Origin of the sequence: Dactylosporangium sp. NPDC006015, from assembly GCF_040614215.1 — a bacterium.
GTDB classification, from domain to species: Bacteria; Actinomycetota; Actinomycetes; order Mycobacteriales; family Micromonosporaceae; genus Dactylosporangium; species Dactylosporangium maewongense.
Window position 1 is genome coordinate 1 of record NZ_JBEXUD010000032.1, and the last position, 57671, is coordinate 57671.

49 protein-coding genes are annotated in these 57671 nt (G+C 73.3%); 19 read left to right on the forward strand and 30 right to left on the reverse strand.

Translation table 11 applies throughout. The features are described from left to right. From ABZ321_RS39665 to ABZ321_RS39675, 3 genes are all read right to left on the reverse strand, one after another. Positions 1-1244, reverse strand: a 1244-nt coding sequence (locus ABZ321_RS39665; protein ID WP_354900701.1) for an Hsp70 family protein, incomplete at its 3' end; no start/stop codon positions are given. Positions 1245-1398: 154 nt separating this feature from the next. Continuing rightward, a complete protein-coding gene (locus ABZ321_RS39670) occupies positions 1399-2307 on the reverse strand; it encodes a LysR family transcriptional regulator (RefSeq protein ID WP_344500353.1) in 909 nt (302 codons plus the stop codon). A 59-nt stretch (positions 2308-2366) separates the two neighbouring features. Beyond that, positions 2367-3389, reverse strand: coding sequence for a putative sulfate exporter family transporter (locus ABZ321_RS39675; protein ID WP_354900703.1), 1023 nt, complete (start codon positions 3387-3389; stop codon positions 2367-2369). A gap of 166 nt (positions 3390-3555) precedes the next feature. Between ABZ321_RS39675 and ABZ321_RS39680 the strand changes: the two genes are divergently transcribed. Then, a complete protein-coding gene (locus ABZ321_RS39680) occupies positions 3556-5007 on the forward strand; it encodes an alpha-amylase family protein (protein WP_354900705.1) in 1452 nt (483 codons plus the stop codon). Positions 5008-5017: 10 nt separating this feature from the next. On the opposite strand, the gene ABZ321_RS39685 is transcribed toward ABZ321_RS39680, so the two are convergent. The 3 genes from ABZ321_RS39685 to ABZ321_RS39695 all read right to left on the reverse strand — a co-directional run bounded on the left by ABZ321_RS39685 (position 5018) and on the right by ABZ321_RS39695 (position 7460). After that, positions 5018-5491, reverse strand: a complete 474-nt coding sequence (locus tag ABZ321_RS39685; protein WP_344500347.1) for a hypothetical protein — start codon at positions 5489-5491, stop codon at positions 5018-5020. Between the two features lie 126 nt (positions 5492-5617). Beyond that, positions 5618-6349, reverse strand: coding sequence for a hypothetical protein (locus tag ABZ321_RS39690; RefSeq protein ID WP_344500345.1), 732 nt, complete (start codon positions 6347-6349; stop codon positions 5618-5620). A 148-nt stretch (positions 6350-6497) separates the two neighbouring features. Continuing rightward, entirely contained in the window at positions 6498-7460 is a 963-nt protein-coding gene (locus ABZ321_RS39695) for a hypothetical protein (RefSeq protein ID WP_354900708.1), read from the reverse strand. A gap of 146 nt (positions 7461-7606) precedes the next feature. Between ABZ321_RS39695 and ABZ321_RS39700 the strand changes: the two genes are divergently transcribed. Further along, the gene (locus tag ABZ321_RS39700) at positions 7607-8134 is read left to right on the forward strand and encodes a SigE family RNA polymerase sigma factor (RefSeq protein ID WP_344500341.1); all 528 of its coding nucleotides are present in this window, start codon (positions 7607-7609) and stop codon (positions 8132-8134) included. Further along, positions 8118-9365: a hypothetical protein gene (locus ABZ321_RS39705; RefSeq protein WP_354900710.1), complete on the forward strand. Its 1248-nt coding sequence runs from the start codon at positions 8118-8120 to the stop codon at positions 9363-9365. The genes ABZ321_RS39700 and ABZ321_RS39705 overlap by 17 nt, the downstream gene beginning before the upstream one ends. A 30-nt stretch (positions 9366-9395) precedes the next feature. Here ABZ321_RS39705 and ABZ321_RS39710 read toward each other — a convergent pair whose 3' ends face one another. Beyond that, entirely contained in the window at positions 9396-12350 is a 2955-nt protein-coding gene (locus ABZ321_RS39710; RefSeq protein ID WP_354900712.1) for a fibronectin type III domain-containing protein, read from the reverse strand. A 172-nt stretch (positions 12351-12522) separates the two neighbouring features. Between ABZ321_RS39710 and ABZ321_RS39715 the strand changes: the two genes are divergently transcribed. From ABZ321_RS39715 to ABZ321_RS39730, 4 genes are all read left to right on the forward strand, one after another. Further along, positions 12523-13854: a histidine kinase gene (locus ABZ321_RS39715; protein ID WP_354900714.1), complete on the forward strand. Its 1332-nt coding sequence runs from the start codon at positions 12523-12525 to the stop codon at positions 13852-13854. Then, on the forward strand, positions 13851-14489 hold the full coding sequence (locus ABZ321_RS39720; protein ID WP_344500333.1) for a response regulator transcription factor: 639 nt from the start codon (positions 13851-13853) through the stop codon (positions 14487-14489). Before ABZ321_RS39715 ends, ABZ321_RS39720 begins: the two co-directional genes overlap by 4 nt. 125 nt (positions 14490-14614) lie before the next feature. After that, entirely contained in the window at positions 14615-15049 is a 435-nt protein-coding gene (locus ABZ321_RS39725) for a DUF6326 family protein (RefSeq protein WP_354900716.1), read from the forward strand. 36 nt (positions 15050-15085) lie between these two features. Further along, positions 15086-18139 (forward strand): hypothetical protein, encoded by a 3054-nt coding sequence (locus ABZ321_RS39730; protein WP_354900718.1) that lies wholly within the window; start codon positions 15086-15088, stop codon positions 18137-18139. 73 nt (positions 18140-18212) lie between these two features. Here the strand turns inward: ABZ321_RS39730 and ABZ321_RS39735 are convergent, their stop codons facing one another. Then, entirely contained in the window at positions 18213-18557 is a 345-nt protein-coding gene (locus tag ABZ321_RS39735) for a DUF1214 domain-containing protein (protein WP_354900720.1), read from the reverse strand. Further along, the gene (locus ABZ321_RS39740; protein ID WP_354900869.1) at positions 18446-18691 is read right to left on the reverse strand and encodes a DUF1254 domain-containing protein; all 246 of its coding nucleotides are present in this window, start codon (positions 18689-18691) and stop codon (positions 18446-18448) included. The genes ABZ321_RS39735 and ABZ321_RS39740 overlap by 112 nt, the downstream gene beginning before the upstream one ends. Before the next feature lie 103 nt (positions 18692-18794). On the opposite strand from ABZ321_RS39740, the gene ABZ321_RS39745 reads away from it, so the two are divergent. Together ABZ321_RS39745 and ABZ321_RS39750 are read left to right on the forward strand one after the other, a co-directional pair. Continuing rightward, positions 18795-19709, forward strand: coding sequence for an oxygenase MpaB family protein (locus ABZ321_RS39745; protein ID WP_354900722.1), 915 nt, complete (start codon positions 18795-18797; stop codon positions 19707-19709). A 276-nt stretch (positions 19710-19985) separates the two neighbouring features. After that, positions 19986-20435, forward strand: coding sequence for a DUF4440 domain-containing protein (locus ABZ321_RS39750; protein ID WP_344500318.1), 450 nt, complete (start codon positions 19986-19988; stop codon positions 20433-20435). 254 nt (positions 20436-20689) lie between these two features. On the opposite strand, the gene ABZ321_RS39755 is transcribed toward ABZ321_RS39750, so the two are convergent. Further along, entirely contained in the window at positions 20690-22090 is a 1401-nt protein-coding gene (locus ABZ321_RS39755; protein WP_354900724.1) for a glutamate decarboxylase, read from the reverse strand. 161 nt (positions 22091-22251) lie between these two features. Here ABZ321_RS39755 and ABZ321_RS39760 point away from each other — a divergent pair, with 161 nt between their 5' ends. Continuing rightward, positions 22252-23442 (forward strand): cytochrome P450, encoded by a 1191-nt coding sequence (locus ABZ321_RS39760; protein WP_344500314.1) that lies wholly within the window; start codon positions 22252-22254, stop codon positions 23440-23442. A 12-nt stretch (positions 23443-23454) separates the two neighbouring features. Here the strand turns inward: ABZ321_RS39760 and ABZ321_RS39765 are convergent, their stop codons facing one another. The 13 genes from ABZ321_RS39765 to ABZ321_RS39825 all read right to left on the reverse strand — a co-directional run bounded on the left by ABZ321_RS39765 (position 23455) and on the right by ABZ321_RS39825 (position 39513). Next, complete coding sequence (locus ABZ321_RS39765; protein ID WP_354900726.1) at positions 23455-24393, reverse strand: hypothetical protein; 939 nt, start codon at positions 24391-24393, stop codon at positions 23455-23457. 35 nt (positions 24394-24428) lie between these two features. Further along, the gene (gene gap / locus ABZ321_RS39770; protein WP_354900728.1) at positions 24429-25439 is read right to left on the reverse strand and encodes a type I glyceraldehyde-3-phosphate dehydrogenase; all 1011 of its coding nucleotides are present in this window, start codon (positions 25437-25439) and stop codon (positions 24429-24431) included. 25 nt (positions 25440-25464) lie between these two features. Beyond that, positions 25465-26484 carry a helix-turn-helix domain-containing protein gene (locus ABZ321_RS39775; RefSeq protein ID WP_344500308.1) on the reverse strand — a complete coding sequence of 340 codons (1020 nt, stop codon included), beginning with the start codon at positions 26482-26484 and terminating at the stop codon, positions 25465-25467. A 99-nt stretch (positions 26485-26583) separates the two neighbouring features. Then, complete coding sequence (locus ABZ321_RS39780; RefSeq protein ID WP_354900730.1) at positions 26584-28986, reverse strand: glycoside hydrolase family 3 C-terminal domain-containing protein; 2403 nt, start codon at positions 28984-28986, stop codon at positions 26584-26586. Between the two features lie 168 nt (positions 28987-29154). Beyond that, positions 29155-30114: an alpha/beta hydrolase gene (locus ABZ321_RS39785; RefSeq protein WP_354900732.1), complete on the reverse strand. Its 960-nt coding sequence runs from the start codon at positions 30112-30114 to the stop codon at positions 29155-29157. Beyond that, positions 30111-30800 carry an N-acetylmannosamine-6-phosphate 2-epimerase gene (locus ABZ321_RS39790; protein ID WP_344500302.1) on the reverse strand — a complete coding sequence of 230 codons (690 nt, stop codon included), beginning with the start codon at positions 30798-30800 and terminating at the stop codon, positions 30111-30113. Before ABZ321_RS39790 ends, ABZ321_RS39785 begins: the two co-directional genes overlap by 4 nt. A 27-nt stretch (positions 30801-30827) precedes the next feature. Further along, positions 30828-31778, reverse strand: coding sequence for an ROK family protein (locus tag ABZ321_RS39795; protein WP_354900734.1), 951 nt, complete (start codon positions 31776-31778; stop codon positions 30828-30830). Then, positions 31775-32755, reverse strand: a complete 981-nt coding sequence (locus tag ABZ321_RS39800; protein WP_344500298.1) for a dihydrodipicolinate synthase family protein — start codon at positions 32753-32755, stop codon at positions 31775-31777. The genes ABZ321_RS39795 and ABZ321_RS39800 overlap by 4 nt, the downstream gene beginning before the upstream one ends. Beyond that, on the reverse strand, positions 32752-33810 hold the full coding sequence (locus ABZ321_RS39805; protein ID WP_354900736.1) for an ABC transporter ATP-binding protein: 1059 nt from the start codon (positions 33808-33810) through the stop codon (positions 32752-32754). Before ABZ321_RS39805 ends, ABZ321_RS39800 begins: the two co-directional genes overlap by 4 nt. Continuing rightward, complete coding sequence (locus ABZ321_RS39810; RefSeq protein WP_354900738.1) at positions 33807-35762, reverse strand: dipeptide/oligopeptide/nickel ABC transporter permease/ATP-binding protein; 1956 nt, start codon at positions 35760-35762, stop codon at positions 33807-33809. The genes ABZ321_RS39805 and ABZ321_RS39810 overlap by 4 nt, the downstream gene beginning before the upstream one ends. Further along, on the reverse strand, positions 35759-36721 hold the full coding sequence (locus tag ABZ321_RS39815; protein ID WP_354900740.1) for an ABC transporter permease: 963 nt from the start codon (positions 36719-36721) through the stop codon (positions 35759-35761). Before ABZ321_RS39815 ends, ABZ321_RS39810 begins: the two co-directional genes overlap by 4 nt. A 109-nt stretch (positions 36722-36830) precedes the next feature. Then, the gene (locus tag ABZ321_RS39820; RefSeq protein ID WP_344500290.1) at positions 36831-38432 is read right to left on the reverse strand and encodes an ABC transporter substrate-binding protein; all 1602 of its coding nucleotides are present in this window, start codon (positions 38430-38432) and stop codon (positions 36831-36833) included. 355 nt (positions 38433-38787) lie between these two features. Further along, on the reverse strand, positions 38788-39513 hold the full coding sequence (locus tag ABZ321_RS39825; RefSeq protein WP_354900742.1) for a FadR/GntR family transcriptional regulator: 726 nt from the start codon (positions 39511-39513) through the stop codon (positions 38788-38790). Positions 39514-39677: 164 nt separating this feature from the next. Here ABZ321_RS39825 and ABZ321_RS39830 point away from each other — a divergent pair, with 164 nt between their 5' ends. Together ABZ321_RS39830 and ABZ321_RS39835 are read left to right on the forward strand one after the other, a co-directional pair. Then, positions 39678-40421, forward strand: a complete 744-nt coding sequence (locus ABZ321_RS39830) for an FCD domain-containing protein (RefSeq protein ID WP_344500286.1) — start codon at positions 39678-39680, stop codon at positions 40419-40421. A 189-nt stretch (positions 40422-40610) separates the two neighbouring features. After that, the gene (locus ABZ321_RS39835; RefSeq protein WP_354900744.1) at positions 40611-42362 is read left to right on the forward strand and encodes an exo-alpha-sialidase; all 1752 of its coding nucleotides are present in this window, start codon (positions 40611-40613) and stop codon (positions 42360-42362) included. Between the two features lie 70 nt (positions 42363-42432). Here the strand turns inward: ABZ321_RS39835 and ABZ321_RS39840 are convergent, their stop codons facing one another. From ABZ321_RS39840 to ABZ321_RS39860, 5 genes are all read right to left on the reverse strand, one after another. Beyond that, entirely contained in the window at positions 42433-43053 is a 621-nt protein-coding gene (locus ABZ321_RS39840) for a dihydrofolate reductase family protein (RefSeq protein ID WP_354900746.1), read from the reverse strand. After that, positions 43053-43559, reverse strand: a complete 507-nt coding sequence (locus ABZ321_RS39845; RefSeq protein WP_354900748.1) for an SRPBCC family protein — start codon at positions 43557-43559, stop codon at positions 43053-43055. The genes ABZ321_RS39840 and ABZ321_RS39845 overlap by 1 nt, the downstream gene beginning before the upstream one ends. Positions 43560-43562: 3 nt before the next feature. Next, the gene (locus ABZ321_RS39850; RefSeq protein ID WP_344500278.1) at positions 43563-43904 is read right to left on the reverse strand and encodes a metalloregulator ArsR/SmtB family transcription factor; all 342 of its coding nucleotides are present in this window, start codon (positions 43902-43904) and stop codon (positions 43563-43565) included. 92 nt (positions 43905-43996) lie between these two features. Next, complete coding sequence (locus tag ABZ321_RS39855; protein ID WP_354900750.1) at positions 43997-45082, reverse strand: hypothetical protein; 1086 nt, start codon at positions 45080-45082, stop codon at positions 43997-43999. After that, positions 45079-45588 carry a SigE family RNA polymerase sigma factor gene (locus tag ABZ321_RS39860; RefSeq protein WP_344500274.1) on the reverse strand — a complete coding sequence of 170 codons (510 nt, stop codon included), beginning with the start codon at positions 45586-45588 and terminating at the stop codon, positions 45079-45081. Before ABZ321_RS39860 ends, ABZ321_RS39855 begins: the two co-directional genes overlap by 4 nt. Before the next feature lie 94 nt (positions 45589-45682). Between ABZ321_RS39860 and ABZ321_RS39865 the strand changes: the two genes are divergently transcribed. Continuing rightward, the gene (locus tag ABZ321_RS39865) at positions 45683-47056 is read left to right on the forward strand and encodes a PLP-dependent aminotransferase family protein (RefSeq protein WP_354900871.1); all 1374 of its coding nucleotides are present in this window, start codon (positions 45683-45685) and stop codon (positions 47054-47056) included. A gap of 320 nt (positions 47057-47376) precedes the next feature. Here ABZ321_RS39865 and ABZ321_RS39870 read toward each other — a convergent pair whose 3' ends face one another. Further along, positions 47377-47928, reverse strand: a complete 552-nt coding sequence (locus ABZ321_RS39870; protein ID WP_354900753.1) for a hypothetical protein — start codon at positions 47926-47928, stop codon at positions 47377-47379. Positions 47929-48013: 85 nt separating this feature from the next. Here ABZ321_RS39870 and ABZ321_RS39875 point away from each other — a divergent pair, with 85 nt between their 5' ends. Together ABZ321_RS39875 and ABZ321_RS39880 are read left to right on the forward strand one after the other, a co-directional pair. Beyond that, positions 48014-48463 carry an NUDIX domain-containing protein gene (locus ABZ321_RS39875; protein ID WP_354900755.1) on the forward strand — a complete coding sequence of 150 codons (450 nt, stop codon included), beginning with the start codon at positions 48014-48016 and terminating at the stop codon, positions 48461-48463. A 144-nt stretch (positions 48464-48607) separates the two neighbouring features. Further along, the gene (locus ABZ321_RS39880) at positions 48608-50926 is read left to right on the forward strand and encodes an EAL domain-containing protein (protein ID WP_354900757.1); all 2319 of its coding nucleotides are present in this window, start codon (positions 48608-48610) and stop codon (positions 50924-50926) included. A 41-nt stretch (positions 50927-50967) separates the two neighbouring features. On the opposite strand, the gene ABZ321_RS39885 is transcribed toward ABZ321_RS39880, so the two are convergent. Further along, the gene (locus ABZ321_RS39885) at positions 50968-52155 is read right to left on the reverse strand and encodes a ThuA domain-containing protein (protein ID WP_344500266.1); all 1188 of its coding nucleotides are present in this window, start codon (positions 52153-52155) and stop codon (positions 50968-50970) included. A gap of 187 nt (positions 52156-52342) precedes the next feature. On the opposite strand from ABZ321_RS39885, the gene ABZ321_RS39890 reads away from it, so the two are divergent. From ABZ321_RS39890 to ABZ321_RS39905, 4 genes are read left to right on the forward strand one after another with little or no spacing between them, the layout of a single operon-like run. Continuing rightward, positions 52343-53101 carry an ABC transporter ATP-binding protein gene (locus tag ABZ321_RS39890; protein WP_354900759.1) on the forward strand — a complete coding sequence of 253 codons (759 nt, stop codon included), beginning with the start codon at positions 52343-52345 and terminating at the stop codon, positions 53099-53101. Further along, complete coding sequence (locus tag ABZ321_RS39895) at positions 53098-55602, forward strand: ABC transporter permease (protein WP_354900761.1); 2505 nt, start codon at positions 53098-53100, stop codon at positions 55600-55602. Before ABZ321_RS39890 ends, ABZ321_RS39895 begins: the two co-directional genes overlap by 4 nt. A gap of 19 nt (positions 55603-55621) precedes the next feature. Then, positions 55622-56848 (forward strand): sensor domain-containing protein, encoded by a 1227-nt coding sequence (locus ABZ321_RS39900; RefSeq protein WP_354900763.1) that lies wholly within the window; start codon positions 55622-55624, stop codon positions 56846-56848. Continuing rightward, entirely contained in the window at positions 56836-57480 is a 645-nt protein-coding gene (locus tag ABZ321_RS39905) for a response regulator transcription factor (protein WP_354900765.1), read from the forward strand. Before ABZ321_RS39900 ends, ABZ321_RS39905 begins: the two co-directional genes overlap by 13 nt. Positions 57481-57671 lie beyond the last annotated feature (191 nt).

Here is a 57671-nt window from a genome sequence, read left to right on the forward strand (position 1 = left end):
CTTTGCATGGTGGTTCCACCCTCCGGGTGATCGAGGTGCACGATGGGCGATCGGGCGGGCGAGGCGGGCGCCGCCGGCGCGGCGGCCGGGGTGACGGGCGCGGCGGGCTGGGCGAGCGGCGCCGAGACCGGTCCGGCGGCCGTGGCGAACGCCGGTGCCGGCAGGTGCGCCACCGACCGCAGCGCCCCCTCGGCCACCACCAGCTCCGGCTGGTCGAGCACCGTCGGTGCGATCCCCGTCGCCTGATGCAGCATGGTGGCGATCAGCGGCATCCGCGTCCCGCCGCCGACCAGGAACACCGCGCCGACCTGCTCCGGCGCGACCCGCGCCTCCCGCATGCACTGCGTGGTGATCCGGATGGTGTCGGCGAGCCGCGGCCGGGCCAGCTCCTCGAACTGCTCGCGGGTGACGAGGACGTCCTGGTCGACCAGCGGCACGAGCAGCGCCGCCGAGGACTGGGCGGACAGCGCCTCCTTCACCTCCGACGCATCCTGCCACAGCGTCCGGAACGCCCGGCTCTCCGCGGTCGTGCTCGGATTGCGCAGCCGCCGCCACTCGTCCGGGGCGGTGCGGCCGACGATGTCACCGACGATCGACAGCACGATCTCGTCCAGGTCCAGGCCGCCGAAGTCGTCGAGGCCGCGGAACGACAGCGGCTCGAACGTCTCCGGGCCGCGGCGCACCACCGACACGTCGAACGTGCCCGCGCCCAGGTCGTAGACCACCAGGCAGCCACCCTGGGGCAGCTCGCGGCCGAGCACGGTCGCGAAATACGTCGCTGCGGCCGTCGGCTCCGGCAGCAGCGTCACCTCGGGCAGGCCGGCGTGCCGGGCGGCGTCGAGCAGCACGGACTGGCGGGCGGGGCCCCACTCGACCGGGCAGGTGATGACGACCCTCGCCGGTGGCTCCGACAGTGCCCGCACGGCCTCCTGCCAGACCCGGCCGAGGGTCGCGCCGACGAGCGTCACGATCGGCACCGGCTGCTCGCCGAGCAGCAGCTCCAGGTCGTCGACGCGGCGCTTCGGATTTGGCTCATAGGCCTGCGGGACCAGCCGCGCCTTGCGCTGCGCCGCCCGGCCCGTCAGCAGCCGGCCGTCGTCGTCGACGCAGACGGCGGAGGGCAGCAGCGGGGAGCTGTCGAACAGCAGCGGCCGCACCCGGCCGTCCGGCCAGGACAACATGGCCACGGTGTTGGAGGTGCCGTAGTCGATGGCCAGCCATGACTGTGCTTGCGGGTACGCCACGGGGCAGAGCTTAAGGGAGCCCTACGACGATTTCGGGACGGAAGATCACGACGTCCGGACGGTTTCATCGGCCGAACGACCCATCGTTTTCAGTCAGTGCACGTCACGGCCGGGTGTACTTCCGGCGCGCCGAATTGGGTGCTCGTCGCGGCGTTCACCGCGCCGCGATGTCGAGCAGTTCCGCCGCCACGGCGGTCGGGGTGCGGCCGAGCCACAAGGCGTGCAGCGGGCGGGACAGGTGCAGGCCCGCCACCCGGAGCTCGACCAGGTCGCCGGCGGCGACGGCGGGCGCGGCGGCGCGGGCGCTGATCACGCCGACGCCGCCGCCCGCGCGGACCGTGGCGAGGATCGTCGTGGTCGAGCCGAGGCTGATGGCGTGCGGCAGTACAGGAGGGAAGCCGAGCGCCTGTTCGAGCGCGTTCAGGAAGGTGTCGCGGGTGCCGGAGCCCGGTTCCCGCAGCAGGAGCGGCTGGTCGGCGAGGTCGCTGGGCCGCAGCTCGCGCCAGGCGTGCGCGGCGAGCGGGTAGCTGGCGGCGACGACCAGGGCGAGCCGGTCCTCACCGACGGCGCGGGAGCCGAGGTCCGCGGGGATGTCGGGCGACTCGACGAAGCCGAGATCGGCCACACCGCGGCGGACGGCCTCGACGACGCCCTGGCTGTTCGCCACGTCGGCGGCGATGTCGAGGCCGGGATGGGTGCGGCGCAGGCTCAACAGCCAGCCCGGCAGCAGGTGCTCGGCCACGGTGAGGCTCGCCGACAGGCGCAGCCGCGCCTGCCGGTCGGCGCGCAGGGTCAGCACGCCGTCGGCGAGGGCGTGCGCGGCGTCGATGACGCCGTGCGACCAGGCGACGACCGCCTCGCCGGCGGGGGTGAGCAGGCTTCCCCGCCGGGAGCGCACCAGCAGGGACACGCCGAGGCGGCGCTCCAGCTTCGCCAGCCGCGCGCTCGCGCTGGGCTGGGTGATCCCGTGCGCCTGCGCCGCGCGCCCGACGCTGCCGGTCTCGGCGACGGAGACCAGGAGGTCGAGCGCCGGCAGGTCGTTCATCCAGGGCGGCAGCGGCATCGTGCGCAGTCTGTCACAGCCGCTCTCCGGCCGGGCCGTCATCCGGTAGGGCCGGGCCGTCATCCGGTGAGCAGGTGCTGCAGCCCGAGGCTGGTCACGCTGACCGCGACCCAGAGGATGAGGCCGAGCAGCAGCGGCCGGACACCGGCCCGGCGCATGGCCGCCACGTCGGCGGACAGGCCCACCCCGGCGAGGGCGATCGCGATGCACAGCAGCGCCAGCCGGTGCAGCGCCTCCTGCCCCTCGGCCGGGATCAGGCCGCCGGTGTTCAGCGCGGCGACGCCGAGGAACGCGATCAGGAACCACGGGACGAGGGAGGCCGCCAGACGCGCCTTCGACGTCCGCACGGGCTCCTCACGGCGGCGGGTCCAGGCGGTCACGGCGAGCACCACCGGAATGATCATCAGCGTCCGGGCCAGCTTGACGACGACCGCGTACCGGTCCGCGTCGCCGCCGAAGGCGCCCGCGGCGGCCACCACCGAGCTGGTGTCGTTGACCGCCGTGCCCGCGAACAGCCCGAACGCGTGCGGGCTCAGGCCGAGCGCGTGGCCGAGCGGCGGGAAGACCAGCACGGCGGCGACGTTGAACACGAAGATCGTCGAGATGGCGTACGCCACGTCGCCGCCCTTCGCCCGCAGCGCGGGGGTGGTGGCCGCGATGGCGGAGGCGCCGCAGATGCCCGTGCCGACACCGATCAGCGTGCGCAGGTCGCCGGACACCCCGAGCCGGCGGCCGGCCAGCCAGGCCAGCAGCAGGCACACCGCCAGGGTGCCGAGCATGACCGGCAGCGACCCCGCGCCGACGTGCAGCACCTCGCCGAGCGACAGCTGGGCACCCAGCAGCACGACGGACATCTGCAGGACCGGCCCCTTGGCCAGGTCCAGCCCCGGTCGCAACGCCTCGGACCGGCGCCGGGCCAGCGGGCTCAGCAGCACTCCGGCGACGACGGCGAAGACCGGCGCGCCCAGCACGGGCACCCGCGCGCCGAGCGCGGCCGCGGCCGCACCGAGCACGACGGCCGCACCGAGCCCGGCGGCGTGCACCGGCACGCGACGCCCACGAGCCTCAGCAAGAACGATCACCAACTCAGGCTCCGGCCCGGCGGAACGCTCCGGTAGCGGCCGATCCGGAACCACGGTCATAGGCATCGCCTATGACCTCGCCGGTACACCGGCCGCGTCGAGGTTGCCGGTAGCAGGCACGGTCATCGATACTTGGGTTTCCGCCGCCTTGTCATTGGAGCACCCCATGCCGAGCTGCCGGCCCCTGGCTGCCGTCCTGTCCGCCGTCGTGCTCGCGACGCTGACCACCACCGTGGCGACCGTCGCGACACCGTCCCAGGCCGCCACCGCCGGGCCGAAGACCGTCATCGCCAACCTGTTCGAGTGGAACTGGACCTCGGTCGCGTCCGAGTGCTCCGCGTTCCTCGGGCCGCGCGGCTACGGCTACGTCCAGGTCTCCCCGCCGCAGGAGCACGTGCGGGGCCAGGAGTGGTGGGTCGCGTACCAGCCGGTCAGCTACCGCATCGAGTCGCGCAAGGGCACCCGGGCGCAGTTCCAGTCGATGGTCAGCGCCTGCCACGCGGCCGGGGTCAAGGTCATCGTCGACGCGGTCGTGAACCACATGGCCAACACCGACAAGAGCGGCCCGGGCTGGGCCGGATCCGCCTGGACGCACTACGACTACCCCGGCACGTACCAGACCCAGGACTTCCATCACTGTGGGCGCAACGGCAACGACGACATCGTCAACTACAACGACCGCTACGAGGTGCAGAACTGCGAGCTGGCGAACCTGGCCGACCTCGACACCGGCGCCACCTATGTGCGTGACCGGCTCGCCGGCTACCTCAACGACCTGCTGTCGCTGGGCGTCGACGGCTTCCGGATGGACGCCAGCAAGCACATGCCCGCCGCCGACATCGCCGCACTGAAGGCCCGGCTGTCCCGGTCCGTGTACATGGTGCAGGAGGTCATCTACGGCGCGGGCGAGCCGATCACCCCGCAGGAGTACACCGGCAACGGCGACGTGCACGAGTTCCGGTACGGCAAGGACCTCGCCCGCGTGTTCCGCAACGAGCGGCTCGCGTACCTCTCCAACTTCGGCGAAGGCTGGGGGTACATCCCGAGCAACGTCGCCAACGTGTTCGTCGACAACCACGACACCCAGCGCGACGTCCCCGGCACCCTGACCTACCGCGACAACGGCATCTACGCCCTGGCCAACGCGTTCATGCTGGCGTGGCCGTACGGCTCCCCCACGGTGATGTCCAGCTACGAGTTCACCGACCGCAACCAGGGCCCGCCGTCGGACGCGTCCGGGCGCACCAACAACAGCACCTGCTTCACCGGCGGCTGGCGATGCGAGCACCGATGGCAGGCCATCGCCAACATGGTCGCCTTCCGCAACGCCGTCACCGGCACCGGCGTCGTCAACTGGTACGACAACGGCTTCCAGCACATCGCGTTCGGCCGTGGCAGCGCCGGCTACATCACCATCAACGACGAGGACTTCACGGTCACCGGCCGCTCGTACCGCACGAACATGCCCGCCGGCCGCTACTGCGACGTCATCCACGGCGAGAAGAGCGGCACCACCTGCACCGGCCCGGTCATCACCGTCGACGCGACCGGCTGGTTCCGCACGGACGTCGCCGCCCACGACGCCGTCGCCATCCACACCGGCGCCCGCATCTCCTGAAGGAGCTGCCTCAGTCCGACTCGCCCCGCCATACCTCGGCGAACCGGACACCCTGCTCCGAGTCCAACGCCTCGACCAGCTGCCGCGCGCAGAACATGGGTCCGTTCGGCACCTGGAGAATCCGGAATGCGACGGTGTCCGCAATCTCGGCGCCCTTGAACGCATGTCGTTCCACGTACATGACGTTTCCCCCGGAAAAGCGAACGATGTGGGAGCGTGCCTCGTCCAGCACGTCCCTCACCTGCGGCACGAACATCCAGAACTCTCCGTCATCGCAGGTCAGCTCGACGAACTGCCCGTCTGCGCCAACCACCGGCTCGACCTGACGCTTGAGCTCGGGAGTCATGGCGAGCGCCAGCGACCCCAGCCAGAGCAGTCCGGTCGGCTGCAGCCGACCGCCCCGCTCGGTGACGTCGATCAGCCGGACCCGGATTCGAGCAGGACCCGGCGGTGGCGGAGCAGTACGGCGCCGACTTCCGCTCACTGTTCACCTCGTGGGCCCATGTCGCGTCCGCGCAGGTCATCACCGAAGCGAGGCAGGTTCTGGGCTTCTAAGAGGTCCGCCGGAATTCCTGGAAGCCGGTAAACCGGATGCCCGCCCGCCGTTGACCTAGAGGTCGGCCGAGATTCGATCCATGACGTTGCCGGCGAGCGCGTCTATCTGGAAGGCCGTAACCGGCTTCTCAAAATCGCGAATACCGTCGCGAAGCAGGATGCCCATTGCCTGGGCCTCCTCCAGCGAAAGCGACGGCGTAAGCCATCGCACCCATTCGACAAGTTGGCGGATGTCGTACGTGAACAGACCGCGGTCGACGGCAGCGCGCCGAGCGACGCATGCGATGGCCCGAGACAGGCGCTGAAGCGGCCGGTCGTACTCGGCCAACCAGAACTCCAGCTCCGAACCCGCGTCGTCACCGTCGGACAAGCGCACCGACCCGATCCCGGCGGCGGCGCCGGAGGTCCCGACTCGCGGCGACGCATCGATTGCCAGGTGGACGCGCGAAGCCGCCCCGGGATCGTCCACGAACACGCACACCCGGTGGCGGCCGGGGCCGCCGATCCGCCGGGAGTAGAACACGGTCTTGTCCGTGTCGAACACGTGCACGAACGTTGTGGGAAACTCCAGAACAGCGTCCACCACGAGCGTGCCAGCCTTGATGCCGACCTGACTCCAGAAAGCAACACGGACCGGTGCTATCTGTGCGCGGACTCTGAGCAGGATCTGCGTCGACGACGCAACCGCGGCGGCACCGCTTTCCAGCTTCAGCGTCTCAGGCTCGGGGTGCACTCCGATCATCAGTTCCGGATGGCTCAGGTACGCCTCGATCGCACCGTCCAACATGCTATGACCCTATGTCCTGGATGTGCCAAGGCTCGTCCTTGATGATGCCGTAAGCCACCGTCGCGGTGGGGGATCCACAGATGCGGGTCCCCCGCCGCCGTTGTGGTGTCTCAGACCTCCACCCGTCCCGAGGTGGGACGACGGCCGGTCACAGCCAGTGGATGTCCCAGTCGGGCGATTCGCCCATGGGTTCACCCCGGATCGGCACCGGTGTGTGGCTGCCGTCGCGAGCGAGTCGCTGCCACTGGCCGGAGGTAGTGCGGATGATGAAGTCCTTGCCGTCCGGGGACAGGGCGGCCGCGTACACGAAGGTCTGCGACGCGGGCATGACCTGCTCGAGTGAGACCACGGCCTGCGTCTTCAGGTCGAAGGTCGCGATGGCCAGCACGCCGAACGGCTGGGTCTTGTCGGCGTCCTGCTCGTCGGAGCTCGCAACACAGAAGAACCGGATGTCGTCGATCGCCTGCTTACAGAAGTACCGGAACCGCGGGCCGCTGACCTCGCGCAGATCCGCGGCCGTGACCCGCAGACCGCTGAGTTGCACGGTCCCGGTGCCGGACCGGCCGGTCATCGTGAGCTTGGCCGGGTGGATCGCGGCGACCGGCTCCTCCTGCCGCAGCGTCTGTGCCGCGGCGGGGTCGAGGGTGAACCACGGATTGGTGTCGGTGACCTTCGAGTCCGGGTCGCGCGTGGTCTCGATGCGGAACCGGCCCTCGCGGAACGTGGCGTGGTCGAAGCAGAGCCCGGCGGGCTGCGGGTGCTCCTTCTCCAGCGCGAACGTCTGACCGGTCCAGCGGTACACCTGCAGCTTGCAGCGCCGCAGCCCGACGGCGGTGGTCCCTCCGGGCGCGACGGTGAGGCGGCCGGGGTGCTCGCCGCCGGACACTGCTGCCTGGTGCAGCACGCGACCGTTGGACGGGTCGAAGACGCCGACCGTGCCATCGAGCTCGTCGTACCAGGTGATTCCCGACGGCAGGCGGGACGGTCCGGCGGCCTGAGACGGTGATGTCGATGGGCGGCCCTCGGGCGACGGTTCGGTGTCGCAGCCGGCGGTGAACAACGTTATGGCGACCAGGACCGCGGTCCCGGAGGTGAAGCGGTTCGGAAACATGCCAGGCACAGTGGCACGGCGCGTCAAGGCCAGGACGCGCGGTGATGAGCGGGCGCATCGGACCGGCGCTCGTGTGCGCCGAATTCCCTGTCGGCCGGTAAACCGGATGCCCGCCCGCCGTTGACCTAACTGGTAGGGAGGTGTCCATGCCGAGAGAACCTGTGCCGCCGCCAGAGTTCGACGACTATTTCGCCGCGCGCCGTGACGCCGTGCGCCGCACCGCGTTTCTGCTGTGCGGCGACTGGCACTGGGCCGACGATCTGACCCAGGCCGCGTTCATGCGCCTGGCGGTGAGCTGGGGCCGTGTCCAGGACCACGGTGCCCTGGACGCGTTCGTCCGCACGTGCCTGGTGCGGGCGTACCTGTCCGAGACCCGCCGCGCCTGGCGGCGCCGCGAGCTGACGCACGCCGAGGTCCCCGACCAGCCGGCCGGACCCGACGACGCCGAGCGGTCCGCGGCGCGGGCGGCGTTCACGGCCGCGCTGGGGCAGCTGCCACCGCGGCAGCGGGCGGTGCTGGTGTGCCGCTACTACCAGGACCTGTCGGTGGCCGCGACGGCCGAGGCGCTGCGGTGCTCCGAGGGGACCGTGAAGAGCCACGCGGCGCGGGCGCTCGCCCGGCTCAAGGAACTCCTCGGCGACGACGAAGGGGTGCGCCATGACATCTCTGCGTGAACGCTTCGACGACGCGGCCACCACGGCACCGCCGAGCCGGCTGTCGAGCCGGGCGGTGTACGCCGCCGCGTGGCGGCGCCGACGCGCCCGGCAGCGGTGGGCGGCCGCGGCCGCCGGCGGTCTCACCGCGCTCGTCGTGGCGGTGGTGGTGGCCGTGGCCGGCAGCGGGGCGCCGCAGTCCGGCCCGGCCGGCACGGAAAGTCCACGGCCGTCGGCGCCCGGCACCACGGCCGTCCCCGCAGTGGGGATTCAAGGGCCGGTGGCGGGCGAGGGCAAGCACCTGTACGTGCAGTGGGCGCCGTTCCAGTGCGAGAACATGTCGAAGTACGGCTGCCCCGGCCGGCTGCTCGGCTCCGACGACAACGGCGCCACCTGGACGGAGCGGTACAGCGGCATCGTCGACGACATCTCCGCACCCGCGCCCGGCGTGGTCCTGGCCCACTTCGACGGCGAGTCCGTCGACGTCAAGCACGTCAGCACCGACGGGGGGCGGACGTGGAAGCTGGTGCGGCCGGTGGAAGGCACGGTGGGCACGGTGCCGGCCGGCGGCTGGGCGACCTGCACGGACGAGCGCAGGGAGCAGGATTACACCGGCCCGTACCGGTGCGGCCTGCGGGGCGTCGACCCGCGGACCGGCGAGGCCCGGACGCTGGCGAACCAGCCCGACATACGGCCGGACACGGTGCTGTCCACGCCGGTCGGCGCCGGGCTGTGGGTCGGCGGGACGGCCCCGGACGGCCGTCTCGGCCTCGCGGTCAGCCACGACGGCGGCCAGACCTGGCGCACGCGCGTGTTCGCCGAGTCCGACCCGGCCGACCCGGGCATCGTCTCGGTCGCGACCGTCGACGGCACCAGCGCCTACGCCGTCGTCACGACCGGCCAGCCGCGCCGGGTGCTGATGTACCGCACCACCGACGGCGGCCAGACCTGGACGACCGCCGATCCGGAGCACACGGTGCCGTACAAGGACCACGGCCAGGACACGTACCTCGCCGCCGACGGCACCCACGTGATCCGCACGGTGCACGACAAGCTCGCCGAGTGGTACGCCGGCAAGGGCGGCACATACCGGGCGCCCGCGCCGGTGACCGGCCTCGCCGACCACGACGGGTTCTGGCCGGTCCTGACCACGGCCCCCGGCCGTTACCTGACCAACGACCTGACGGCGCTGTACACGTCGCCGGACGGGCTGCACTGGACCCGGCTTCCGGTGGCGGTGCCGCCCGGCTGAAGGCCCGGCTCCCGTAACACCCGGCCGGGTTCACGTCCGCGGGCGGCCGATGGCGGTCAGCGTGGCGCCGGTCAGGACCGAGGCGACGCCGAGCAGCAGCATCCAGGTCAGGGCGAGGCCGGTCACCGGCAGGCCGGCGCCCACCGCCTGGACCGTCACCGTGAACGCCAGCGTGTGTGTCACGCCCGACCGGTCCACGCCCAGCGCCACCACCGTGTGCTCGCCGGCCGCCAGGCTCGCCGGCACCGTCACCGGCTGGCGCACGTCGCCTTGCGCGTCGGCCACCGCGGTGGCCAGCAGCGCCGGCGCCGAATAGATCGCGATGGTGACCGTCGAGTGGGGGGCGAAGCCGTGACCGACGACGGTGACCTCCTGGCCCGGGGTGGCGGTGTGGATGTCGCCCTGGTCGGTGGTGAGGGTCGCGTCGGGGGCCGGGGTGCTGGCCGGCACGGGTGGCGACGTCGCGGTCGCCGCGTTGGTGACCGCCGGCGCCGAGTCGCGGCCGAAGGTGCCCTCCGCGACGATCTTCACGGTGTACGAGGTACCCGCGACCGCGCCCAGCACACAACTGGTGTCGGTGGCCTTGGCGTGGCACGTGGCGGGTCCCGGGTCCGCGGTCAGCAGGTAGCCGCCGACGCCTGAGCCTGCCGCGGGCGGGGTCCACTGCACGGTGATCGAGGCGGCGCCGCCGGTCGCGGTCGCCGTCGGGGCGTCCGGTGCGGCGCTCGGCGTCGCGGCGACCGGCTGGCTCGGGTCCGAGTCCACGGCTCCCGACGCGTATACCTTGATCGTGTAGGCGGTGGCGTTGGTCAGGCCGTGGATGACGCAGGTGAGGGCCGGGGCGGTGGCCTGGCAGTCCGACGCCGGGCTGCTGGAGCCGGCCGGATACGCGGCCGCGTGGTAGGTGTCCGCGGTCGCGGGCAGGCCGGCGGTCCACGTGACGGTGACCTGCCCGTCGCCCGCTTCCGCGCTCGTGATGGTGGGGATGCCCGGCGCGGCGACCACGGTGAACGGGGCCGACCCGTCGGACGGGCTGCCCGTGCCGGCGGCGTTCACCGCGGTCACCCGGGCCCGGTAGCCGGCGCCGGCGTCGAGGCCGCCGACGTCGCACGGGCTCGCGGTGGGGCCGGCACAGTCGCCGCTGGTGACGGCGGTGTACGCGCCGCCGCCCTTGGAGAGCTCGACGGTGAAGCGCGCCGCGGGGGTGGCGCTGCTGGTCGGGTAGGTCCACGCGACGCGCAGCTTGCGGTCGCCGGCGACGGTCAGCACCGGCGTGCCGGGCGCCAGCGGGCCGGCGACGGCGGTGACCTCGGCCGACGGGACGGACTGGTTGCCTTCCATGGCCGACGCCACGGCGGAGATCTTGAACCGGTACGCCTGGCCGGGGGTCAGCCCGGTGACGGTGCACGGGCTGCTCACCGGCGTTCCGGCACACGTGCCCGAGCCGGCCGCGGTGTACGGGCCGCCGCTGGACACGTACACCTTGAACCCGCTGACGCTGCCGGACGGGCCGGTCCAGGCCACGGTAACGGTGCCCGACCCGGTGACGGTGACAGCGCCCGGCGTCGGCGCCGACGGTGCGGCCACGGCGGTGACGGCGGTCGACGGGTCCGACGCGGGCCCGCTGCCGGCGGCGTTGACCGCCACGATCTTGAACTGGTAGCTGCCGCCGCCGGTGAGGCCGGTGACGGTGCAGCCGCTGGTGACGGTGCCGGCCGTGCAGGTGCCGGCGGTGGCCGCGGTGTACGAGCCGCCGCCGAGCGACACCAGCACCTGGAAGTTGGTCGTGGGCCCGCTCGCGGTGGCCGGGTCGGTCCAGGTGACGGTGAGGGTGCCGTCGCCGGTCACGGAGGCCGCGGCGCCGGTCGGGGCGGCCGGCGGGCCGATGGCGGTGACGCTGACCGGGCTCGACGGCGAACCTTCCGCGCCGCTCAGCACGCTGGCGACGGTGAAGTAGTAGACCGTGCCCGGGGCGAGGCCGCCGACCGTGCAGGCCGTGCCGGTGACGCCGGAGCAGCTGCCGGAGGTCACGGCGGCGTACGACCCGCCGCTGCTGAGGCTCTGGTAGACGACGTAGGAGTCGGCGCCGCCGCTGGGCGCGTCCCAGTCGAGCGCGACGTCGCCGGTGCCAGCGGCGACCTCGGCGGTCACGTTGTCGGGCTCGGGCGGGCCGAGGGTGGTGAAGGAGATCGAGCCCGCACCGTAGTTGTCGTCGCTGGCGAAGGTGGACGGCGAGTCCTCCCGGGCGGGGTCGACGTAGCTGCTCCCGCCGCCGCCCGGGCCGCCCTCGGCCGACGGGTTGGCGGTGGCGCCGCCTCCCCCGCCGCCGTAGTAGCCGCCGCCACCGCCGCTGCCGCTCTTCGAGCCGCTCGGGCCGCCGTTGCCGCCGTAGCCGAGGGTGCCCGCGCCACCCGGGGACGCGGCGCCGAATGCCGCGCCGCCCGCGCCGCCGGCGCTCTGGGTGCCGCCACCGCCCGGGGACGCGAAGCCGCTGCCCGCCGTGTTCGACGGGAAGGCCGGCGACGGGGGCTTGCCGCCACCGCCGCCGGGATAGACCGTCCCGCCGCCGCCACCGCCGGCGATCACGGTGCGGTCGCTCAACCCGCAGGAGTCCGTGGCGGCGCAGGTACCTTGGCGGATGTCGGAGGCGTCGCCGCCGGCGCCGCCGCCCGGCGCGGACAGGCCGCCACCGTTCCAGCCCGCGGTGCCGCCGACCATGACCTGGATCTTGTTGCCCAGCCCGGCGGGGGTCGTGATGACGGCGGTGACGGTGCCGCCGCCACCGCCCACACCGCCGCCGCCCTGGGAGCCCTTCACCACGACCTGCAGCTTCGTGGTGCCGGCCGGGATGGTGTACGTCTGCACCGCGCCCGTATAGGTGAACGTCGTGGTGGCGGCGTAGGCCGGCGTCGCCGAGACGGCAACGAGACCGCCCGTTCCGAGCGCGGCAGCCAGGACCGCCGCAGCCTGTCGGACGAACTTCATGCACCACTCCAGACACCTAAGGTAATCGCACAGTAACGCTACGCATCCACGCGGGAGGCCCTTCGGCACAATCCGGGCGTCATCACGACGGGGTCGAGCGGCGAGCAGGGCGGGCGTCGACGCCCCGGACCGCCTGGCGCGGCGGCACCGGCGCGGCTGGCACGATGTGCTCGTGACCGGCCGGGAGCTACGGGAAGCGGGGTACCTCCTGCTCGGCGCCGTCTTCGGGGTGTTCTGGGCGGCGCTGGTCGGTTCGCTCTACCTGTCGGGCATCGTCACCCGGTTCGCGCCGGTGACCGTGGTGCTGCTGCTCGCCGCCCACCTGTTGCTGCGGCCGATCGGGCGGTTCGAGCGGCTCCTGGCCCGGGTCCTGCTGGGGCAGGACGTGGCGGCGCCGGCGCCGATCGGGTTCCGGCGCGCGGTGTATCCGCGGCACCCGCGGTGGCGGCGGCTGGCCGACCCGTTGCGGTGGACGGCCGCGGCGGTCCGCGACCCGCACAGCTGGCGGGTGCTGGCATGGACGCTGGTCCGTGCCGTCAGCGGGCCGCTCGGCGCCGCCGTCGTGCTGCTGTACGCCGCCTCGCCGTTGCTCGTGCTCTGGCCGCTGGTCGCGCTGGCGGACCGCATGAGCGACCGGATCGAGGTCGGTGCTGCCGGGACGGCCTGGTCGCTGCTCGGCCCGGTCGCGTTCGTCGCGGCGGTGCCGGTGCTGCGCGGCTCGCTGCGGGCCCTCGCGGGATGGCACCGCCGCCTCGCGGTCTGGGCGCTCGGCCCCGGCCGCAAGGAGGTCGAGGCCGCCGTGCTGGCCCGCGCCGTACGGGCCGAGGAACAGGTACGCATCGACCAGGAGCTGCACGACAGCATCGGCCATCTCCTGTCCATGATCGTGGTGCAGGCCGGGGCGGGCGCGCACGTGTTCGACCGTGACCCCGCCTTCGCCCGGGCCGCACTCGCCACGATCGAGGAGCGCGGGCGGGCCGCCCTCGGCGAGCTGGACCGCATCATCGCCGGCATCCGCGGGCACGGGCCCGACGCCCTCGCGCCGCTGCCGGGCGCCGGGGACCTCACGGCGCTGCTGGACGGCGCGGCCGGCGCCGGGCTGCGGGTGCGGTCCCGGATCCGGCTCGGGCCGCTGCCGCCGGTCGTCGGCCGCGGCGTGTACCGGGTGCTGCAGGAGGCGCTCACCAACGCCGCCAAGCACGCCCCCGGCGGCGACGTGGACGTCGACCTCGCCGCGGACGAGCGGATCGTGGCCCTGTCGGTCGTCAACCCGCTCCGGGAATCATCGCCGGCCGCCGGCACGGGGCTCGGGCTGGCGTCGATCCGCGACCGGGTCGCGCTGCTCGGCGGGCACGCCACGGCCGGACGCACCACCGAGGGCGGGTTCGCGGTCCGCGCCGTCGTGCCGCTGGGCGCCGCCCTGCCCGACGGGCCCGCCGCCTGCCGCCTGGCCGCCGGGTGCGACTGCCTGGGCTGCGCGCTGCACCGTACGGTGTGGCGATGAGGATCGCCATCGTCGACGACGATCCGCTCGTCCGGATCGGGCTGCGGGCCATCCTGGCCTCCGAGCCCGGCTGGGAGGTCGTCGCCGAGGCCGGCGACGGGGACACCGCGGTCGCGATCGCCGCCGCCGATCCCGCGCCCGACCTGATCCTCATGGACGTGCGGATGCCCGGCACGGACGGGATCGAGGCGACCCGCCGCATCACCGCCGGCGGCACGGCGGTGCGGGTGCTGGTGCTGACGACGTTCGAGGTCGACGAGTACGTGTACCGGGCGCTGCGCGCCGGCGCCAGCGGGTTCGTGCTGAAACGGACCCCGCCAGCGCGGCTGATCGAGGCCGCGCGGGTGGTCGGCACCGGCGAGTCGCTGCTGTTCCCCGCCTCGACCCGCGGCATCATCGAGCGCTTCGCCACCCCCTCCGGCGCGGGCCTGCCGGAGCTGTCCGAACGCGAACGGGACGTCCTGCGCCTGCTGGCCCGCGGCCTGTCCAACGCCGAGATCGCCACCGAACTGTTCCTGTCCGTGCAGACCGTCAAGTCGCACGTGGCGACGCTGCTGGCGAAGCTCGGCGTCCGCGACCGCACCCAGGCCGTCGTCGCCGCCTACGAGTCCGGCTTCGTCACCCCCGGGCAGTGAACTGATTCCCTCCAGAGGACCAGCCAGGTTCCCTCCGCGGAGGGTACGACCGCCGAGCCGCCACACATACCGTCAGAACCGCCGCGCACCGGCGCGGCACTGACGCGGAAAGGCGGCACACCACCGTGACCGGGACGACCCTGCTCCCCGACCAGACGACCCGCCGTGACCGGGCCGTCCTGCTCTCCACCCTCTGGATCTTCGCGGTGCTCAACTACCTGTACTGCGACGTCCTCGGCCACATGGACTCAGCCGTGCTGACCGACCTGCTCGACGGCGAGGTCGACGGCATGCGCATCAGCCCGGGGTTCCTCCTCGGCGCCGGCTTCCTCATGCAGCTGCCGATCTGGATGGTGCTGCTGTCACGGGTGCTGCCGCAACGGGCCGCACGCTGGGCCAACATCGCCGCCGGCGCTGTGATGACCCTCGTCCAGGCGGCCTCCCTCGCCGTCGGCACACCGGCGACGTACTACGTCCTGTACAGCATCGTGGAGATCGGCTGCACCGCGTTCATCGTCTGGTACGCCTGGACCTGGCGCACGGCGACTCGCACGGCTTGAGCATGCGGGTTGACCCGGCACGCCATCATGATCGGCGTGACGGGACCGGACCTCTCCCCCGACCGCTACCTGACGCTGTTCGGTGGGCTCGACGCCGGCCTGCCGGCGCTCGCCATCGACCCACTGCTGGCCGGCGTCGACGACCTCGCCCCGCTGCGGACCCTCGCCGCCGCCCTCGCCGCCGCCGGCCGCCACCGCGACCTGCGCCGCCTGCTGCTCACCGGCACGCTCGTCAACGTCTGGTTCGAGGCGCACGAGGCCCACGACGACGTGGAAGGTTTCCTCGCCGACGTCGACCTCGCCCGCCGGCACGCCGCTGCGGAGACCGACGCCGCCCTCGCCGACGGCGGCCCGGCACCGTCACTCGTCGACGAGGTGTGGCTGGGCCTGGTCGCGGCGAGCGTCCACAGCCGCCGCGACCGCGCCTCCACGGAGGTCGCGGCCCGGCTGCGCGCGGCCGGGATCGGCACCGTCGACCGGCTGGCCCGCCGCGACACACCCAGCTGGGTGGACTACTGGCTCGAGCAGGGGCGTGCCAGCGGCGGGTACTACCGGGTGCAGATCGTCGTGGACATGCTGCCGGCTGTCCCGTCCGGCGACCGCCCGGCCCTGATCGCCGATACCCTCGAGCACACGCTCGCGTTCCGGCCCCCCGTGCCTGACCCCGACCGGCTGTCGGACGACGAGAACCACTGGCGCGGCGCCGCGATCGCCGACCTGGCCCCGCACCTGGATCCGGGCCAGGCCTCGGCCGCGCTGAACGCCCTCGCCACCGTCGAGAACCCCGACTTCTACGAGGCCCTGGCGTGGGCCGCGCTCGTGCCGGTACTACCGCCCGACCGACGCGACGAGGTCATCGCCCGGGCACTGTCGGTGGCCGCCACGATCTTCAGCGCCGGGCACCGCGGCGAGGCTCTCGCGGCCGTCGCCCCGCACCTGGACGCCGCGCAACTGCGGCGGGCCGTCGAGGCGGCCGCCGACTTCGACTGGCTCTACAAGGCCGAGGCGCTGACGCCGCTCGTGCCGCACCTGCCCGCCGAGCATCTCGCCGGGGTGCTCGCGTTCGCCGTCGGCCACCCTTTCGAGACTCCCCGGGCCGCGCTGCTCGCAGCCCTTGCCCCGCGGCTGCCGGACCGGCTGCTGCCGCACGCGTTCGCCGCCGCCAAGGCCATGACGTACCCGGAGCCGCGCGCCAGGGCCCTGACCGCGCTCGTGCCGCACCTGCCGGAAACGGTCCGCGCTGCCGCCGTCCGGCGAGCTTTGGACGCCGCCGCCACCAGCCCGGGGTGGCAGCGCGTCCGCACCCTGACCGGCCTCGCCGCCCACCTGCCGGACCGGCTCACCGACCGGGCCCTCGACATCGCCTCGGCCATCGCCGACGAACAGGAGCGCGCGGCCGCCCTCGCCGGGCTCGCCCCGCACCTGCCGGCGCGGCACGTCGACGCCGCGCTCGCCGCGGCGACCGCGATCCACGACGAGGAGCACCGCGCCTGCGCGCTGGAGGCCCTGGTCGCCCACCTGCCGGCCGATCGGGCCGCCCAGGGCCTCGCCACCGTGCCGACCCTGCACAGCCCGGCGCTGCGCGCCCGGGTCTGGACCGCGCTGGCGCCACGCCTCCCGGCCGGCATGCGCGCGGTGATCCTCCGCCGCGCGGTGGCCGCCGCCACGGCCGTCGGCGACCACGACTGGCGGGCCCGCGCCCTGACCGCACTCGCCCCGACCGCTCTCCGCCGGGCAACCGGCGCCCCAGACCGAGACCCCGGCGCCCGCGGCCAGGAACACGGCGTCCCCGGCCGCGACGACGTGACGGCCGATGGGGTGTTGGACGCCGTGCGCGGCATCGTGTCGGCCTCGGCGCGGGCACAGGCGCTCGTCGGGGTCGCGCCGCATCTGCCCCCGGACCGACTCGGCGACGTGCTCGACATCGCCGCGACGATCACCGACCCGCGGGTCCGGGCGGAGGCCCTCGCCGGGCTCGCGCCGCATCTGCCCGCGCAGCAGTGCCGGGACGCCGTCGCCGTGGCGGCCCTCGCCGCGGACCGGGGCGCGCGGGGGCAGGCGTTGGCGGGCCTCACTCCGTATCTGCCCGAAGACGACCGCGCCGCAGCCCTCGACCTCACGCTCGACATCGCCGAGGCCGAACCGAAGCACCGGGCCCGGATTCTCGTCGCCCTCGGGCACGCGACGGCGGCAGGCACGTTGCCGCCGCACGTGGCAGACCGGGCGCTGCGACTCGCCGCCGCGGTCGTCAACCACTACCAACGGGCGGACGCCCTGGCCGCACTCGCGCCGCACGGCCGGGACGCGCAGCCGGGCCCGCCCGCGGCCGCCGCCGGCACCCCCACCGAACAGGCGGACCTGCTCGACCGGGCAGTCGACAGCGCACTACTCATCGACGACGAGCAATCCCGGGCCCGAGAGCTCGGCCGCCTCGCACCGCGCCTGCCCGCGCACCGCCGCGACCATGTGCTGCGGGCGGCGACCGGGATGTCCGGCGCGTACCCGCGGGCTCTCGCCCTGACCTGGCTCGCGCCCCACCTGCCGGCACCCGCCCGCGACGCCGCCGTCGCCGGCGCTCTCGCGGCCGCGGCCGAGGTCGACCACCTCAAACTCCGGGTGAGTGCCCTCAGCCGGCTGCTGCCCGTCCTTCCGGAGCACCAGCGCGTCGAGACCGGCGCCCAGGCCTTGGACGCCGCCGAGGCGATCGCCACCGAACCAGACACCGTCCGCGATCGGGCAGGGCAGCCCGGACAGGCCCGGGCAAACGCCGTCGCCGAGATCGCCCCGCACCTGCCGGCGGCGCTGCTGCCCCGGGCCGCCACCGCGGCGGCCGGCACCGCCGGCGACCCACACAGCGACCACGCCGCGCACGCGATGCTGGCGGTCGCCCGCCGGGCCCGCCAGTGTCTCGACGCACAACCCGGTGCCGCGACCGTCCGGACCGCCGTGCTCGTCCTGCGGACCGGCCTCGACGCCCAGGACCGGCGCATCGGCCTCGCCGCCATCACCGGCCTCGCCGGAGCCATCGAGACGCTCGCCGGGACCAGCCCCGCGGCAGCCGTTCTCGGTACCGCCGCATGGTGGGCCTGACCGCCCAGCGACTCCAGCTGCGGTCGGGCGGAAACCGGCCCGGTCGCCGCCGGGCCGGTGACACCCGGCCGCCTCAGTTGCTCAGGTTGATCGGCGGCGGGTTGTAGGGCGGGTTGGTGTCGGGGTCGGTGTTGTCCTCCGGCCCGTACACCCGCAGCATGATGTTGAACGGGGCGTCGGACACCGGCAGCCAGTTCGCCGCGGGTGCGTTCGCGGGCTGGTTGCGTCCGATGTACACGGTGATCGAGAGCTTGAGGATCTCGGTCGCGCCGGCCTTCGGGCAGACGAGGTAGTTCTGCAGCGTGGTCATCCGCACCGACGTGCGGAACTCCTCCGCCAGGTCGGTCTGGTCGACGCCGGCGGCGGAGTACTTGTCGGCACGCAGGTTCCAGATCGTGACCGGGAACGGCACCGACACCGGCGGGATAGCGAGTAGGTGGCGTCGGTCGATGGGATCGTCAGGATCACCGGGCCGTTGCGCAGGTCCACGAACGCCGACGAGTACAGCGTGTCGTCGTCGATCGCGACCACCGACCGATACTCCGGGCCCATCCCGTCGGGTCCGACGAGCGTGTTCGCGCCGTGCTTGCTCCACAGGAACGTCTGCTTCCGGCAGCGACGGATCCGTGGCACGCTGACGGCGGAGGTGGGTGCCGTGGTCGCTGACCGGATGCGCTGGCGCAGACGGATCGAGCAACTGGACCCGGCGCGCGACCACGAGGAGATCTACCGGATCTCCGCCGGTCACGAGTTCCCCTGGGACTACACGAGGGCGCTCGAGTTCGCGTTGTTCCGCACGTACTGCGTGCCGTCGATCTCGGCCCTGCTCGACGCGACCGGCGAGTTCCGGGACCGGCCGCAGCGCCGCTACGACGACACGCAGCTGCTCATGGCGGAGCTGGCCGCGCACGGCTACGACTCGCCGCGAGGCAGGGAGGCGCTGCGGGTCATCAACCGCGCCCACGGCCGGTATGCCATCGACAACGACGACATGCGGTATGTGCTGGCCACGTTCGTCTACGACCCGATCGACTGGCTGGACCGCTTCGGCTGGCGGCCGCTCACCGAGCACGAGCGCCTCGCCGCGTTCCACTTCTACCGCCAGGTCGGGCTGCGCATGGCGATCCGCGACATCCCGTCGGACTTCGAGGAGTTCCGGGCGTTCAAGCGCGACTACGAGGCGGCCAACTTCCGCTACAGCGACGCCAACGCCCGGGTCGGGCAGTACACGGTCGGGCTGTTCGCGAGCTGGTTCCCGGCGCCGCTGCGGCCGATGGCCCGCCTGGGGGTCCGCGCGATGCTGGACCCGCCGATGCTCGCCGCGTTCGGCTTCCGCCCCGCCCCACGCTGGCTGACCGCCCTGTCCGGGGCGACGCTGCGGGCCCGGGCGGCGGCGGTGCGGCTGCTCCTGCCGCCCCGACGGGTGTCGAAGCTGGGAACGTCACCCCGCAACCGCACCTACCCGGGCTACCCGACCGGGTACCGCCCGGCCGACCTCGGCGCCCCCGCCCCGCCGGCGTCGCTGGACGAGCGGTGGCTGCGCCGGGACCCGGCACCCGAGCCGCAGTAGCGGCTCGCCGCCGCACTTGCCGTGGCGGCCCGCACCCGTTCAGTCCTCCGGTTCCGGGAACAGCCCGGGGATGACCGCCTCGCGTGAGTAGTCGGCGAGGAAGCCGAAGATCTCGGCGTCAGCACTGGCGCAGCGGACCCTGTCGTTGCGTTGCCGCGCGTCGCGCACATCTCTGGCAGCCCGCGTGCCGTCATCCCGGCTTCGAATGCGGTTGCCGGACGGGCGGAGCGCGGTTACTCTCTACGGTGTACAGAGAAACTGATCCAAGGAGTGACGTTGTCCGACCAGAGCCCGATCACCAGCGCCGCCTACACGCCCGAGGACGAGGACGTCACGCGGCTGCTGGACTGGTTCACCGCCTACGACGCGCTCGCCGAGCGGGGTGACGTCGAGCGCATGGCCGACGTCGCGCTGTTCCCGCTGACGGTGACGACGAACGACTCGGCCGGCGAGTGCGTGACCCAGCAGTGGGACCGCGCCACGTTCATCCAGGCGATGGGCGCCGCCGTCGGCGAGCCGCGGCCGCGGCTGGACAACCACCGCAGGCCCGTGTTCCTCAACGCCGACCTGGCCGTCGTCGTCACCGACAGCACGGTCACCACCGGCGAGCAGGTGCAGCACATGCGATACGTCGACGTGATGGCCAAGACGGGCGGCGAGTGGCGCTTCACCAGCATGATCCAGGCCGGCTGGGGCGACATGCTGCGCGGGGCGTTCAGCGCCTGACCGGCGCGCCGGGGCCCCGGTGCTGGAGTGCTGCCTGGGGACGCGTCTGGGGACGCAAATTAACCTGCGAGGCGATCTACCCTCTCCGGCGCTACCGGTTCAGGTATTCGACAACACCGATCGACCTTTCGATCTCCTGGTGCTATCCGGCTCCACTGTTTTACCAGCTTCGCCCGGTCGTCTCGCAGGCAAGTCCCATGCTACGCCCGGCCGGTGCCGGCATCGGGTGAGTGAGCGGGTGACTGTAGCGGCCCTCAGTGGTGGAATCCGGTGGCGTCGCCGGCGGTGTGCAGCGGCCCGGGCTGGGCCTCCAGCTCGGGCAGCAGCCGCCGCAGGTCGGCGAGCAGCAGGTCGGCCAGGTCGTGGGTGAAGCCGTTGCGGACCACGACCCGGAGCACGGTGAGATCGGTGCGGTTGGCGGGGAAGGTGTACGCCGGGACCAGCCAGCCGCGTTCGCGCAGCCTCCGGGACACGTCGAACACGTTGAACGCCTCGACGTCGGCGTTGGTGGTGAACGCGAACACCGGCAGCTGGTCACCGCGGGTCAGCAGCCGGAACGGGCCCATGGCGGCGATCTCGCCGGAGAGGTGGAGGGCCACGTCGCGGGACGCCTGCTGGACGGCGCGGAAGCCGGCGCGGCCGAGGCGGAAGAAGGTGTAGTACTGCGCGACGACCTCCGCACCCGGCCTGGAGAAGTTCAGCGCGAAGGTCGGCATGCTGCCGCCGAGGTAGTTGACGTTGAAGATGAGGTCCTCCGGCAGGGCGTCGCGGTCGCGCCACAGGACCCAGCCGACGCCGGGGTACACCAGGCCGTACTTGTGCCCTGAGGTGTTGATGGAGGCGACCCGCCCGAGCCGGAAGTCCCACTCCAGGTCCGGGTCCAGGAAGGGCGCGATCATCGCCCCGGAGGCGCCGTCGACGTGCAGCGGGATGTCCCATCCGGTGCGCCGCTGCAGGGCGTCGAGCGCCGCCGCGATCTCGGCGACCGGCTCGTAGCTGCCGTCGAACGTCGAGCCGAGGACCGCGACCACGCCGATGGTGTTCTCGTCGCAGTGCGCCACCGCCTCCTGCGCGGTCAGGTGCAGCCGGTCGCCCTCCATCGGCACCAGCCGGGGCTCGACCTCCCAGTAGTTGCAGAACTTCTCCCAGCAGACCTGCACGTTGATGCCCATCACGAGGTTGGGCCGCCGGGCCTCGCCGGCCGCACGCCCGGCCGACCAGCGCCGCTTCAGGGCCAGGCCGGCGAGCATGCACGCCTCGCTGGACCCGGTCGTCGAGCAGCCGACCACGCCGGCCGGGTCCGGGGCGTGCCACAGGTCGGCGAGGATGCTGACGCAGCGCCGTTCGAACTCAGCGGTCTGCGGATACTCGTCCTTGTCGATCATGTTCTTGTCGACGCACTCGGTCATGAGGCGGACCGCCTGCGGCTCCATCCAGGTCGTCACGAACGTGGCGAGGTTCAGCCGGGCGTTGCCGTCGAGCATGAGCTCGTCGTGCACGAGCTGCCAGGCGGTGTCGGCGGGCACCGGATCCTCGGCCAGCGCGTCGCGGGGACCGGACACCTGCTCGGCCAGCGCCGGGTTGGCGACCGTCGCGAACGGGTTGCCGTCCGCGACCGGCGGCCGCCGTTGCTGGCCCGCCCTGTGCAGCACCATCGTCCTACCTCCTGCCAGCCGGCGGCACCCGTCCGCTCGGGAAGCCCGCCTACCCGCTGGCGGGGCCGTGACACGGGGCTGACGGGACCGCACGGCACGGTTTGCGGGTCCGTCCGGCGGGTAGCCCGCGACCGGCGTACCCGCGAGGGGAGTGACCGGAGATGACGACCCGCACGCTGCCGGACCTGTTCACCTGGCTGGAGCACGCGCGCCTCGCCGGCGACGTGCACTACGACGAGCGGCAACGCTCCTGGCTGGTGCTCGGGCACCCCGAGGTCACGTCGGTGCTCGGCGACCCGCACCGGTTCTCCTCCGACCTGGGCGACCTGCTGCCCCGCCAGGAGGACCTGGAGCTGTTCCGGCGCGGCAACTTCGTCCAGATGGACCCGCCCCGCCACGACTCGCTGCGGCGGCTGGTGAGCCGGGCGTTCACGCCGCGGGTGGTGGCCGGCCTGGCCCCGCGCATCACCGCGGTCACCGAGGAACTGCTCGACGAGGTCGCCGATGCGCGGCGGTTCGACCTGGTCGACGACCTGGCGTACCCGCTGCCCGTCATCGTCATCGCCGAGCTGCTCGGCATCCCGGCGGAGGACCGGCCGGTGTTCCGGCGGTGGGCCGACGCGCTGTTCGAGCGGCCCGAGATCGGCCCGGACGATCCGCTGACCCGGATGATGGACGACCAGCGGGTCCGCGCGGTCGCACCGGTGCTGCGGGAGATGAACGAGTACCTCCTGCGGCACGTGCGCGCGCGTCGCGCGGCCCCCGGCGACGACCTCACCAGCGGGCTGGTGCACGCGGAGGCCGACGGCGAACAGCTCGACGACGAGGAGATCATCGGGTTCGTCGGGCTGCTGCTGCTCGCCGGGCACATCACGACGACGGCGACGCTGGGCAACACGGTCGCCACCCTCGACCAGCACCCGGACGCGGCGGCGGCGCTGCGGGCCGACCCGGCGCTCCTGCCGGACGCTATCGAGGAGGTGCTGCGCCTGCGCACCCCGTTCCCGCGCCTGGCCCGGCGGGCCAGCACGGACACCGTCGTCGGCGGGGTGACCGTGCCGGAGGGCGACGTCGTCGTCGCCTGGCTGGCCGCCGCCAACCGCGACGCCCGGGTCTTCGCCGACCCGGCGCGCTTCGACATCCGGCGCACCCCGAACCCGCACCTGACCTTCGGGCACGGCATCCACTTCTGCATCGGCGCGCCGCTGGCCCGCCTGGAGGCGCGGATCGCGATGGAGCTGCTGCTGCGGCGGTACCGGACGATCGCCGTCGACACCGAATCGGCGGTGTTCCGCAACCCGTGGGTGATGCTGGCCCCGACGAAGCTGCCGGTGGAGGTCACTCCCGCCTGAGCCCCGGCCCGGTCAGCACCGCCGCACGGATCCCAGCAGCGCGTCGATCTCCTGTTCGTAGGCGACGTCCCCGGTCTCGGCCATGGCGTGGACGAACTGCCCGCCGCCGTCCTCGACGAGCGCCTCCCGCAGGTGCCGGGGCGGGGCGCCGTCGTCCTTCGGGAACACGTGGATCCAGTCGGTCGGCAGCCCGAGCAGCCGCCCGCCGGTCCGGGTCACCGCGTCCTGCGGGAAGGCGGTGTGCACGAGCGATGGTGCGCTGCCCCGGTACACGCTGCCCGCCACGTACGGCCCGTCCAGCGGCGTCAGCCGCCGCAGGCGCAGCACCGCGAACGACAGGCCGAACTCCTGGTAGGCGACCCAACCGGCCGGCGCGTCCAGGGCCAGGACCGGCCGGCCGTCCAGCCCGGCCAGCGTCCTCGTGCCGGCCGCCGCGCCGGGCTTACGCCCGCCCGGGGTGACGGTGGACAGGATCCGCGCGGCGAGCCCGGCCAGACCGTCCGGGTCGCCGGCGGCGTTCGGCGACACGAACAGCTGCACCCGCACGATGCTCGCGTCCCCGGCCCGGACGAACGCGTCCGCGATCGGCACGGCCTGGCGCGTCGTGTCCAGCGGCTGGTAGCCGTAGGCCACCGCGTCACCCGGGACCGGGATCGGCACGAGCCGCTGACCGGCGGGCAGTGGCCCGGACGCGACCATCGCACCGACGGTCGCCCCGAGATCACCGGCCACCGTCCGGAACAGCTCGGTCGCCAGCAGCACCAGCCGTTCGCCGTCCACGTCGTACACCACCCGGGTCTCGGTCCGCGCCGACGCCGCCACCCCCATCAGCGACTGCGGCCGCGCCTCGACCCGGGCCCCGTCCGGCGGCGCGATTCCCAGCCGCCCGTCCAGCAGCGACAACTCCGGTCCCGCCACGAAGGCTCCGCCGACCCGCCCGAGTGCACCCACGGCTACCGAACCTAGTACCCGGGCGGGCTCTGGTACTAGGCGATCTGCTTGGTGCTCATCAGCGTCAGGGTGTCCACGACGCGGTTGGCGAAGCCCCACTCGTTGTCGTACCAGCCGACGACCTTCACGTGCCGACCGTCTACCCTGGTCAGCGCCGAGTCGAAGATGCACGACGCCGGGTCGCCGACGATGTCCGCGCTGACGATGGGGTCCGTGCAGTACGACAGGATGCCCTTGAGCGGACCCTCGGCCGCCTTCCGGTAGGCGTCCAGGACGGCGTCGCGCGTCACCTCCGTCTCGACGGTCGCGTTGAGCTCGACCAGCGAGCCGACCGGGACCGGCACCCGGATCGAGTCGCCGGACAGCCGCCCGGCCAGGCCCGGCAGGACGAGCCCGATCGCCTTGGCGGCGCCGGTGGTGGTCGGCACGATGTTCACCCCGGCGGCCCGGGCCCGGCGCGGGTCCCGGTGCGGGCCGTCCTGGAGGTTCTGCTCCTGGGTGTAGGCGTGCACGGTGGTCATGAACCCGTGCTCGATCCCGGCCAGCCCGTCGAGCACGGCGGCGAGCGGCGCGAGGGCGTTGGTGGTGCAGGAGGCGTTCGACACGATCGTGTGGCGGTACGGGTCGTACGCCTCGGTGTTCACGCCGTACGCGAGCGTCACGTCGGCCCCTGCCGAGGGCGCGCCGACGAGCACCCGCTCGGCGCCGGCCTCGAGGTGCGCGCGGGCCGCGTCGGCGGCGGTGAACCGGCCGGTGGTCTCGAGCACGATGTCGACGCCCAGCTCGGCCCACGGCAGCTTGAGCGGCTCCCGCTCGGCGAGCGCGTGGATGCGCCGGCCGTCGACGAGCAGGTCGTCGCCGTCGACCGCGACGATGCGCCCGAAGCGCCCGAGCGTGGTGTCGTACTTCAGCAGCTGCGCCAACGCCGCCGGCGCGGCGAGATCGTTGACGGCGACGACCTCGAGGTCGCTGTCGCGTTCGACGATCGCGCGCAGCACGCCACGCCCGATGCGACCGAACCCGTTGATGGCAATTCGTCCTGACATGCGTCAATCGTGCTGGTATGCGAGGTCAGCCGACAGCGGATGGTTCGCCAGTCTCCGCAAGGATCCCGCCACCCGACCGCGCCGCCGCCGAGCCGTTCGGGCGGGCGAACGTCTTGCGGTACTCACTCGGCGACGTGCCCAGAATCCGCTGGAAGTGCAGCCGCAGGTTGGACCCGGTCCCGAGCCCGACCCGCGCCGCGACCTGCTCCACCCCGAGCCCGCTGCGCTCCAGCAGCTCCCGCGCCCGGTCCACCCGCGCCCGCAGGATCCACTGCGTCGGCGTGTACCCGGTCTCCTCCACGAACCGCCGTGACAGCGTCCGCGCCGACACGTTCGCGTTGCGGGCCAGGTCCTCGAGCGCGAGCGGCTCGTCGAGCCGTTCGAGGGCCCACTGCCGGGTCGCCGCGAAGTGCTCGCCGACCGCCTCCGGCACGCTGCGCGGGATGTACTGCACCTGTCCCCCGCTGCGGTACGGCGCCGCCACGAGCCGCCGCGCCACGTGATTGGCCAGCGCGACGCCGTGGTCGCGGCGCACGAGATGCAGGCACAGGTCGATCCCGCTGGCCGCCCCGGCCGAGGTGAGCACCTCCCCCTCGTCCACGAACAGCACGTCCTCGTCGACGAGGATCGCCGGATGACGCCGGGCCAGCTCACGCGTGTAATGCCAGTGCGTGGTGGCCCGCTTGCCGTCCAGCAGCCCGGTCGCGGCGAGCGCGAACGCCCCGGTCGAGATCGCGGCGAGCCGGACCCCGCGCGCGTGGGCGGCGCGGAGCGCGGCGACGACCTCGGCCGGCGGCTCCTCGCGATCCGGGTTGCGGTACCCGGGGATGAACACGGTGTCGGCCGCGTCGAACGCGTCGAGCCCCTCGGCGACGTGGTACGCGAGCCCGTCCCCACCGGCCACCAGCCCCGGCGCGGCCCCACACACGTGCACCGCGTACGGCATGCTCGGCCGGTTGGTGAACACCTGCGCGGGAATGCCCACGTCGAGCGGCTTGGCCCCGTCGAGCACGAGCACCACGACTCGATGCACCCCGTCGGTCACGGCTGCCCCTCCTCTCACCCGTGCAGCGTCACATCGGCACGGGCCGCCCGGACAGTGGCGGGAAAGCCACGTACCACAAGTTTCTCGCCACCGCGCCGGTCACCGCCGGCCCACCCGCCGGCGCACCGCCGTGGCGAGCGAGGTCAGCGCGCGGGCGGCGGCCCGGCCCGGTCGCCCGTTGAACAGGTGCACGAGGGCGTCGACGGTGCCCAGGCGCAGGCGGCCGTCGGAGAAGATGGCGGCGCCGCGCAGCGGCAGCTCGTTGATGCCGTGCTCGTACATGGCGAGCGCGGCCGGGTCCGCCCGGACGTCGTCGTCGATCGGGGCCATCCGCCACAGGATCGCCTTGAGCAGCCGGCCGGGGCGGGTCGTGCCGACCTCGTCGAGGGTGGACTGGCGGGTGAAGGGGCGCACCGGCCGGGGCCGCGGGACCGGGTGCCCCAGCCGCCGCTCGAACTGCTCGTCGCCGGCGGCGACCAGCGGCGCGCCGGCCGGCTCGGCGGCGGTGCTGACGCCGCCCTCCACCGCGATCGTGACCACGCCGACCACGTCCGCGCTGGACCGCGCCACCTCCAGGTCGTGGGCACCTGACGGGATCCGCCAGCCGGCGACGCGTACGTCGTAGAACGCGAACGCCCTGGCCGCGACGGTGACGGCGACGGTCCGCCGCTCCCCCGGCTCCAGGTGGACCTTCGCGAACCCGGCGAGCTCGCGGCGGGGGCGGGCGACGACCCCGGTGCGGTCGTGCCGGTAGATCTGCACCACGTCGGCACCCGGTCGCGGGCCGGTGTTGGTGACGGTCACGGTGACGGTGACGTCGTCACCCGCCTGGACGGTGGCGCGGTCCACGCCGATGCCGTCCCATTCGAAGGTGGTGTAGCTGAGCCCGTGCCCGAACGGGAACAGCGGCTCACGCTGTGCGGTCGTGTGGTACCGGTAGCCGACGTACAGGCCTTCCCGGTACTCGACCTGGTGGGGGTCGCCGGGGAAGTACGGGTCCGCGGCGACGTCCTCCAGCGACGCCGGGAACGACTCGGCCAGCCTCCCGGACGGTTCGACGTCGCCGTAGAGCACGTCGGCGAGGGCCGCGCCACCGGCCTGACCGCCGAGGTAGGACTCGACGATCGCCGCCGGGGCGTCCTTCCACGGCATGAGCACCGGCGCGCCGTTGGACAGCGCGACGACGGTGCGCGGGTTGGCCGCACAGACGGCCGCGACGAGCTCGTCGTGCTGTGCGGGCAGCGCGAGGTCGGTGCGGTCGAACCCTTCGCTCTCCTTGGCCGGCGGAAGCCCGACCATGACGACGGCGACGTCGGCGGCGCGGGCGGCGGCGACGGCCTCGGCGATCAGGCCGGGTTCGGGGCGCGCGTGGACGGGGTCGTACCCGGGCGTGTAGGTGACGGTCACGCCGCGGCGGGTCAGCTCGTCCAGGGCGGTGCTGATCCGGGTCGGGGCGACCTGGGAGCTGCCGCTGCCCTGGTACCGGGGATGCTCGGCGAACGCGCCGATCAGCGCGACCGAGCGGCCGGGGTCCAGCGGCAGGACGCCGTCGTTGGTGAGCAGCACGGTGCCTTCGGCGGCGGCGCGGCGCGCCAGGGCGTCGTGGTCGTCGACGGGGATCGCGGGACCCCGGGTCCGCGCCGACCTCGCCACCAGGTCGAGCACCCGCTGGGCGGATTCGGTCACCAGCTCGGCGGGCAGGCGCCCGGACGTGACCGCCTCCTCGACCTCACGGTCGAACAGGCCGTGGCTGCCGGGCATCTCCAGGTCCATGCCGGCGGCGACGGCGGCGACCCGGTCGTTGGTGGCGGCCCAGTCGCTGACCACGAGGCCGTCGAAGCCCCACTCGTCGCGCAGGATGCCGGTGAGCAGGCGGTGGTGCTGGGTCGCCGGGTGGCCGTTGACGTTGTTGTACGCCGCCATGACCAGCCACGGCCGGGCGGCCCTCACCGCGTGCTCGAAGCCGGACAGGTACAGCTCGCGCAGGGTCCGCTCGTCGACGACCGCGTCGACGACGAACCGGTGGGACTCCTGGTTGTTGACCGCGAAGTGCTTGAGGCAGGCCCCGACCCCGTGCTGCTGCAGGCCGGTCACCATCGCCGCGGCGAGCCGGCCGCTGAGCAGCGGGTCCTCGGAGAAGTACTCGAAGTTGCGGCCGCACAGCGGGTGCCGCTTGATGTTCAGGCCCGGCCCGAGCACCACGTCGACGCCCAGGGCCCGCGCCTCGACGGCGAGGGCCTGCCCGATCCGCTCCGCCAGGTCCTCGTCCCAGGCGCTGGCGATGGTCACCGCCGTCGGGAAGCACGTGGACCGTTCGCTGCCGGTGACGCCGAGGTGGTCGCCGGCGTCGGCCTGGAACCGCAGGCCGTGCGGCCCGTCGCTCAGCACGGCGGCCGGCACGCCGGCCTCGGGCAGCGCCCGGGTCCGCCAGACGTCACCGCCGGACAGCAGGCGGATCCGTTGCGCGAGGGTCAGCGCGGCGGCACGGGGCAGCGCGGTCATGGACGCTCCAGGCATGGTCGTTCGAGCGGCGGGCGCGTCCAGCATGCCCTCCGCACCGCGCGGCGACGATCCGGGCCCTGACGAAGACGCCCGGCGGCAGGCAGGATTGAGCATCTGCGATACATTGCGCCGAGCGGGCCTGACGCCCGCGGTGCCCGGCCCTGCCGGTCACCGCCGCAGCAGCCGGGCGATCCACTCGTCACGGGCCCGCACGGCCTGGCGGGCCATCGGCGACCGCGGGACGAGCTGGTCCCAGCCGTGCGTGCCGCCCGGCCACACGTGCAGCTCCGCGACACCGCCGTCGGCCCAGATCCGGGTGGCGAAGGCGACGTCCTCGTCCCGGAAGACCTCGGCCGAGCCCACGTCGATGAACGTCGCCGGCAGGCCCGCGAGGCTGGTCGCGCGGCCGGGTGCCGCGTAGATCGACACGTCCGCGGTGCCCCGGCGGTCGCCGAGCAGGGCGGTCCAGCCGGTGCGGATGCTGCCCCGGTCCCAGGCGCCGACGCCGTCGAACTGCCGCATCGACACCGTCTGGTCCCGGTCGTCGAGCATCGGGCAGATCAGCATCTGCCCGAGCAACGCCGGTCCCCCTCGGTCGCGGGCCAGCAGCGCCACGCCGGCCGCCAGGCCGCCGCCGGCGCTGGCCCCGACGAGCACGATCCGGGCCGGGTCGGCACCGAGCTCGGCGGCGTGCCCGGCGACCCAGAGCAGCGCCGCGTAGCAGTCCTCCACCGGGACCGGGTCCGGGTGCTCGGGGGCGAGCCGGTAGTCGACGGTCACGGCCACCGCACCGTGCTCGACCACCCAGGGCAGCACGGCGGACATGCCGGCGAAGCGGTCCCCCAGCATCATGCCGCCGCCGTGGAAGTGCAGCACCACCGGCGCCGGTCCATCCACAGTGGACCCGTGGAACACCGACACCCGCAGGGCCGCGCCCTGATGGCCGGCGATGGTCAGGTCCCGCCGGTCGACCGGGAACGCCGAGAGGTCCTCCGGCACGGCGCTCGCGCGACGCCCGGCGATCTGGTCCGCGGTCACCGGGACCAGGGTGCCGTCGGCGCGCATCCGCTCCAGCACCGTGTCGACGGCCGGGTCGAACGGGGGCCGCCCGAGCGGCACCGGCGTCATCGGTCGGTCACCTCGGCGAACCTGCTGGTGATCCAGGCCGGATCGGTGATCGCGGTGCCGACGACCACGGCGGCCGCGCCCGCGTCCAGGGCCTGCCGGACGTGCTCGGGCCGGTGGTAGCGCCCTTCGGCGACGACCGGCACCGACGCCACCTCGGCCGCCAGCTCGCGCACGAGGGCGAGGTCGGGGCCGGTGAGCTGCCTGCTGTGCGGGGTGTACCCCGACAGCGTGGTGGCGATGAGGTCCGCGCCGCAGGCGGCCGCCGCGACTCCTTCATCCACTGTGGACACGTCGGCCATGACGAGGCCGCCGGCGTCGTGCACCGCCCGGACTGTGTCACGCAGGGAAGCGCCGTCCGGGCGGGGACGGGCCGTGGCGTCGGTCGCCACGACGTCCGCCCCGGCCGCCAGCACCTCCAGCGCGTCGGCGACGGTCGGCGTGATGAACACGCCGCTGTCGCCGCGCTTCGTCAGCCCGATGACCGGCACCGTGACGGCGTCGGCGACGGCACGGACATCGGCCAGGCCACCGACCCCGCCGCAGCGCACGGCGGTGGCGCCGCCGAGCACGGCGGCCTCGGCGAGGCGGCGGATCGTGGCCGTGTCCCGCAGCGGATGCGCGGGACCGGCCTGGCACGACACGACGAGTCCACCGCGGATCGCCGTCATGAGATCGGTGAGGTTCATGTTGCTCCTGTACGGATGGCGAGAGGTTCAGCGGTGCGCGGCAGCGGCCGTGCGGGCCAGGTGCGCCGCCCCCAGCAGCGCGGTGTCGGCGCCGGTGGCCGGCACAAGGACGGGCACGGACCGCAGCGGCGGGAGCGCCTCCTCGCGGAATGCCTCGCCGACGGCGCCGCTGAACTCGGCGACGTTGAGCGCGACACCACCGCCGAGGGTCACCGCGTCGACGTCCACGGCGGCGACCAGGCCGGCCAGGGCACGACCGAGCAGGCGGCCCGCGCCGCGGACCACGATGTCCGCGACCCGGTCGCCCGCGCGCAGCCGCGCCACGACCTCGGTGAGCGACAGCGCGTCGACGCCCACGTGCCGCGCGTACACCGCGGCGATGGCCGGACCCGCGACCGCCGCCTCGAGATGGTCCATGCGCCCGCAGCCGCACGGGATCGCGCCGCGCACGGGGACGAGCAGATGCGCCAGCTCCCCGGTGCTGGCGTGCGGGCCCGCCACCGCGGCACCGTGCCGCAGCAGGGCACCGCCGACACCGGTGCCGATCGAGACGTGCAGGACGTCCCGGAACGGCGCGACCGCCGGGTCCCGCGCCACGCCCATCGCGGCGACGCGCACGTCGTTGGCGACGGCGGTCCGCAGGCCTGTGCGGGCGGTCAGCTCGGCGCTCACCGCGGTCCCGGCCCAGCCGGGCACGATGTCGGTGGCCGAGCGGACCGTCCCGGTCGCCGGGTCGATGACGCCGGGGGCGCCGACGCCGGCGGCGCCCACCTCGACCCCCCACCGCTCGGCGTGCCCGTGCATCTCCCGGACGAGCCGCGCCGTGGCGTCGAGGATCGCCGGGCCGCCGCTCGGTGTGCCGACCTGGGTGCGTTCCAGGACCCGGTCGGTGTCCTCGACCAGCCCCGCCGCGATCTTCGTGCCGCCGATGTCGACCGCGATCCACGCGCGGCGCCGGCCAGTGGTGCCCTCGGTCACAGCAGCCCCGTCGCCACCAGCGTGCGCCGCACGGCGTCGATCTCGGCGTCGTCGAGCTGGATCTGCGGCGGCGCGGTGACCGCGTGGTCGATGACGCCGCGCAGCCGCAGGGCCGCCTTGAACGCGCCCAGCGCCGAGGATCCGCGGCCCATCCGCGCCGGCGAGCCCACGTGCACGATCCGCATCAGCCGCAGCAGCCGCTCCTGCTCGCGGGCCGCGAGGTCCCACTCGCCGGCCACCGCGTGCCGGTAGAGCGTCGCGTATCCGTGCGGATCGACGTTGCCCAGGCCGGGCACCACCCCGTCGGCGCCCATCCGCAGCGCGTTGTCGACGGTCAGCTCCGAGCCGGTGAGCACGCTGAACGTGGACAGCCCGGCGTCGTCGCGCGCGGTGAGCAGGTCCCGCAGCCCGGCGTCGTCGCCGGTGGAGTCCTTGAGCCCGGCGAGGACCCCGTCGGCGGCGAGCCGCAGGAGCATCTGCGGGTCGAGCCGGGTGTGCACCGACACCGGCAGGTCGTAGGCGTACACCGGGGTCTGGCACTGCTCGGCGACGCGCCGCAGGTGCAGCTCGACCTCCGCCGGGTGGGTCCGCGTGTAGAACGGCGCGGTGACGACGATGCCGGCGCAGCCGGCGCGCACGGCCCGGTGCGCGTGGTCCAGCACCCGCAGGGTCGTCATGTCGATGACCCCCACCAGCACCGGCACCTGCCCGGCGACGTGCCGCACGACCGCGTCGACGACCGTGGCGCGGTGCCGGTCCGGCAGGAACGCCACCTCGCTGGAGGAGCCGAGCACGAACAACCCGTCCACGCCGCCGGCCAGCTGGAAGTCGACCAGGCGCAGCAGCGACGCGACGTCCACCTCCAGATCCGGGGTGAGCGGGGTGCACACCGGCGGCACCACGCCGGTCAGCCCCCTGGGCACCGTGGATCCCGCGGTGGCCGCCGCGCCGGTCGTGGAGGTGATGGTGCTGGTCATACGTGCTCCTCAGTGGATCGATCGGCGCCGTCGGCCGAGCCGGCCGGGCGGTGCAGATCCGAGTAGTCGGTGACAGGGTGGTAGCAGCGGTACCGCTGGGCCGGGTCGGCGCTGTCCTCGGCGTAGGGCGGCATCGCGGTGGCGCACGTGTCGGTGGCGCGCCAGCACCGCGTGCGGAAGGGACATCCCGACGGCGGGCGCACCGCCGACGGGACCGGGCCGGTCAGCGGGATCGGGCGCATCGGTCGCAGCAGCCCGGGTGTCGCGGAGAACAGCGCCTGCGTGTACGGGTGGCGCCCCCGCTCGATGCGCGCGACCGGCAGCTCCTCGACCACGCGGCCGAGGTACATGGTGACGATCCGGTCCGACACGCGCCGGACCGTCTGCAGGTCGTGCGACACGAACACCATGGCGAGCCCGAGCCGCTCGCGCAGATCCATGAGCAGGTTGAGGATCTGCGCCCGCACCGACACGTCCAGCGCGGAGGTCGGCTCGTCGGCGACGAGCAGCGCCGGCTCCAGGGCGAGCGCGCGGGCGATCGCCACCCGCTGCCGCTGCCCGCCGGACAGGTGCGCGGGCAGCGCGTCGCGGGCCGAGGACGGCAGGCCGACGAGGTGCAGCAGCTCCCCGACGCGCTGCTGCCGTTCCCGCGGGCTGCGCCACCGCTGCACGTCCAGCGGATCGGCGATGATCCGCTCGACGGGCAGGCGGCGGTTGAGCGACGTCGACGGGTCCTGGAAGACCATGCCGACGGTCCGGCCGATGTGCCGGCGACGCTCGGTGGTGCCCAGCCGCCAGATGTCGCGGCCGCCGAGCGTGACCGTCCCCGCGGTCGGCCGCTGCAGGCCGACGAGGACCTTCACCAGGGTCGACTTGCCGCATCCGGACTCGCCGACGACGCCGACCGTCTCGCCGGGCGCGACGGTGACGTCCGCGCCGGTGAGGGCGTGCACGCGGTCGCGGTTGAGCAGCGAACCGCCGGGCGCCCGGTGCTCGACGCTGACCTCACGCAGCTCCGCCAGGCTCCCCAGGTTCACGGGGGACGGTGCGGTCATTGGACAGCCACCTTCACATCGTTGTCGCGTGGTGCCGGGTGGTGGCAGGCCGCCAGGTGACCGTTGAGCTCGGCGAGCACCGGGCGCTGCCGGTCGCAGCGCTCGGTCGCGACCGGGCAGCGGTCGGCGAAGCGGCAGCCGGCCGGGAAGTCCGCGGGTGAGGGCACCGTGCCGCTGATCTGCACCAGCCTCGGCGCCTGCGACTCCAGCGACAGCACCGAGCCCAGCAGTCCACGGGTGTAGTGATGGGCCGGCGCGGCCAGGACGGCCGCGGTGGCGCCGTGCTCGACGATGTGCCCGCCGTACATCACCGCGATCCGGTCGCAGACGTCGCTGACCAGTGCCAGGTCGTGCGAGACGAGGACGAGCGCGAAGCCGAGCTCGGCACGCAGCCGCAGCAGCAGCTCGATGACCTGCGCCTGGACGGTGACGTCCAGCGCGGTGGTCGGCTCGTCCGCGACGACCAGCTTCGGGTCGCGGGCCAGCGCCATCGCGATGACGACGCGTTGCCGCTGCCCGCCGGACAGCTCGTGCGGGTAGGACGACAGTGTCCGGGCGGGATCCAGCCCGACGAGGGTCATCAGCTCCGGCGCCGTGCGCGTGCCGCCGCGGCGGATGACCTGCTTGAGCTGCGACCGGACGGTCATCGACGGGTTGAGCGCCGACAGCGCGTCCTGGTAGATCATCGCGACCTGCCGGCCGGTCACGGCCCGCCGGGCGGCGCCGCGCAGGGTGAGCAGGTCGGTGCCGGCGAAGTCGACGGTGCCGCCGACCCGGGCGCCGCGCGGCTGCAGGCCCATCAGCGTCAGCGCTGTGAGTGACTTGCCGCAACCGGATTCGCCGATGAGCCCGAGCACCTCGCCGGGGCGCACGTCGAAGCTCACCCCGTCGACGATGTCGACGCCGTTGTGGCTGCCGGGGAAGCCGACGCGGAGGTCACGCACGGACAGCACGGGCGCCGCGGTGACCGGCGGGCGGGCCGCGGCGGCGATCCGGGCCGCCGCCTCGGCCAGGCCCGGCAGGGCGACCGGCGTGCGGTCACCGGCGACCGCCTTGTCCAGCGGCTCGCCGGACCCGCCGCGGCGCCGGCCGGCCGGTGCCGCCCAGGCGTCGGAGATGCCCTCCGCCAGGATGTTCAGGCTCAGCACGGTCAGCAGGATCAGCAGGCCGGGGAAGAAGGTCGCCCACCAGCCCTTGCTGGCCAGCAGCTGCTGCCCGTAGGCGATGACGCTGCCCCAGGACGACGGACCCGCCTCCGGCTGCAGACCGCCGCCGATGAACGACAGCGACGCCTCGAAGACGATCGCGTTGGCCACCATGATCGTCGCGTACACCAGGATCGGCGCCGCGCAGTTGCGGGCGACGTGCCGCACGACGATGTGCCAGCGCCCGGCGCCGATCACGCGCTCGGCGGCGACGTAGTCCTCGTGGTACTGGGCGGCGACGTTGGCCCGGACCAGCCGCGCGATCTGCGGGGTGAAGACGAAGCCGATGGCGCCGACGAGGACCGGGAGGCTGTCGTTGCCGTACGCGACGACCAGGATCGCGGCGAGCACGATGGTGGGGAACGCCATCACGACGTCCAGCACCCGCATGATGATCTCGTCGACGGCGCGCCGGCTGGTGGCCGCGACCGCGCCGAGGACCGCCCCGGCGAGCAACGCCAGCCCGGCGGAGCAGAAGCCGACGATCAGTGAGCGCCGGGTGCCGGCGACCAGGCGGGAGAAGATGTCCCGGCCGAGCCGGTCGACGCCGAACCAGAAGTCACCGTTCGGGCCGGTCGACGGTGCGGCGAGGGCGACCTGGGTCGGGTCGTGCCGGACGAGCCAGGGCGCGGCGACCCCGACCGCGACGACCACCAGCAGCAGGCCGAGGCAGATCCTGGCCGGCAGCGGCAACCGGCGGACACCGGACCCGACGGCCTGGATGGCATGGACGGCCCGCGCGATCATGCCTGCGCTCCTCGGAGTCGGGGGTTCGCCGCCAGGTACAGCAGGTCGACGACGAGGTTCACGATGACGAAGCCGAGCGCGATGACGATCACCAGTCCCCGGGCCAGCCCGATGTCGTTCTGCTGCACGGCGCTCATGATCTGCGTGCCCATGCCCGGCAGCGTGAAGATGGCCTCGATGATGATCGCGCCACCGATCAGGTAGCCGACCTGCAGACCGAGGACGGTCATCGGGGTCAGCAGGGCGTTGCGCAGCACGTTGCGGCCGACCACCACGATCGGTGGCAGCCCGGCGCCGATCGCGGTGCGCACGTAGTCCTTGTCGAGCTCCTCCACCATCGAGGTGCGCACGACCCGGGCCAGCGCGCATCCGACCGGCACGGCGAGGGCGACGGCGGGCAGGATCATGTGCTGCAGCCAGCCGCTGAACGACTCCGACGGCGGCACGTAGTGCCCGCTCGGCAGCGACCCGCCGCCGATCGTCGACAGCTGCTGGATGAGCAGGATCGCCAGCCAGAACGACGGGATGGAGATGCCCGCCATCGACAGCAGCCGGGTGAGCTGGTCGGGCCAGCGGTCCCGGTAGAGCGCTCCGGTCAGCCCGAGCACGAGGGCCACCACGATCGCGCCGAGGACGCCGAGGAAGGTCAGCTGCAACGTGACGGGCAGCGCCTCGGAGATCACCGAGCTGATCGGCACGTTGAGGGAGAAGGTGTTGCCGAGGTCGCCCTGCAGCAGCGACCACAGGTAGTCCAGGTAGCGCACCAGCAGCGGCCGGTCCAGGCCGTTGGCCTTGTTGAACGCGTCGATCTGCTCTGCCGTCGCCTGGTTGCCCAGCACGGAGATCGCCGCGTTGTTCGGTGACAGCGCCATGACGAGAAAGATGAACAGGATGATGCCGAGCATCAGCGGGACGAGCGCCGAGAGCCGGCGCAGGACGATGCCGAGGATTGCGTTCACCCGCCGCTCCTTCCGTTGTCGGGGTGCGCCGCCGGGGTCACAGCCGGACTGGGATCACCGGTCCGGCCGGCGTCCGGCGGCATTCGCTCAAACCTCAGGGGGCGAGGCTTCACGCCCGCGACGTGTTGAGGAAGTACAGGCCGGTGGTCGAGGCGCCCTGGAAGTTCTTGAGCTTCTTGGGGTCGTGCGCGGTCACCATCTTGACGTGGAACACCGGGTACAGCGGGACCTCGTCGGCGATGATGTCCAGCGCCTGCTTCCAGATCGCCTTCTGCTCGGCGCCGGAGGCCTTCGCGGCCGACTCGATGAGCTGCGCGCACTGCTTGGCCTGGTCGTTGGTCCAGCGGTGCCGGTCCTTGGTCCACGTCTGGTTGAGGTAGAACCAGCGCAGCAGCAGGTCCACGTCCGGGCCGAAGGTCGTCGGGTCGCCTGAGGCGGCGAGGACCCGGAAGTTCGGGCCCGGCACGACGGTGCCGTAGATCGCCGAGGACGGCATGGTGTTGAGCGTGGCGTTCACCCCGATCGCCTTCCAGGCGTCGATGACGATGGGGGCGCTGTCCTTGATGAACGCGGCGTCGGTGGTGTGCAGCTCGAACGACAGGTTGCTCGCGCCCGCCGCCGCGAGGAGGCTCTTGGCCTTGTCCGGGTCGTAGTTGTAGACGGTGCCGGCCTGCTGGTAGCCGGTGTTGCCCGCGTCGAGGTAGCTCGTCGCCGCCGTGCCGTAGCCCTGGAGCGCGGTCTTGATGACCTTGTCCTTGTCGATGGCGTAGTGCAGCGCCTGGCGCACCCGCTTGTCGCTGAAGGGCGCGGCCGTGCAGTTGAACATCAGGAACATGTGGTTGAAGGCCTGCTTCTCCTCGACCTTGCGGTCGCCGCCGCTGAGCGCCTTGACGTCGAGGTAGGGCACGGCCTCGATCGCCTGGGAGGAGCCGCCCCGCAGGTCGTTGAGCCGGGCGGTGCCGTCCGAGCTGGTCCGCAGCGTGATCTTCTCGACCTTCGCCGGGCGCGAGCCGTTGTAGGCGGCGTTGATGCCCATCACGACGCCGGCGGTGGCGTTGGCGCTGACCACGGTGAACGGGCCCGAGCCGGTCGGTGCGGTGTCGAACGCCTTGGACGCCGCGGCGTCACCGGTCTTCGCCTTCGGCACGATCTTGATGACCGCGATCCGCTGCGGGAACAGGCTGAACGGGTGCTTGAGGGTGAACTCCGCGGTGCGCGCGTCCTTGGCGGTGACCTTGTCGAGGAAGGTGATGAAGCCCGCCATGAGCGCCTTGTTGGCCGGGTCCATCGCCCGCTGGAACGACCACGCCACGTCCTCGGCGGTCACCGGCGTGCCGTCGGAGAACTTCGCGCCCTCCCGCAGGGTCACCGTCCAGGTCAGGCCGTCGGCGCTGGGCGTCGGCTGCGCGCCGGCCAGAGCCAGGTACGGCTCGCGCGTGATCGGGTCGAGGTCGATCAGCGCCTCGAAGACGTGCTGATTCACCGCCGTGGCCACCGCGCTGGAGGCGTTCATCGGATCGAACGCGCTGGACAGGGTGAAGGCGAGCGTGGCCTCGATCGTCTTGCCGGCCGGGCCGCCGTCGCCGCTGGTGGTGGTGCCCTCACCGTCGCCGCAGGCGCCGAGGCCGGCGGTGATGGCGGTCGCCGCGCCGAGGACTCCCGTGTACCGCAGAAGGTCGCGCCGCGACACGCCTTCGAGGGTGTTCTTCATGCCTACTCCCGAGGTTGTAAGACATCGTATGTCTGATCAATGTGAGCGGTACGCTAGAAGCCTGCCAGGGCTGAGTCAAGACCGCGGCGAGAACCATCTGTAACGGATGCGCAACATCGATGCCGGCGGACCGCCGCGCCGACACGCGCCGTCCGACGAACCGGACGGCCGCCGCCGAAGACGCAACATGCCTGGTGGCAGCGCGCATTACCGGCCGCGCGCCGATCCGCCCGCGGCCACGACAGGACAGCGCGACGCGCCCACCGGACGGCGGCACACATCACGCTGCGTATTCATTCTCTCGGACCATAGCGCGCACCGGGACCGGCGCGGACCGGCACGGCGACCGCCGCGGTCAGCCCGGGCCGGCGGCGGCGATCCGCCGGCGGACCGGCGCATAGTGCTGCACCACGGCGGCGGCGAACGCGTCCACGTCACGCCGGCGGGCGGCCTCCACCATCGCCCGGTGCGCGGCCATGGCCTCGGCGTCCTCCTGCGGGCTGGACATGCCCAGGTACGGCGCGACGATGGCGTGCACGTCCCAGAAGGCGGTGGTGAGCTGGCTGACGAGGTGGTTGCCCAGCGGCTCCATGAGCAGCCGGTGGAAGTGGCGATCGGCCTCGATCTGCGGCGCGCTGCCGGGCGCGCACCGCTCCAGCTCCGACGCCGCACGCTCGAGGCTGGCCACGTGCGCCTCGTCGAGCCGCTCGATGATCCGCCCGGCCATGCCCTCCTCGAACAACTGCCGGACCTCCACCAGGTCGAGCAGCGCCCGCACATCGTCCCCGGGGCTGAGCAGGCCGCGGAACGCCAGGCTCTCCACCAGCGACGACAGCGACAGCCGCCCGACGAAGGTGCCCGAGCCGTGCCGCACCTCGACGATGTCCAGCGCGGCGAGGGTCTTGACCGCCTCCCGCAGGCTGGAGCGGCTCGCGTTGAGCGCCTCGCACAGCTCGGCCTCGGTCGGCAGCGAGTCGCCGGGCCTGAGCCGGTTGTCGATGATGTACGTCTTGATGCGGTCCGTCACCGCCTGCCGCAGTGGCGTGCGGTCCGGACGGACCGGTTTGATGTCCGTGCGCATGAGAGCTGACCCTCCCTGAACCCGTACCCGAGGGCACCTCTGACATGACATCAGACATCATACGCCTGACATTCCGCAACCCTCGCCGGGCAGCAACGGATGTCTGATGTCGGACGCTTTGTTAGCATGGCCAGCACTTCTGGCAGCGGACGATCGGAAACGCCATGCGCACGGACATCAAGCCGGTACGGGCCAACCGCGCGCTGCTGCGGCACGCGGTCACCGAGCAGATCAAGACGTACATCATCGAGAACCGCCTGAAGCCCGGCGACTCCCTGCCCACCGAGGCCGAGCTGTGCGAGGCGCTCAACGCGAGCCGGTCCAGCCTGCGGGAGGCGATCAAGACCCTCGCGGCGCTGGACATCGTCGAGGTGCGGCACGGCTTCGGCATGTTCGTCGGCCGGCTGTCGCTGTCATCCCTGGTGGAGAGCCTCACGTTCCGCGGCCTGCTCAGCCCCGAGGACGACTTCCAGGTCCTGCTCGACCTCATCGAGGTGCGCCAGCTCTTCGAGCAGGGCATGGCCGGCAGGATCATCGAGCGGTTCGACGAGGGGCAGCTGGCCGAGCTCGACCGCCTGGTCGACCAGCTCGATGCGGGCGGCGCCGGCGAGTCGCTCGTGGACACCGACCGCGCGTTTCACGACCTGCTCATGCAGCCCCTGGGGAACCAGCTGATCACCCAGCTCAACGGCGCGTTCTGGGACGTGTACACGATCGTCGCGCCGTATCTGGGCATCGCCAACCGCGAGGAGAATGCCGACACCGTCTCGGCGCATCGGGCCATGGTCGAGGCGGTCCGCCGGCGCGACGCGGCGTCCTTCGCCGCCGCCGTGGTGGCGCACTACGCCCCGGTCCGCCAGCGGATCGCCGCCGCCACCCGGACCGCGGCGGAGCACCCCCAGCACTGACCCAGCCCTGACCGACCGAAGAGGCCGCCGGACGCATCCGGCGGCCTCTTCGGCATCCCGGCGCCACCTCGCGCCGCGCGACCTCGCTCCCTGACCTCCTTGACGCGGTATCCACGTCACCCTATGGTCGTCGGACATCGTATGTCCGATGACCTCAACCCCCGTGGTCATGCATCCGAAGGAGCCGATGTGACGCATCCGAGAGCCTTGATCCGAGCCGCGACGGCGGTGATCGCGGCGCTGACCTTCACCGCCGTGCTGCCGGCCGCCTCCGCCCAGGCCGCCGCACCCGCCGGCGTCATCGCGGTGGCCGGCGCCGACTGCGCCGCCAGCCGGTTGACGCTGAACCTCGTCAACACCAGCACCGCCGCACAGACATACACGGTCACCTGGCCCGGGCGGTCCGGCTCGCCGTGGACGCGCACGGTCCCCGCCGGCGGTTCCTTCCTGCACTACTGGACCCTCGCCCCTGGCACCGCGTACGACCTGCGCACCACCACCCCGACCGGGCTGGACACCACGGCCGCCGGGATCTTCCACTGCGGCACCGGCATGTCCGCGCTGACCAGCATGGACTGCACCGCCGGCCGGCTGCAGCTCACGCTGGAGAACCGGACCGGCGCCGCGAAGACGTTCACCACCACGTGGCCCGGGCGGTCCGGCTCGCCGTGGACCACGACGGTGGCGGCGGGCGGCAACGCGCAGCTGTACTGGACCGTCCCGGCGGGCACCGCGTACGCGCTGCGCACCACCGCGACCGGGTTCGACCTTACGAACCAGGGCACCGCGACCTGCGGCCTCGCCGCCGGTGCCCCCGCGATGAACGCCGTCACGGTGCTGACCACCCAGAGCGTAATCCGCGGCCTCAACGGACCGAACGGCACCTACGACGGCACCGTCGCCTCCGTGCGCATCCCCGGTATGGCCGTGACGAACAACGGCACCGTGATCGCCGTCGCCGACGCCCGCGTCAATGGCAGCTACGACCTCGGCGGCGGCGACAACAACATCCAGATCGCCATGATGCGCAGCACCGACGGCGGCGCCAGCTTCGAGCAGCCGCGCATCATCCACCACGCGGCCACCGTCACCGAGGGGGTCGGCGACCCCAGCGTGCTGGTCGACCGCACCACCGGCGCCGTCTACGTCTTCTTCACCTACTCCCCCAGGCCCGGGATCAGCTACTGGTCGGCCGGCTCGGGCGTCAACACCGCCACCGATCCCAACAGCCTGCACCTGCGCTACATCAAGAGCACCGACCACGGCGCGACCTGGGGCGCCCCCGTCGAGCTCAACCCGCAGGCGAAGGACCCCGCGTGGAAGCAGGTCTTCTTCTCCTCCGGCCACGGCATCCAGACCAGTTCGGGACGGCTGATCCAGCCCATCTCCTACCGTGACGCGAACGGCGTCAGCAACGCCGGCAACGTGTACAGCGACGACCACGGCGCGACGTGGCGGCGGGGCGGCTCGGCCGGCGCAGTCATCAACGAGAGCAAGGCCGTCGAGCGCGGCACCGGCGCCGTGGTGCAGAACATGCGGCACGACAGCGTCCGCAGCCGCTACTACTCGACGTCCACCGACGGCGGTATCACCTTCGGTGCCGCGACGGCGAGCAGCCTGCTGCCCGACCCGGGCTGCAACGCCGACGAGATGAGCTACCTGCGCCCCTCCGACGTCGGGTCGAACGGCGCGCCGGCCCGCACGGGCACCGTGCTGTTCAGCAACAACGCGAGCTCGAGCGCCCGCAACAACCTCACCGTGCGGCTGTCCACCGACAACGGGGCGACGTGGCCGACCCGGGCGCTGCTCAAGCCCGGCGCCGCCGGCTACTCCACGATGGCGGTGCTGGCGAACGGACAGGTCGCGGACCTGTACGAGATCGGCAACACCGGCGGCATCGTCTTCACCCGGTTCTCCCTGGACTGGGTGCGCGGCGCCTGACCCACCGCATGACACCGCGGCGGGCACGTCCGACCTGGACGCGCCCGCCGCGCCGGCCGTGGTGGCCCGGCTACCGTTGGCGCACGGCGTAGGTCAGGTGCGTCGCCCTCGGGGAGGGCTCCGAGCGGACCTGCTCCAGGGCCACGCGGGCCGCGTCCACGCCCTCGAACAGGCGGATTCCGGAGCCGAACAGCACGGGCGACAGTGCGATCGAGCACTCGTCGACCAGGGCGGCGTTCACGTACTGCAGGATCGTCTCGGCGCCGCCGGCGATGCGGACGTCGCGGTCGCCGGCGGCCTCGCGTGCCTGGTCGAGCGCGGACTCGATGCCGTCGTTGACGAAGTGGAACGTGGTCCCGCCCGGCCGCTCCCAGGGGTCACGCTTCTCGTGCGTCACGACGAAGACCGGCGTGTGGAACGGCGCCTCCTCCGGCCACATCCGCTCGCCGGCGTCGAACATGCGCTTGCCCATCACGCTCGCGCCGGTGCGCTCGAACGTCTCCCGCACGATGTCGTTGTCGCGCCCTTCCTCGCCGCCGGCGCCCAGGTGGAGGTTCTCCCGGAAGAACCGCTGCGGGAAGATCCACCGCTGCAGCTCCATCCACTGCCGCCCCATCAGCTCCCCGGCGGACGCGGGCGCGACGAACCCGTCCAGCGACATCGACACGCTGAAGAACACCTTCCCGGCCATCAGCCCTCCGCCCCCTTCCGAACGGTCTCGGTGACGTAGGCGGCCAGGTTGCCCAGGGTCTGCCGGCCGCCCTCGATCGCGTGGTACTTCTCGACCGCCTCGTCGCGCAGTTCCTTCGTGGGGAACACCGTGCGCATCTCGACCCGGGTCGCCGCGCCGTCCGGCTCGAACGTCAGGACCGACTCGAAGGCGTTCGGGTCGTCGCGGGACTCACCGTGCAGCATCGCGATCCGCTCCGGCGGGACGATCCCGGTCCAGGTGATCCACTCGGAGTAGTCGGTCCCGTCCGGGCCGCGCATCACGAAGTCCCAGACCCCGCCCTCGCGGAACTCGAAGGACCGCGTGGTGGTGGTGAACCCGTCCGGACCCCACCACCGCGACAGGTGCCGCACCTCGGTGAACGCCTCGAACACCAGCTCCCGCGGGGCGTCGATGACCCGGGAGATCACCACCTCCCGGTCGGCCGTCGCCGGCTCCACCCCTGTTTCCTGCCCTGCCCCTGCCATCGATCAATCCCCTTGCCGTGTCTGCTTGAGCTCCTGCACGTAGGTGTCGAGCCGGTCGAAGCTCTCGTTCCAGAACTGCTCGAACCCGCCGACCCACTCGTGGATCGGCCGCAGCCCGCGGGCGTCCAGGCCGTAGAGGCGCTGCTTGCCCACCTCGCGGACCCGCACCAGCCCCACCTCCCGGAGCACCCGCAGGTGCTTGGACGCCCCCGGCTGGCTCATCCCCAGTTCCCGGGCCAGGTCGGTCACCGGCCGCTCACCCGCCCGCAGCAGCGCCAGGATGTCCCGGCGCTGCGGCTCGGCGATCGCGTTGAACGTGTCCGACGTCGTCGCTGCTCGTGCCACGACCGTAATCATATTCCGATAACGGCATGCGTCAAGCCCGACCGCTGCCCTGCCCGGCCGGGGCAGGGCAGCACAGGGCAGGGCAGCTGGGGTCAGGGGCGGCCGAGCACCAGGGAGGTCGCCTCGTCCGGGACCACGTCGGCGGGCAACGGCGTGATGCGGCGGACCGCGCCGTCGAGGCCGAGCAGGACCACGCCGTCGGGGCGCGCCACGGCCAGCTCGTCCGCGCCCGTCCAGTACACGGTGCGCGCGTCGTCCTGCAGGGTGAGCACGGGCTGCCGGGTCGACAGGTCGATCACGGCGGCCTGCCGACCCTGGGCGGCGACGACGAACCTGCCGTCCGGCGACCACGAACGGCGACCCGGGACCGCGCCCGGCACGGTGTCGCCGACGCGCGCGCCGGTCGCCACCGAGTACACGGCCGTGCCGTCGTCGATGAGCTTCTGGGTCAGCTCCGTGCCGTTGGATCGCCAGCCGGGCGCGCACTGCTCCAGGCACACGATGTTGGGGCCGACCTTCCTCGCGGTGGCCGCGGCGACGTCGGCGACCGCCATCTGGATGCTGTCCGGTTCGGTGCCGTTCGTCGCGTACACCAGCTGCGTGCCGTCCGGCGACCAGTCCGGTGTGGCGCTGACGATCTTCGGCCCGGTGACCCAGCGGACCTTGCCGGTGCCGACGTTCAGGATGCCCACGGACTGGCCGTCGACCACGGCGGCGAGGTCGCCCGACGGTGCCGGACGGACGGTGCCGTACTGGACGGTGCGGTAGCTGCCCTTGCTCCGGTTCAGGACCAGGGTGCCGTTGTGCACCGGCGCGGCCACGATGACGAGACCACCGCCGACGTCCACCGGGCCGGCCGAGAACGCCGGTGTCGGGCCCGGCGTGGGCGGGGCGCTGGGGGTCGCCGGCTGGGAGGCCGGCTGGGTCGTCGGCTGCGCCGGCGCCGAGCTCGCGACCGCACCGGGCGTGATCGGAGCCGCCGTGTCGTCGGGCAGGACGGCGTAGGGGATCGCGAGCGCGCCGACCGCCGCCACCCCGGCCAGCCCGACCAGCGCGCGGCGCCGCCACAGCAGCCGCTGATACCGGCGCACCGCCGGTCCGGCGAGGTCGACCGGCTTGGCCTCGTCCACCAGATCCTCGAGCGCACCCCGCAGCGCGGTGTCGAAGGGGTTGTTCACAGCGGTACTCCATCCAGGGTCGGGGAACTGGCGGCGGCGCTGCGCAGCTTGGACAGCGCCCGCGACGTCAAGCTGGCGACGGTGCCGGTCGAGCAGCCGAGCAGGTCGGCGACCTGCTGCTCCGTCATGTCGTCGAGGTAGCGCAGCACGATGACGGCCCGCTGCCGCGGGGTCAGCACCCGCAGCGCCTCGCGGAGCACCAGCCGCAGGTCGGAGCGCTCGCTCGGGTCGGCGATGACCTCCTCGGGCGGCGTGGCCATCAACGTCTCCGGCCGGCGGCTGCGGTGCCGCCACCCGGAGACCCAGTCGCGGTACACGATCCGCTTGACGTATGGCTCGGGTTGGTCGGTGATGCTCGACCACTTCATGAGCGCCTTGGCCAGCGCTCCCTGCAGCAGATCCTCTGCGGTGTGTTGCGCACCGGTCAGCGCGTACGCGAACCGGAACAGCGCGTGACTGCGTTGCTCCACGAACTCGGTGAACTCGTACTTGGTCACTGCATCCACGTAGTGCACCTCCGCCGCTACATACGCCGCGCACCGGCGGAACCTTGCCGCTCCCGGCGACAATTTTCCGCCCGTCTCGCTGCTGTTCGAGCATCTGGTCCGTCCCGGCGACGACGTCGTGGTGGAGAAGCCGACCTACGACCGGGTGCTGCTGCGGCTGCGCGGGCTCGGCGCCAAGGTCCATCAGGTCACGCTCGACAAGGACGGCCTCGACGTCGACGAGTTGCGCCACCTGCTCGACGGAGGGTTGCGACCGAGGCTCGCGTACGTCATCCCGACCTTCCAGAACCCGTCGGGCATGACGCTGTCAGAGCCGAGGCGGGCGACCCTGCTGGAGCTCGCGGCCGAGTTCGGGTTCACCGTCGTCGAGGACGACCCGTACGCGCGGATCCGGTTCCGGGGTGCTCCGCTGCCCGATCTGCTGTCGCGGGACACGGCGTGCGTCGTCGTGCACGTCGGGTCGTTCACGAAGACGGTCTGTCCCGGTGTCCGGGTCGGCTACCTGATCGGTCCGGAGGGCCTGGTCGAGGCCATCGCACGCCGCGCCACGAACCAGTACCTGTCCCCGAGCATGGTGTCGCAGGGCATCGTGCACCAGTTCTGCTTGAACGGTGACCTCGACCGGTCGGTTGAGGTCACCCGTACCGCGCTGCGGCAACGGGCGACGACCCTCGCCTCATCCCTGCGCAAGCTCATCCCCGGAGCCAGGTTCACCGAGCCCGACGGGGGCTACTTCATGTGGGTGGAGCTGCCCGACGGCATCGACGCCGGCAGTCTCTGGCAGGAAGGGCAGCGGCACGGGGTCGCGTTCGTCAGGGGCACCGACTTCCTCCTGGACGGCGGCGAGAACGCGGTGCGCCTGGCGTTCTCATCAATCCTGGACGAAGACATCGACGATGCGGTCCGCCGCTTGGCGGACGCCATCACCGAGGTGCGGACACCAGGCGCCATCACGCGCACGCCCGAGGCCGGCCGCACGTTCCAGCACCGACCGGCGTCGATCAACCCGCCGGTCGAGCCGCCGGTCAAGCCGCCGGTTGAGCTGCGGGTCGAGCCGCCGGCAGCCGACACCAGCACCGACACCGGCGAGGCACCGGCCCGCGTCACTCCCCCGCCCGAGCCACCCGCCCGGCGCCGACGGCTTCCGCGTTGGGCGTCGCGGGGGTGGGCGGCGTTCCTCGACGCGCTGGACCTCACCCCGCCCGCGCCCCCCACCGGCGTCGAGGCCACCGTCGACGAGTCGCTGGCACGGGTGGAAGCGCACCTCGACCAGATGCTGCACCGCCTCGGGCCGCCCGCCGCGACGGCCCACGACCGCGCGAGGAGCACGTCGTGCGCGAGCGCCGGACTGTCGCACGGCCTGCCGACCCCGCCGGTGCCGCCGCGGATCACGGCTGGCGTGACCTCGCCACCTGGGACAGGCTCGCCGAGTGGGAGAAGGCGTCGCCCGGCACCGCCGGGGAGCTGATCGAGCTGCTGAAGGCGGAGCGCCGCCACGCCCACCGGTTGGCCTGGGCCGACTGGGCGAAGCAGTGCGCGGGTGTGGTGCTCGGATTCGGCTGCGTGCTGACCATGGCGTGGCTCGCGTGGCACTACGCCGAGCTCGGCTCGCCGGTCGAGGCGTGACCGTGATGGGCGCCGGCACGGCCTCGACCGTGGCCATCTTCGTCACCGGGCGGTACGTCGGTCAACGACGTCCCCGCGGCTCGGGCACACCTGACGCCGGTGCGCGCCAGTGATGCGTCAGCGCATCCCGGTCCGGTCCTCCCGCGTGGGCGCCCGGCCGGGTCAGCCGACGCTGTAGGTCAGGGTGACCGCGTTGTTGGTCTCGTCGTACTCCGTCCACTGGTAGGAGTCGACGTCGATGCCGAACTGGTAGGTGCCCGGCACGGCCGGTGTCTGGAAGTAGTACGTGAACTGGCTGGTCGTGCCCGTCGGGAGGCTTTCGGCGTGGCAGACCACGTGGCCGGCGCCGCTGCCCCACCGGAAGCAGTCGAAGGGCACCCCGCCGTCGTTGGTGAAGAGGATGTCCAGCTCACCCGGCGCCCGGCGCAGGTGCACGTACACCGGTCCGGAGTCGGGACCGATCCCCGGCCGCGGCGCGGTGTTCCCGCCGACGCGCCAGCCCGTGTTGGTCACCTGGACCGTGTAGCTGTGGATCACGCCGGCGAGGACGGGCGTCGCCGGGTCGACCGTCGCGGCGACGGTGATGTCCGCGTAGTACCGGACGCACGTCACACCGGTGCAGGGGGCGGCCGCGGCCGGGCCGGCTGGGAGCATCGTCCCCAGCAGGACGATGCCGGCGGGAAGGGCGCGCCACAACCTCGGTAACCAGGACATGACCCGATGCTAAGAATCGATCATCGTCTCACCAAGGCGACCGCAGGGAACCCGACAGACCCGCCGGCCACAGGAAGGGACAACCATGACCCAGTTCCCGCGCCACTCGGTCAGCGTCGCCGCGGTGGTCACCGACGACGGCGGCCGGGTGCTCGTCATCCAGCGACGCGACAACGGCGCATGGGAGATCCCCGGTGGCATCCTGGAGCTCGACGAGACCCCGCAGGCGGGCGTCCGCCGTGAGGTGCTCGAAGAAACCCGGGTGGAGATCGAACCGGAGCGGCTGACCGGCATCTACAAGACCGTGACCGCCGGCATCGTCGCGCTCGTCTTCCGGGCCCGTCTCGTCGCGGGCACCCCGGCGGCGACGGAGGAGGCGGCCGCCGTCGACTGGTGGACCGCCGACCAGGTCACCGCGGGCATGAGCGAGGTCTTCGCCGTGCGCACCCTCGACGCGCTCCGCGCGGACCCCACGCCCGCCGTCCGCAGCCACGACGGCCGGCGGTTCGTCGACCGGCACGACCAGTACACCTGACGAAAAGACGCGATGTTCCGCTTGGGACCGTCGGGATGAGCCGTTGCCGTCGGGCTGCGATCGCGGTGCGGACGGGCAATCCGCTCAGCGCCGGCCCGCGACCGCCGACGGTGACAGCAGTGCTGTGTTCGATCGGAGGCCGCGATGCATGACGGGAAGCTGCTGGTGATGTCACGGCGGCTCCAGCGTCGTGCCCAGGAGGCGGGCGGACCGACGCTCGCCTCGACCGTGCTGGCGGCGTTCGCTGTGGCCGTCTTCGCCGTCAACCTGTCCGGTCCCCGGACCCCGCTGGTGTTGCTGTGGCTGGCGGGACCCCTGTCGGTGGTGGTCCCGGTGTTCGCCGCGGCGAGGATCGCCCGATCGGCCCGGTTCCCGGCACCGACCCGGCGCTTCTGGAAGCACCTGGCCATCTGCGCGGCGCTGGCCGGGGTCGGCGTCGCATCCAACGCCCGCGACGCGCTCGGCAGCGGCGTCGCCAGCCAGGACCTCTCGCCCCTCACCGTGGCCGCCTACAGCAGCGCCGTGCTGACGCTGCTGTGGGGTCTGTGGCGGTTGCCGCTGGGCACCACCAGCCGCGGGGACCGAATGCGGATCGGCATGGACGCCGGCACGGTGCTGGTGGCGGCGACGGTGTTCATGTGGCATTACCAGGCCCGCCCGCTGCTCGAGGCCGGCAACTACCGGGCGCCGTCGCTGATCGCGGCCAGCTTCACCCTCGTCCTGGAGCTGCTCGCGGTGTTCGCCATCGCGAAGGTCGCGCTCTCCGGGCACATGTTCGTGGCCCGCGGCGCGTTGCACCTGTTCGCCGCGGGCATGATCGGCGGCGCGCTCAGCGGCTTCCTGCAACGGTTCATCGTGGACCAGCCGCACCTGGGGCTGTCCCAGATCACCGTGCCCGTGGTGATGATCTGCGCGACGGCGGCGGCGAAACGGCAGTGGCAGGAGCCCACCGCGCCGGGCCAGCGACGCCAGACGGGCACCCGGCCGTCGAGCAACCTCCCCTACCTCGCGGTGGCGGCCGTCGACACGCTGCTGCTGGTCGCCATCTTCACCGACGACGGTGACGAGCGCCTCGCGGCGGTGGCCGCCGTGGCGTTGACCGCGCTGGTGGTGTGGCGGCAGATCACCGTGTTCCGGGAGAACGCCCGCCTGGTCGCCCGCCTGGACCACAACGCGACCCACGACGCGCTCACCCAGCTGCCCAACCGGGCGCTGTTCAACGACCGGCTCGCCGCGGCGCTGTCGTCGACGACCGGGCACGGCGTCAGCGTCGCGCTCGTCGACCTCGACGACTTCAAGACCGTCAACGACACGCTCGGCCACGCGGCCGGCGACGCGCTGCTGCTCGCCGTGGCCCGGCGCCTCGTCGCGGCCGTCCGCCCCGGCGACGTGGTGGCGCGCCTGGGCGGCGACGAGTTCGTGGTGATCCTCGACGACGTCACCCCCGCCGTCGCCGAACAGGTGGCGCAGCGGATGATCGCCGCCCTCGGCGAACCGGTCGTGGCCGACGGGCACGAGCTGCTCGTGCGCGCCAGCATCGGCATCGCCGGCGGCCGGCCCGGCGACGACGCCGGTGAGCTGCTGCGCCGTGCCGACATCGCGATGTACGCCGCCAAGCACGGCGGTGGCAGCAACTGCCTGCCGTACACCGACGGTATGGCCGGTGCGGTGGCCGGCTCGGCCGCGCTCGGCGCCCAGCTGCGCCAGGCCGTCGACAACGGCGAACTGTTCGTGGAGTACCAGCCGATCGTGTCGCTGGACAGCGGCCGCATGACCGCCGTCGAGGCGCTGGTGCGGTGGGCGCACCCCACCCGTGGGACGCTGCCGCCGGCCGAGTTCATCCCGGTCGCCGAGCGGACCGGTCTCATCGTGGCGGTCGGCGACCTGGTGCTGCGCGAGGCGTGCCGGCAGCTGGCCTCCTGGTCGGCCGAGCACGGCCCGCTGGCACCGGCCGCCGTCAACGTCAACGTCTCCGCGCGTCAGCTCGCCGAGGCCTCCTTCACCGACCGGGTCGCCGCGGTGCTCGCCGACACGGGCCTCGCGCCGCACCGGCTCACCCTCGAGATCACCGAGAGCACCGCCGTCGCGCTGGGCGACGCCGTCACGCACCTGGAGGCGCTGCGCCGGATGGGCGTCCGCGTCGCCCTCGACGACTTCGGCACCGACCAGTCGTCGCTCACGCTGCTGCAGAACCTGCCGGTCGACGAGATCAAGCTCGATCGGTCGTTCGTGCAGCGTTCGGCCCCGGGACGCGCCGGCGCCATGCCGGCCGCGGTGCTGGCCCTGGCCCGGGTCGTCGGGCTGGACGTCGTCGCGGAAGGGATCGAGGTGCCGGAGCAGGCACGGCGGCTCGCCGCGCTCGGCTACCGGACCGCGCAGGGCTACCACTTCGCCCGCCCCATGCCCGCGGACGCCGTCGACCGGCTGCTGACCGCCGCCCCGGCGACCGCCGCGGCGACGTAGCGGTGACCGCCGCGGCGACGTAGCGGACGGAGCCTCCCGGCTCAGCCGATGAGGTCGAACTGTTCCCAGGGGCCGATCGCGGTGCGGTTGGCGATCAGCGCGGCGTTGCCGCCGTTCTCCGCCGTGACGTACCTGCCGTTGACGTCCGCCTTGAGGCTGACCGTGCCGTCGCCGTTGCGGACGAGCTGGAACTTCTCCCACGAGCCGACGGCGCCACGGTTGGCGATCAGCGACGCGTTGCCGCCGCTCTCCGCGCAGACGTACTGGTTGTTGGCGTGCGCGCGCAGCGCGATCAGCCCGTTGCCCGCGTCGATCCTGTCGAACTGTTCCCAGGGGCCGATCGCGGTGCGGTTGGCGATCAGCGGCGAGCCGCCACCGTTCTCGGCCGTGACGTACCTGTTGTTGGCCCGGGCCCGCAGGCTGATCACGGTGTTCGTGGGCACCGCGCAGTCCCCGGCGACCGCGCCGGCGGTGGTGAGGATGCCGCCGAGCAGGATGTGCAGGAACGCGGCCTCGGTGTAGCTCTCGGCGGTGTGCCCGAGCGCGGTGTAGAAGGACCGGCCGCCGTCGTAGTTCTGGCACCAGGTGGTGGGGTGGTCGCCGCCCATCGTCGAGCCGGTGTAGGACGTGTTGTCGACCGACGTGAGCACGTGCACGGCACCGCGGGGGTTGGCCTGGAAGTCGTACCACTCGTCGGTCCGGGTGAACGACGCGGCCAGCCCTTGCGTGGCCGGGTGCGCGGTGTCCTCGACGACGAGCCGGGCGGGCTGCGGGGCCGGGTGCCCCTTGAAGTAGGCGCCGACGAGCTTGCCGTACCAGGCCCATGCGTAGCCGCTGTCGCTTGCCGCGTGCACCCCGACGAAGCCGCCGCCGCGCTGGATGTACCGCTGGAACGCGTCCTTCCCGGCCTGGGTCGTGACGGGGTCGCCGGTGGTCGACAGGAAGATCACCGTCCGGTACGGGGCGAGACCGGCGTCGGTGAAGACCGCGTCGTCCTCGGTGGCGTCGACGGTGAAGTTGTCGGCGGCGCCCAGGTCGCGGATGGCCTGGACGCCCGCGGGGATCGAGTCGTGCCGGAACCCGGTCGTCTTGGAGAAGACCAGCACCTTGAACGACGCGTAGGCGGGCGCCGCGTGGCCCGGCGCGGCGGCCACCAGCGAGCCGACCACGGCGCAGACGACGGCGAGTGCCACCAACAGGGCACGGCGGACAGCGGACCGGGCGATCATGCGCACTCCTGTGGGGTCGTCACAGACGGGCCCGCCCGCCTCTCGGCGACAACCTACACACGGTTCGCGATCGCCGCTGACCCTCCGCCGGGCCGGCGCCGCCGCAGGCAGGGTAGGGACAGCCCTACCACGAAGACCAGGGCCGGCCGTGTGCCCTGATCGGCGGCGCTCGACAACGCTGAGGTGCATGCGAAACACGGTGGCCGTCGAGCTGCTCGACGTGACGAAGACGTACCCGGGCGCCGGGGTCCGGGCGCTGGACGGGGTGTCGGCGGCGTTCACCGCCGGCACGTTCAACGCGGTGATGGGGCCGTCCGGCTCGGGCAAGTCCACGCTGCTGCAGTGCGCGGCGGGCCTGGACCGGCCGGACTCCGGCCGGGTGCTGCTGGCCGGTCAGGAGATCGGGCGGCTGCGGGAGCCGAAGCTCACCGAGGCCCGGCGGAAACTGGTCGGGTTCGTCTTCCAGTCGTACAACCTGATCGACTCCCTCTCCGTCTGGCACAACGTGCTGCTGCCCCAGCGGCTCGCCGGGGCGCGGCCGGACCGGGCGTGGGCGCGGGAGGTCGTGCGCCGGGTCGGGCTCGCCGGGCGGGAGGACGACCGCCCCGCGCAACTGTCCGGCGGGCAGCGGCAGCGGGTCGCCCTCGCAAGGGCGCTCGCCGCCCGGCCCGAGGTGATCTTCGCCGACGAGCCGACCGGCGCGCTGGACCTGACGACCGGCCGGGAGGTGCTCGACCTGCTGCGTGAGGCGGTCGACGGCCTGCACACGACGATCGTCATGGTGACCCACGACCCGGCGGCGGCCGCCCGGGCCGACCGGGTGGTCTTCCTCGCCGACGGCCGGATCGTGACGGAGCTGGCAAACCCGTCGGCGGCGCAGGTCGCCGCCCAGATGACCGCCGTCACCGACCGCAAGGCCACGACCATGACCGGGAGCGCCCGATGATCCGCCTCGCGATCGCCACCCTGCGCCGGCACCGCGGCGCGTACGCCGGCACGTTCGTCGCCGCGCTCCTCGCCGTGGCGCTGCTCGCCGGCGGCGGGCTGCTGCTGTTCTCCGTCCTCACCGCGAAACCGCCGGCGGACCGGTTCGCCGCGACCTCCGCGGTCGTGGCGGGCGAGCGGGAGATCAGCCTGGAGACGGTGACCACCAAGCACAAGAAGGAAGGCAAGACCAAGGTCAAGCGCAAGGTCAAGACCGAGCGGCTGACCGGCGCCGGCACCCTGCCGGTCGACCTCGCCGGCCGGATCGCCGCCGTGCCAGGGGTCAGCTCGACCGTCGCCGACTACGCGTTCCCCGTACAGGCGACCACCGGGGACGGTCGCCCGCTGCGGGGCGCCGACGACGCGCCCGTCATCGGGCACGGCTGGGCGTCGGCGGTGCTCACCCCGTACACCATGAAGAACGGCAACACGCCCGGCGCAGGTGAGGCCGTGATCGACGCGGACCTCGCGGCACGAGGACACGTCGCGGTCGGCGACGAGCTGCGGGTCACCACCCGGACCGGGGCGCGAACCGTGCGGATCAGCGGCATCGCCGCACCCGCCGGCCGGGACGGGCTGCCCGCGCAGGGCGCGCTGTTCCTCGCCGACGCCGACGTCGCCGCCGTGTCGGGGCTGCCGGGGCCGACCGCGGTCGGGATCTTCGGCACCGCGGACCCGGCCCAGATCCGCGCCACCGTCCGCGCCGCCGCCGGTGCCGCCGACGTCCTCACCGGCGCCGACCGGGTCCGCGCCGACCTGCCCGGTGCGCTGCCGGACTACATCGGCCCGATCTCCATCTTCGGGTTCGTCATCGGCATCACCGCGTTCGCGGCGATCTTCGTCCTCATCGGCACCGTCACGCTCAGCGTCCGGCAGCGGCTGCGCGAACTGGCGCTGCTGCGGGCGATCGGCGCCACCCCGAAGCAGCTGCGCCGCGTCCTCGGCCTGGAGAGCGCCGTCCTCGCCGCCGTCGCCGCGCTGCCCGCCGCCCCGCTCGGCGTGCTTTTCGCCGGGGTCGTCGCCGCCCGGTTCCAGACGCTCGGCGCGGTGCCGGCCCAGTTCGAGGTCCGCGCCAACGTGCCGGTGCTGCTGCTCGCGGCGGCCGCCGGGGTCCTGGTCACGTTCGTCGCGGCGCGGATCGCCGGGCGGCGGGCGGTGCGGATCGCACCGACCCAGGCCCTCGTGGAGACGGCGACGGCACCGACCGGCGGCCTCGTCGTGCGGGTCCTCGCCGCGCTGGTCGCGACGGCGGGCGCGGTCGCGGTGCTCACGTTCGTGCCGCTGGACGGGCCGTTCGGCATGGGGATGAGCTTCATCTCCTCCGCCCTGCTGCTGTGCGCGGTCGCCGCCACCGGCCCGCTGCTCGTCCGCCTGCTGACCACGATCGTCGCCCGGCCGTTCGGGCTGGCCGGGCTCGTCGCCCGCGCCGAGTACCGCCGGGTCTCCGCCGTCGCCGTCCCGCTCGTGCTCATGTTCGCGATCAACACCGTCATGCTGCTCAACGGCGCCCTGTCGAGCCGCCTGGCCGGGCAGGAGCAGGTGGCCCGCTCGGCGCCCGCCACGGCCCAGGTCGCCGGTGCCGGCGGGCTGCCGCTGGACGCCGCGCGCCGCCTGGCCGCGGTGCCCGGCGTGACCGGTGCCGCCGCGCAGCTGCCGACCCGGGTGATCGTCGCGCAGGGCGGCAAGCCCGAGGACTACCCGGCGCAGGGCCTCCTCGTCACCGGCACCGACGCCGCCCTCGACCTCGGCGTCGTCGCCGGCGCGTACACCGCCGACGGGTTCGCGGCCAGCGCGGCACTCGTCCGGCAGTACAACTGGAACGTCGGCGACCTCGTCCCGCTGTGGCTTCCCGACGGCCAGCAGCAACAGTTGCGCCTTTCCATGGTGTACGAGCGATCGCGCGGCTTCGGCGACCTCGTGCTACCCGCCGAACTCGTCGCCGCCCACGACCCGCGCGGGCTCGTGCGCACGGCCGGCCTCCGGTACACGCCGGGCACCGACGAACGGATCCGCGCCGAGTTCCCCGGGCTGCGGCTCACCCCGACGCTCGACGCCGCGCCGCCCGGCGACGCGTCGAACCAGCAGGGCGCCTGGGAGCTCATGGTCGTCATCTCGCTCGGGTTCACCGCGATCGCCGTCGTCAACACGTTCGCGATCGCCGCCACGGCCCGCCGACGCGAATACGCCGACCTGCGTCTCATCGGGGCGACCACCCCGCAGCTGCACCGCCTCGCCGGCGCCGAGGCCGTCGTCACCGTCCTCGTCGGGCTGCTGCTCGGCGCGGCCGTGACCGGGATCGTGGTCGGGGCGTTCAGCATCGCCCAGGACGGCGTCTTCCGGGTGTTCGTCGAGCCTGTCACGTACGCGGCGATGGCCGGCGGCGTCGCTGCCCTCGGGCTGATCGCCGGGTTCCTGCCCACCCGGCTCATGCTGCGCCGCCGGGCGCTGGCGAGCCGGGTCTGACCCCGTACCATCTGCGATGATGCGCAAGATCATGGGTTCGGTGCGGCCGCTGGCGTACCTGGCGACCGCACCGATCGCCGGGGTGGTGGGGTTCGTCTGGAGCCTCGCCGCCACCGTGGTCGTCACGCTGCTGGCCGTCACCCAGCTCGGCGGGCCCGCGTTCCTCGGCGCGGCCTGGGTCACCCGCGCGCTGGCTGCCGTGGAGCGGCGCCGGGCGGGCTGGGTGCTCGGTGCGCCCGTCGCCGCCCCGTACGTGCCGGTGACCGGCGCCTGGCGCTCGCGGGTGGCCGGGGTCGCCGCCCAGCCGGCTACCTGGCGGGACCTTGCCTGGCTGGTCGTGCTCTTCCCGCTGGGCCTGGCCTGTGGCGTCGCCGGGCTTGTCGTCGCGATCGTCGACCTCGGCTCGATCGTCGCGCCGCTGTGGGCGTGGGCGGTGCCGAACCCGCACGCGCCGTGGCCGATGAAGCCGCTCATGACCACCGTTCCCGGCCGGTTCGGGCTCACCGTGGTCGGGCTGGCGCTGCTGCCGGTCGCCGCCTGGCTCGTCCGTACCCTCGCGACCGGCCTCGCCCGACTGGCCGCGGCGCTGCTCGCACCGGGCGAGCACCGCCGGCTCGTCGAGCGGGCCGCACGGCTCGCCGAGACCCGCCGCCGGGTCGTCGACGCCCAGGCCGCCGAGCTGCGCCGCATCGAACGCGACCTGCACGACGGCGCGCAGGCCCGTATCGTCGCCGCCGGGATGACACTCGCTCTCGCCGCCCGCAAGCTGCGCACCGACGGCGACGCCGCGCCCGACGTGGCCCTCGCCCGCCGCCAGCTCGACGACGCCCTGGCCGAGCTGCGCCGCCTCGTCCGCGGCATCCACCCACCGATCCTCACCGACCGTGGCCTGCACGCCGCGCTCGCCGCCCTCGCCGGCGACACCCCGTTCCCCGTCACGCTTCACGGGGCGCCTGACCACCGGTATCCGGCCGCGGTCGAGTCGGCCGCCTACTTCGTCGTCGCCGAGGGCCTCACCAACGCCGCCAAACACGCATCGGCGTCGACCGGCGCCGTCGACATCCGCCGTACCGGCGACACAGTGCACGTCACGGTCACCGACGACGGCCGCGGCGGCGCCGACCCCAACGGCCCCGGCATCGACGGCCTGCGCCGCCGCGTCGAAGCCCTCGACGGCACCCTCACCCTGTCCAGCCCGCCCGGCGGGCCAACCGTCCTGCACGCGGAGCTGCCATGCGCATCGTGATCGCCGAAGACCTGCTCCTCCTCCGCGACGGCATGATCCGCCTGCTCACCGACACCGGCCACACCGTCGTCGCCGCCGTCGACACCGCCGACGCCCTCGTCGCCGCAGTCACGGAGCACCGCCCCGACCTGTCGATCGTCGACGTCCGCCTGCCACCGGGGTTCCGCGACGAAGGCCTCCGCGCCGCGCTGCGCCTCCGCTCCGCCGACCCCGCCGCGAAGGTGCTCATCGTGTCGCAGTACGTCGAACGCGCCTACGCCGCCGACCTCCTCGCCGACGGCCGCGGCGGCGTCGGCTACCTGCTCAAGGACCGCGTCACCGACCTGGACGAGTTCCTCGACGCCGTCGAACGCGTCGCCGCCGGCGGCACCGCCCTGGACCCCGAAGTCGTCCGCCAACTCTTCACCCGCAACGCCCGCAACCACGGCGTCGAAGGCCTCACTCCCCGCGAACGCGAGGTCCTGCACCTCATGGCGCAGGGCCTGTCGAACACCGCCATCTGCGCGACGCTTGTCCTGGCCCCTGTCTCGGTCGAGAAGCACATCACCAACATCTTCGCCAAACTCGACCTCCCCCCATCCGACGACGCCCACCGCCGCGTCCGCGCCGTCCTCACGTACCTCAACACCTGACCGCCCTCCCAAAGCCGCCGACGCAGGCAACGCTGGAGACGACGCAACTCGGGTACGCCCGGGTCCTGGCAGCGAACCACCCCACATGCAGGAGGAGCACCCCGCGGACCCCGATGAACGGGTCGGCAACGCGGGACCACCCCCGCGTGCGCGGGGAGCACGGCGGCCCCCGCAACCGAGCAACTCGGCGC

Excerpts from the sequence above, each read along its gene's own strand:
- ABZ321_RS39875 (WP_354900755.1), top strand. The coding sequence starts at position 48,014 with ATGACCCAGTTCCCGCGCCACTCGGTCAGCGTCGCCGCGGTGGTCACC.
- ABZ321_RS39760 (WP_344500314.1), top strand. The coding sequence starts at position 22,252 with ATGACGACCCGCACGCTGCCGGACCTGTTCACCTGGCTGGAGCACGCG.
- ABZ321_RS39870 (WP_354900753.1), bottom strand. The coding sequence starts at position 47,928 with ATGTCCTGGTTACCGAGGTTGTGGCGCGCCCTTCCCGCCGGCATCGTC.
- ABZ321_RS39805 (WP_354900736.1), bottom strand. The coding sequence starts at position 33,810 with ATGACCGCACCGTCCCCCGTGAACCTGGGGAGCCTGGCGGAGCTGCGT.
- ABZ321_RS39845 (WP_354900748.1), bottom strand. The coding sequence starts at position 43,559 with ATGGCAGGGGCAGGGCAGGAAACAGGGGTGGAGCCGGCGACGGCCGAC.
- ABZ321_RS39720 (WP_344500333.1), top strand. The coding sequence starts at position 13,851 with ATGAGGATCGCCATCGTCGACGACGATCCGCTCGTCCGGATCGGGCTG.
- ABZ321_RS39895 (WP_354900761.1), top strand. The coding sequence starts at position 53,098 with ATGATCCGCCTCGCGATCGCCACCCTGCGCCGGCACCGCGGCGCGTAC.
- ABZ321_RS39890 (WP_354900759.1), top strand. The coding sequence starts at position 52,343 with ATGCGAAACACGGTGGCCGTCGAGCTGCTCGACGTGACGAAGACGTAC.
- ABZ321_RS39780 (WP_354900730.1), bottom strand. The coding sequence starts at position 28,986 with ATGACCGCGCTGCCCCGTGCCGCCGCGCTGACCCTCGCGCAACGGATC.
- ABZ321_RS39905 (WP_354900765.1), top strand. The coding sequence starts at position 56,836 with ATGCGCATCGTGATCGCCGAAGACCTGCTCCTCCTCCGCGACGGCATG.
- ABZ321_RS39755 (WP_354900724.1), bottom strand. The coding sequence starts at position 22,090 with ATGGTGCTGCACAGGGCGGGCCAGCAACGGCGGCCGCCGGTCGCGGAC.
- ABZ321_RS39695 (WP_354900708.1), bottom strand. The coding sequence starts at position 7,460 with ATGTTTCCGAACCGCTTCACCTCCGGGACCGCGGTCCTGGTCGCCATA.
- ABZ321_RS39880 (WP_354900757.1), top strand. The coding sequence starts at position 48,608 with ATGCATGACGGGAAGCTGCTGGTGATGTCACGGCGGCTCCAGCGTCGT.
- ABZ321_RS39785 (WP_354900732.1), bottom strand. The coding sequence starts at position 30,114 with ATGACGCCGGTGCCGCTCGGGCGGCCCCCGTTCGACCCGGCCGTCGAC.
- ABZ321_RS39790 (WP_344500302.1), bottom strand. The coding sequence starts at position 30,800 with ATGAACCTCACCGATCTCATGACGGCGATCCGCGGTGGACTCGTCGTG.
- ABZ321_RS39670 (WP_344500353.1), bottom strand. The coding sequence starts at position 2,307 with ATGCCGCTGCCGCCCTGGATGAACGACCTGCCGGCGCTCGACCTCCTG.
- ABZ321_RS39680 (WP_354900705.1), top strand. The coding sequence starts at position 3,556 with ATGCCGAGCTGCCGGCCCCTGGCTGCCGTCCTGTCCGCCGTCGTGCTC.
- ABZ321_RS39740 (WP_354900869.1), bottom strand. The coding sequence starts at position 18,691 with ATGGGCCCGGAGTATCGGTCGGTGGTCGCGATCGACGACGACACGCTG.
- ABZ321_RS39825 (WP_354900742.1), bottom strand. The coding sequence starts at position 39,513 with ATGCGCACGGACATCAAACCGGTCCGTCCGGACCGCACGCCACTGCGG.
- ABZ321_RS39705 (WP_354900710.1), top strand. The coding sequence starts at position 8,118 with ATGACATCTCTGCGTGAACGCTTCGACGACGCGGCCACCACGGCACCG.
- gap (WP_354900728.1), bottom strand. The coding sequence starts at position 25,439 with ATGTCAGGACGAATTGCCATCAACGGGTTCGGTCGCATCGGGCGTGGC.
- ABZ321_RS39690 (WP_344500345.1), bottom strand. The coding sequence starts at position 6,349 with ATGTTGGACGGTGCGATCGAGGCGTACCTGAGCCATCCGGAACTGATG.
- ABZ321_RS39900 (WP_354900763.1), top strand. The coding sequence starts at position 55,622 with ATGCGCAAGATCATGGGTTCGGTGCGGCCGCTGGCGTACCTGGCGACC.
- ABZ321_RS39830 (WP_344500286.1), top strand. The coding sequence starts at position 39,678 with ATGCGCACGGACATCAAGCCGGTACGGGCCAACCGCGCGCTGCTGCGG.
- ABZ321_RS39700 (WP_344500341.1), top strand. The coding sequence starts at position 7,607 with ATGCCGAGAGAACCTGTGCCGCCGCCAGAGTTCGACGACTATTTCGCC.
- ABZ321_RS39810 (WP_354900738.1), bottom strand. The coding sequence starts at position 35,762 with ATGATCGCGCGGGCCGTCCATGCCATCCAGGCCGTCGGGTCCGGTGTC.
- ABZ321_RS39800 (WP_344500298.1), bottom strand. The coding sequence starts at position 32,755 with ATGACCAGCACCATCACCTCCACGACCGGCGCGGCGGCCACCGCGGGA.
- ABZ321_RS39885 (WP_344500266.1), bottom strand. The coding sequence starts at position 52,155 with ATGATCGCCCGGTCCGCTGTCCGCCGTGCCCTGTTGGTGGCACTCGCC.
- ABZ321_RS39820 (WP_344500290.1), bottom strand. The coding sequence starts at position 38,432 with ATGAAGAACACCCTCGAAGGCGTGTCGCGGCGCGACCTTCTGCGGTAC.
- ABZ321_RS39710 (WP_354900712.1), bottom strand. The coding sequence starts at position 12,350 with ATGAAGTTCGTCCGACAGGCTGCGGCGGTCCTGGCTGCCGCGCTCGGA.
- ABZ321_RS39840 (WP_354900746.1), bottom strand. The coding sequence starts at position 43,053 with ATGGCCGGGAAGGTGTTCTTCAGCGTGTCGATGTCGCTGGACGGGTTC.